This is a genomic window from Rhizobium leguminosarum (assembly GCF_010668065.1).
Lineage (GTDB): Bacteria > Pseudomonadota > Alphaproteobacteria > Rhizobiales > Rhizobiaceae > Rhizobium > Rhizobium leguminosarum_S.
In genome coordinates this window covers 1-55931 of the sequence record NZ_WUEN01000015.1, presented here as the reverse complement: position 1 = coordinate 55931, position 55931 = coordinate 1, and the positions used below count along the sequence as shown (strand labels likewise).

At 58.2% G+C, this 55931-nt stretch carries 61 protein-coding genes and 1 tRNA gene (1 of these 62 running past the window's edge); 24 read left to right on the top strand and 38 right to left on the bottom strand.

Annotated elements, in window-relative coordinates; translation table 11 throughout:
* The 3 genes from GR198_RS29790 to GR198_RS29780 all read right to left on the bottom strand — a co-directional run.
* A protein-coding gene (locus tag GR198_RS29790) for a carbohydrate ABC transporter permease (RefSeq protein ID WP_029873382.1) crosses the window boundary here: on the bottom strand, positions 1–294 show its 5' portion. 546 nt of this gene lie to the left of the window's left edge; only the first 294 of its 840 coding nucleotides appear in the window; it begins with the start codon at positions 292–294; its stop codon lies off the left edge, out of view.
* A 9-nt stretch (positions 295–303) separates the two neighbouring features.
* Positions 304–1251: a carbohydrate ABC transporter permease gene (locus GR198_RS29785; protein ID WP_011652846.1), complete on the bottom strand. Its 948-nt coding sequence runs from the start codon at positions 1249–1251 to the stop codon at positions 304–306.
* Positions 1252–1472: 221 nt separating this feature from the next.
* The gene (locus GR198_RS29780) at positions 1473–2732 is read right to left on the bottom strand and encodes an ABC transporter substrate-binding protein (protein ID WP_029873381.1); all 1260 of its coding nucleotides are present in this window, start codon (positions 2730–2732) and stop codon (positions 1473–1475) included.
* A gap of 529 nt (positions 2733–3261) precedes the next feature.
* Between GR198_RS29780 and GR198_RS29775 the strand changes: the two genes are divergently transcribed.
* Complete coding sequence (locus GR198_RS29775; protein WP_029873380.1) at positions 3262–4146, top strand: N-acetylglucosamine kinase; 885 nt, start codon at positions 3262–3264, stop codon at positions 4144–4146.
* Complete coding sequence (locus GR198_RS29770) at positions 4143–4907, top strand: GntR family transcriptional regulator (RefSeq protein ID WP_020050885.1); 765 nt, start codon at positions 4143–4145, stop codon at positions 4905–4907. The genes GR198_RS29775 and GR198_RS29770 overlap by 4 nt, the downstream gene beginning before the upstream one ends.
* Positions 4908–4910: 3 nt before the next feature.
* On the opposite strand, the gene GR198_RS29765 is transcribed toward GR198_RS29770, so the two are convergent.
* The 3 genes from GR198_RS29765 to metH all read right to left on the bottom strand — a co-directional run bounded on the left by GR198_RS29765 (position 4911) and on the right by metH (position 9512).
* On the bottom strand, positions 4911–5312 hold the full coding sequence (locus tag GR198_RS29765; protein ID WP_029873379.1) for a type II toxin-antitoxin system VapC family toxin: 402 nt from the start codon (positions 5310–5312) through the stop codon (positions 4911–4913).
* Positions 5309–5542: a type II toxin-antitoxin system Phd/YefM family antitoxin gene (locus GR198_RS29760; protein ID WP_003541516.1), complete on the bottom strand. Its 234-nt coding sequence runs from the start codon at positions 5540–5542 to the stop codon at positions 5309–5311. The genes GR198_RS29765 and GR198_RS29760 overlap by 4 nt, the downstream gene beginning before the upstream one ends.
* A 196-nt stretch (positions 5543–5738) precedes the next feature.
* Positions 5739–9512 carry a methionine synthase gene (gene metH / locus GR198_RS29755; protein WP_029873378.1) on the bottom strand — a complete coding sequence of 1258 codons (3774 nt, stop codon included), beginning with the start codon at positions 9510–9512 and terminating at the stop codon, positions 5739–5741.
* 169 nt (positions 9513–9681) lie between these two features.
* Between metH and GR198_RS29750 the strand changes: the two genes are divergently transcribed.
* Complete coding sequence (locus GR198_RS29750; protein ID WP_029873377.1) at positions 9682–10941, top strand: AGE family epimerase/isomerase; 1260 nt, start codon at positions 9682–9684, stop codon at positions 10939–10941.
* 72 nt (positions 10942–11013) lie between these two features.
* Here GR198_RS29750 and GR198_RS29745 read toward each other — a convergent pair whose 3' ends face one another.
* The 8 genes from GR198_RS29745 to GR198_RS29710 all read right to left on the bottom strand — a co-directional run bounded on the left by GR198_RS29745 (position 11014) and on the right by GR198_RS29710 (position 17785).
* Entirely contained in the window at positions 11014–11397 is a 384-nt protein-coding gene (locus GR198_RS29745) for a hypothetical protein (protein ID WP_029873376.1), read from the bottom strand.
* Between the two features lies 1 nt (position 11398).
* Positions 11399–11887 carry a heme-degrading domain-containing protein gene (locus tag GR198_RS29740; RefSeq protein ID WP_003561136.1) on the bottom strand — a complete coding sequence of 163 codons (489 nt, stop codon included), beginning with the start codon at positions 11885–11887 and terminating at the stop codon, positions 11399–11401.
* Between the two features lie 192 nt (positions 11888–12079).
* The gene (locus GR198_RS29735) at positions 12080–12691 is read right to left on the bottom strand and encodes a flavin reductase family protein (protein ID WP_164070108.1); all 612 of its coding nucleotides are present in this window, start codon (positions 12689–12691) and stop codon (positions 12080–12082) included.
* 4 nt (positions 12692–12695) lie between these two features.
* Positions 12696–13439, bottom strand: a complete 744-nt coding sequence (locus tag GR198_RS29730; RefSeq protein ID WP_029873374.1) for an aspartate/glutamate racemase family protein — start codon at positions 13437–13439, stop codon at positions 12696–12698.
* Between the two features lies 1 nt (position 13440).
* Complete coding sequence (locus GR198_RS29725) at positions 13441–14262, bottom strand: ABC transporter permease (protein WP_164070106.1); 822 nt, start codon at positions 14260–14262, stop codon at positions 13441–13443.
* A 1-nt stretch (position 14263) separates the two neighbouring features.
* Positions 14264–15178: an ABC transporter permease gene (locus GR198_RS29720; protein ID WP_017988993.1), complete on the bottom strand. Its 915-nt coding sequence runs from the start codon at positions 15176–15178 to the stop codon at positions 14264–14266.
* A 165-nt stretch (positions 15179–15343) separates the two neighbouring features.
* A complete protein-coding gene (locus GR198_RS29715) occupies positions 15344–16642 on the bottom strand; it encodes an ABC transporter substrate-binding protein (protein WP_003541534.1) in 1299 nt (432 codons plus the stop codon).
* A gap of 54 nt (positions 16643–16696) precedes the next feature.
* Complete coding sequence (locus tag GR198_RS29710; RefSeq protein WP_029873371.1) at positions 16697–17785, bottom strand: ABC transporter ATP-binding protein; 1089 nt, start codon at positions 17783–17785, stop codon at positions 16697–16699.
* A gap of 266 nt (positions 17786–18051) precedes the next feature.
* Between GR198_RS29710 and GR198_RS29705 the strand changes: the two genes are divergently transcribed.
* Positions 18052–18762 (top strand): GntR family transcriptional regulator, encoded by a 711-nt coding sequence (locus tag GR198_RS29705; RefSeq protein ID WP_164070105.1) that lies wholly within the window; start codon positions 18052–18054, stop codon positions 18760–18762.
* A gap of 60 nt (positions 18763–18822) precedes the next feature.
* Here GR198_RS29705 and GR198_RS29700 read toward each other — a convergent pair whose 3' ends face one another.
* Entirely contained in the window at positions 18823–19236 is a 414-nt protein-coding gene (locus tag GR198_RS29700; RefSeq protein WP_164070102.1) for a DUF4174 domain-containing protein, read from the bottom strand.
* 218 nt (positions 19237–19454) lie between these two features.
* Positions 19455–19838: a hypothetical protein gene (locus GR198_RS29695; RefSeq protein WP_164070101.1), complete on the bottom strand. Its 384-nt coding sequence runs from the start codon at positions 19836–19838 to the stop codon at positions 19455–19457.
* A 362-nt stretch (positions 19839–20200) separates the two neighbouring features.
* On the opposite strand from GR198_RS29695, the gene GR198_RS29690 reads away from it, so the two are divergent.
* A complete protein-coding gene (locus GR198_RS29690) occupies positions 20201–20407 on the top strand; it encodes a hypothetical protein (protein WP_003541544.1) in 207 nt (68 codons plus the stop codon).
* A 25-nt stretch (positions 20408–20432) separates the two neighbouring features.
* Positions 20433–20672 carry a DUF2934 domain-containing protein gene (locus tag GR198_RS29685; protein ID WP_026159962.1) on the top strand — a complete coding sequence of 80 codons (240 nt, stop codon included), beginning with the start codon at positions 20433–20435 and terminating at the stop codon, positions 20670–20672.
* Between the two features lie 165 nt (positions 20673–20837).
* Here the strand turns inward: GR198_RS29685 and GR198_RS29680 are convergent, their stop codons facing one another.
* Complete coding sequence (locus GR198_RS29680) at positions 20838–22763, bottom strand: DUF5054 domain-containing protein (RefSeq protein ID WP_164070099.1); 1926 nt, start codon at positions 22761–22763, stop codon at positions 20838–20840.
* A gap of 336 nt (positions 22764–23099) precedes the next feature.
* Positions 23100–23294, bottom strand: coding sequence for a hypothetical protein (locus tag GR198_RS29675; protein ID WP_164046686.1), 195 nt, complete (start codon positions 23292–23294; stop codon positions 23100–23102).
* Positions 23295–23417: 123 nt separating this feature from the next.
* Between GR198_RS29675 and GR198_RS29670 the strand changes: the two genes are divergently transcribed.
* The 3 genes from GR198_RS29670 to GR198_RS29660 all read left to right on the top strand — a co-directional run bounded on the left by GR198_RS29670 (position 23418) and on the right by GR198_RS29660 (position 25308).
* Positions 23418–24143, top strand: a complete 726-nt coding sequence (locus GR198_RS29670) for a LuxR family transcriptional regulator (RefSeq protein WP_164046687.1) — start codon at positions 23418–23420, stop codon at positions 24141–24143.
* Positions 24144–24442: 299 nt separating this feature from the next.
* On the top strand, positions 24443–25108 hold the full coding sequence (locus tag GR198_RS29665) for an acyl-homoserine-lactone synthase (RefSeq protein WP_003541559.1): 666 nt from the start codon (positions 24443–24445) through the stop codon (positions 25106–25108).
* Complete coding sequence (locus tag GR198_RS29660) at positions 25105–25308, top strand: hypothetical protein (protein ID WP_003541563.1); 204 nt, start codon at positions 25105–25107, stop codon at positions 25306–25308. Before GR198_RS29665 ends, GR198_RS29660 begins: the two co-directional genes overlap by 4 nt.
* Before the next feature lie 122 nt (positions 25309–25430).
* Here GR198_RS29660 and GR198_RS29655 read toward each other — a convergent pair whose 3' ends face one another.
* Positions 25431–25799, bottom strand: coding sequence for a response regulator (locus GR198_RS29655; protein ID WP_011652864.1), 369 nt, complete (start codon positions 25797–25799; stop codon positions 25431–25433).
* Between the two features lie 199 nt (positions 25800–25998).
* On the opposite strand from GR198_RS29655, the gene GR198_RS29650 reads away from it, so the two are divergent.
* From GR198_RS29650 to GR198_RS29630, 5 genes are all read left to right on the top strand, one after another.
* A tRNA-Ile gene (locus tag GR198_RS29650) sits at positions 25999–26074 on the top strand.
* A gap of 66 nt (positions 26075–26140) precedes the next feature.
* Complete coding sequence (locus tag GR198_RS29645; protein WP_164070097.1) at positions 26141–27868, top strand: site-specific integrase; 1728 nt, start codon at positions 26141–26143, stop codon at positions 27866–27868.
* A 188-nt stretch (positions 27869–28056) separates the two neighbouring features.
* A complete protein-coding gene (locus GR198_RS29640) occupies positions 28057–28671 on the top strand; it encodes a hypothetical protein (protein ID WP_164070096.1) in 615 nt (204 codons plus the stop codon).
* Between the two features lie 90 nt (positions 28672–28761).
* Complete coding sequence (locus GR198_RS29635; protein ID WP_246711141.1) at positions 28762–29349, top strand: thermonuclease family protein; 588 nt, start codon at positions 28762–28764, stop codon at positions 29347–29349.
* A gap of 92 nt (positions 29350–29441) precedes the next feature.
* Positions 29442–30905, top strand: coding sequence for a hypothetical protein (locus GR198_RS29630; RefSeq protein ID WP_164070094.1), 1464 nt, complete (start codon positions 29442–29444; stop codon positions 30903–30905).
* A gap of 77 nt (positions 30906–30982) precedes the next feature.
* Here the strand turns inward: GR198_RS29630 and GR198_RS29625 are convergent, their stop codons facing one another.
* Positions 30983–31618: a recombinase family protein gene (locus GR198_RS29625; protein WP_027681878.1), complete on the bottom strand. Its 636-nt coding sequence runs from the start codon at positions 31616–31618 to the stop codon at positions 30983–30985.
* Positions 31619–32477: 859 nt separating this feature from the next.
* On the opposite strand from GR198_RS29625, the gene GR198_RS29620 reads away from it, so the two are divergent.
* The 5 genes from GR198_RS29620 to GR198_RS29600 all read left to right on the top strand — a co-directional run bounded on the left by GR198_RS29620 (position 32478) and on the right by GR198_RS29600 (position 38726).
* The gene (locus GR198_RS29620) at positions 32478–32990 is read left to right on the top strand and encodes a hypothetical protein (protein WP_164070092.1); all 513 of its coding nucleotides are present in this window, start codon (positions 32478–32480) and stop codon (positions 32988–32990) included.
* Positions 32991–33119: 129 nt separating this feature from the next.
* Positions 33120–34112: a hypothetical protein gene (locus GR198_RS29615; protein WP_164070091.1), complete on the top strand. Its 993-nt coding sequence runs from the start codon at positions 33120–33122 to the stop codon at positions 34110–34112.
* Between the two features lie 405 nt (positions 34113–34517).
* Positions 34518–35060: a hypothetical protein gene (locus GR198_RS29610; protein ID WP_164070090.1), complete on the top strand. Its 543-nt coding sequence runs from the start codon at positions 34518–34520 to the stop codon at positions 35058–35060.
* Complete coding sequence (locus tag GR198_RS29605) at positions 35057–35455, top strand: hypothetical protein (protein ID WP_164070089.1); 399 nt, start codon at positions 35057–35059, stop codon at positions 35453–35455. The genes GR198_RS29610 and GR198_RS29605 overlap by 4 nt, the downstream gene beginning before the upstream one ends.
* A 139-nt stretch (positions 35456–35594) precedes the next feature.
* Entirely contained in the window at positions 35595–38726 is a 3132-nt protein-coding gene (locus GR198_RS29600; RefSeq protein WP_164070088.1) for an Eco57I restriction-modification methylase domain-containing protein, read from the top strand.
* A 280-nt stretch (positions 38727–39006) separates the two neighbouring features.
* Here GR198_RS29600 and GR198_RS29595 read toward each other — a convergent pair whose 3' ends face one another.
* Positions 39007–40713: a hypothetical protein gene (locus GR198_RS29595; RefSeq protein ID WP_164070087.1), complete on the bottom strand. Its 1707-nt coding sequence runs from the start codon at positions 40711–40713 to the stop codon at positions 39007–39009.
* A gap of 514 nt (positions 40714–41227) precedes the next feature.
* Here GR198_RS29595 and GR198_RS36005 point away from each other — a divergent pair.
* A complete protein-coding gene (locus tag GR198_RS36005) occupies positions 41228–41422 on the top strand; it encodes a hypothetical protein (protein WP_164052828.1) in 195 nt (64 codons plus the stop codon).
* A 103-nt stretch (positions 41423–41525) separates the two neighbouring features.
* Here GR198_RS36005 and GR198_RS29585 read toward each other — a convergent pair whose 3' ends face one another.
* Positions 41526–41717, bottom strand: a complete 192-nt coding sequence (locus GR198_RS29585) for a hypothetical protein (RefSeq protein ID WP_164070086.1) — start codon at positions 41715–41717, stop codon at positions 41526–41528.
* A 254-nt stretch (positions 41718–41971) separates the two neighbouring features.
* Here GR198_RS29585 and GR198_RS35585 point away from each other — a divergent pair, with 254 nt between their 5' ends.
* Positions 41972–42118, top strand: a complete 147-nt coding sequence (locus GR198_RS35585) for a hypothetical protein (RefSeq protein WP_003541569.1) — start codon at positions 41972–41974, stop codon at positions 42116–42118.
* Between the two features lie 99 nt (positions 42119–42217).
* Here the strand turns inward: GR198_RS35585 and GR198_RS29580 are convergent, their stop codons facing one another.
* Complete coding sequence (locus GR198_RS29580; protein WP_164070085.1) at positions 42218–42664, bottom strand: GNAT family N-acetyltransferase; 447 nt, start codon at positions 42662–42664, stop codon at positions 42218–42220.
* A gap of 195 nt (positions 42665–42859) precedes the next feature.
* Here GR198_RS29580 and GR198_RS29575 point away from each other — a divergent pair, with 195 nt between their 5' ends.
* Complete coding sequence (locus GR198_RS29575; protein WP_164070084.1) at positions 42860–43600, top strand: SIMPL domain-containing protein; 741 nt, start codon at positions 42860–42862, stop codon at positions 43598–43600.
* Between the two features lie 474 nt (positions 43601–44074).
* On the opposite strand, the gene GR198_RS29570 is transcribed toward GR198_RS29575, so the two are convergent.
* From GR198_RS29570 to GR198_RS29555, 4 genes are all read right to left on the bottom strand, one after another.
* The gene (locus tag GR198_RS29570) at positions 44075–44422 is read right to left on the bottom strand and encodes a hypothetical protein (RefSeq protein ID WP_131624047.1); all 348 of its coding nucleotides are present in this window, start codon (positions 44420–44422) and stop codon (positions 44075–44077) included.
* Between the two features lie 176 nt (positions 44423–44598).
* Positions 44599–44904 carry a hypothetical protein gene (locus GR198_RS29565; protein WP_003541573.1) on the bottom strand — a complete coding sequence of 102 codons (306 nt, stop codon included), beginning with the start codon at positions 44902–44904 and terminating at the stop codon, positions 44599–44601.
* Positions 44905–45028: 124 nt separating this feature from the next.
* Entirely contained in the window at positions 45029–45451 is a 423-nt protein-coding gene (locus GR198_RS29560) for a secondary thiamine-phosphate synthase enzyme YjbQ (RefSeq protein ID WP_164070082.1), read from the bottom strand.
* Between the two features lie 115 nt (positions 45452–45566).
* A complete protein-coding gene (locus GR198_RS29555) occupies positions 45567–45920 on the bottom strand; it encodes a DUF1428 domain-containing protein (RefSeq protein ID WP_164070080.1) in 354 nt (117 codons plus the stop codon).
* A 214-nt stretch (positions 45921–46134) separates the two neighbouring features.
* Between GR198_RS29555 and GR198_RS29550 the strand changes: the two genes are divergently transcribed.
* Positions 46135–46821, top strand: coding sequence for an HAD family hydrolase (locus tag GR198_RS29550; protein WP_164070078.1), 687 nt, complete (start codon positions 46135–46137; stop codon positions 46819–46821).
* A gap of 119 nt (positions 46822–46940) precedes the next feature.
* Here GR198_RS29550 and GR198_RS29545 read toward each other — a convergent pair whose 3' ends face one another.
* The 3 genes from GR198_RS29545 to GR198_RS29525 form a co-directional block, all read right to left on the bottom strand.
* Positions 46941–47612 carry a DUF922 domain-containing Zn-dependent protease gene (locus GR198_RS29545; RefSeq protein WP_164070077.1) on the bottom strand — a complete coding sequence of 224 codons (672 nt, stop codon included), beginning with the start codon at positions 47610–47612 and terminating at the stop codon, positions 46941–46943.
* Between the two features lie 274 nt (positions 47613–47886).
* Positions 47887–49107, bottom strand: coding sequence for an MFS transporter (locus GR198_RS29530; protein ID WP_164070076.1), 1221 nt, complete (start codon positions 49105–49107; stop codon positions 47887–47889).
* A 133-nt stretch (positions 49108–49240) separates the two neighbouring features.
* On the bottom strand, positions 49241–49960 hold the full coding sequence (locus GR198_RS29525; RefSeq protein ID WP_029873352.1) for a Crp/Fnr family transcriptional regulator: 720 nt from the start codon (positions 49958–49960) through the stop codon (positions 49241–49243).
* Positions 49961–50093: 133 nt separating this feature from the next.
* On the opposite strand from GR198_RS29525, the gene GR198_RS29520 reads away from it, so the two are divergent.
* Positions 50094–50339 (top strand): DUF6894 family protein, encoded by a 246-nt coding sequence (locus tag GR198_RS29520; RefSeq protein WP_003541586.1) that lies wholly within the window; start codon positions 50094–50096, stop codon positions 50337–50339.
* A 167-nt stretch (positions 50340–50506) separates the two neighbouring features.
* Here GR198_RS29520 and GR198_RS29515 read toward each other — a convergent pair whose 3' ends face one another.
* From GR198_RS29515 to GR198_RS29480, 8 genes are all read right to left on the bottom strand, one after another.
* Entirely contained in the window at positions 50507–50740 is a 234-nt protein-coding gene (locus GR198_RS29515; RefSeq protein ID WP_131720226.1) for a DUF6894 family protein, read from the bottom strand.
* Between the two features lie 81 nt (positions 50741–50821).
* Positions 50822–51220: a DUF427 domain-containing protein gene (locus GR198_RS29510; protein WP_011652877.1), complete on the bottom strand. Its 399-nt coding sequence runs from the start codon at positions 51218–51220 to the stop codon at positions 50822–50824.
* 88 nt (positions 51221–51308) lie between these two features.
* On the bottom strand, positions 51309–52001 hold the full coding sequence (locus GR198_RS29505) for a B3/B4 domain-containing protein (protein ID WP_164070074.1): 693 nt from the start codon (positions 51999–52001) through the stop codon (positions 51309–51311).
* Between the two features lie 3 nt (positions 52002–52004).
* On the bottom strand, positions 52005–52901 hold the full coding sequence (locus GR198_RS29500) for a DMT family transporter (RefSeq protein ID WP_164070073.1): 897 nt from the start codon (positions 52899–52901) through the stop codon (positions 52005–52007).
* An 83-nt stretch (positions 52902–52984) separates the two neighbouring features.
* The gene (locus tag GR198_RS29495; protein WP_164070071.1) at positions 52985–53791 is read right to left on the bottom strand and encodes an AraC family transcriptional regulator; all 807 of its coding nucleotides are present in this window, start codon (positions 53789–53791) and stop codon (positions 52985–52987) included.
* Between the two features lie 183 nt (positions 53792–53974).
* Positions 53975–54772, bottom strand: a complete 798-nt coding sequence (locus GR198_RS29490) for an APH(3')-II family aminoglycoside O-phosphotransferase (protein ID WP_164070069.1) — start codon at positions 54770–54772, stop codon at positions 53975–53977.
* Between the two features lie 76 nt (positions 54773–54848).
* A complete protein-coding gene (locus GR198_RS29485) occupies positions 54849–55118 on the bottom strand; it encodes a hypothetical protein (RefSeq protein WP_155248939.1) in 270 nt (89 codons plus the stop codon).
* The coding region (locus tag GR198_RS29480) for a DUF930 domain-containing protein (RefSeq protein WP_164070067.1) at positions 55119–55931 on the bottom strand (813 nt) is incomplete at its 5' end.

Here is a 55931-nt window from a genome sequence, read left to right as displayed (position 1 = left end):
CGCAAAGGCCGCCATGGCGCCGAACAGCAGCACCAGCAGGATCGAGACGATCGTAACGATGAAGCTGTTCTGGAAGTAGTTGGCAAAATCGCCCTGCCCGAGCACCGTCTGATAGCCGACGAGGCTGAAGGTAGACGGCGTCGGGATCATCAGCGGCTCGCGGAAGATCGAGGCGCGGTCCTTGAACGAGTTGATGATGGTTAGAAAGACCGGAAACAGCGCGACCAGCGTATAGGCGCTCAGCGCCAGATGCACGAGGCCGGTGCGGATGGGAGATGTGCGTGCCTTGGACATGCGCGCTCCTCAGAACTGGTAGCGACGCATGCGCCGCTGGATGACGAAGAGATAAAGCGAGACGCCGGCGAGGATGATGAGGAACATCACCGTGGCGATCGTCGCGCCCATCGAGCGGTCGCCGAGCTGAAGCTGGAAACCGAAGAAGGTGCGGTAAAGCAGCGTGCCGAGAATGTCGGTCGACATGTCAGGCCCGGCAAGAGCGCCCTGCACGGTATAGACCAGGTCGAACGCGTTGAAATTGCCGACGAAGGTCAGGATCGAGATGATGCCGATCGCCGGCAGGATGAGCGGCAGCTTGATTTTCCAGAACTGGGCCCAGCCGGTGATGCCGTCGCATTCGGCCGCCTCGATCACCTCTTCGGGGATGCTGAGCAATGCGGCATAGATCAGCATCATCGGAATGCCGATATATTGCCAGTTCGAGATCAGCGACACCGCAATCAGCGCCGAACCGGACTTGCCGAGCCAAGGTGCGAACAGGAATTTCAACCCGATCAGATCGAGCATCCAGGGCGCCACACCCCAGATCGGCGAAAGGATGAGCTTCCAGATGAAGCCGACGATGACGAAGGAGAGCAGAGTCGGCAGGAACATCGCCGTGCGGTAAAAGGCGACGCCGCGCAGCTTCGGCACCGAAAGCAGGGCGGCAAGCGCCACGCCGATCGGGTTCTGCACGCACATGTGGATGGCAAAGAAGATCAGGTTGTTGACCAGCGCATTCCAGAAATCGCGCGCCCAGCGAGCATCGCCGAACAGCACCTTGAAATTCGCCAGTCCGACGAAGGCCGGCTGCCCGTCGACCGTATTGTAGAGCGACAACCGAAGTGTTTCGATGAGCGGCAGCACCATGACGGCGGAATAGACGATCAGGGCCGGCAGCATGAAGACGAAGATGTGCCAGCGCACCGGGCGCCTGATCGGGACGATATCGACCGTGTTGTCGGTTTCGCTCATGGCTCTTGCCTGTTCTTGTCGACTGGCCGCAAGGCGCAGCGCAGATGGAAAACATTGCGCCTCACCCCTGCCTTCTCTCCGGCTGCGGGGAGAAGGAACTGCCCTGCTTTGATGCCATGTCGGGCTGGGAGGTCGCTGCGAGTCTCCTTCTCCCCTGAAGCGGGAGAAGGTGGCCGGCAGGCCGAATGAGGGGGCGGCAAACGCCGCCCTCTCACACGCTATCACTTGGCCGGCTTGTACCAGCTGTCGATGCCGTCCTGCAGCTTCTTGGCGGCGACCGCAGGCGTATCCGTGCCGTTGATCACGTTGGCCGATTCGACCCAGGTCTCGTTTTCGAGGTTCGGCGTGCCACGCGACAGGATCTGGTAGGTCGAGCGCACAGTCGACTTGTACGGGCCGCGCCAGGAAACGAATTCCTGAGCGAGCGGATCGGACATCTTGACCGGGGTGGAGTTCAGGCTGAAGAAGCCTGGCAGCGAGTTGGCATAGATATCGGCGAACTCCGGCGAAGCGACCCAGCTGAGGAACTTCTTGGCTTCCTCGGCATGGGTGCTCTTTGCGTTAAGCGCGACGCCGATATCCGGATGGTCGGAGATGTAGCCCGTGTCGCCTGCCTTCGGAACCGGCGGCGGGAAAGCGCCCATCTTGAACTGGGCCTGGCTGTTGAACAGCGCGATTTCCCACGAACCGGCCGGATAGATGGCTGCACGGCCGAGCGTGAACAGGTTCTGACTGTCGGAGTAGGTCTGGGCTTCGAAACCGTCGCCGAGATAGGGCTTCCACTTGGCAAGCTCTTCATAGGGCTTGACCCAGTCGGCATCGGTCAGCTTTTGCTTGCCGGCGATCAGGGCGGCGCGGCCGTCCTCACCCTTCCAGTAGTTCGGGCCGATGTTCTGGTAGCCCATGGTAGCGGCTTCCCAGAGGTCCTTCGTGCCCATGGCGAGCGGGATGTAGGTGCCGTCGGCCTTGATCTTGTCGAGCGCTGCGTAGAACTCGTCCTGCGTCTTCGGCACGGAGATGCCGAGCTTGTCGAAGGCATCCTTGTTGTAGATGAAGCCGTGGATGACCGAAGCCATCGGCACGCAGAAGGTCGACTTGCCGTCGTCCGTGCTCCAGGCGGCCTTGGCGACCGGCGAGAAATTCTCCATGCCAGGCAGGCTGGTGATGTCGGCGAGCTGCTTCTTGTTGAAGAGTTCGAGCGAGGCATCGAACGGACGGCAGGTGATGATATCACCTGCGGAGCCGGCATCGAGCTTGGCGTTCAGCGAGGCGTTGTATTCGGTCGGCGCGGTCGGCGAGAAGACGATCTTGATGCCCGGGTTCTTGGCTTCGAAGGCCGGGATGATCTTTTCCTGCCAGATCTGCAAGTCGTCGTTACGCCAGCTTTCGACCGTCAGCGTGACGTCGGCGGCGTGGACGAGACCCGCTGAAGTCAGCAGACTGGAGGCAAGCAGCAGGCTTTTCAGAGCAGTGTTTTTCATTTCCCTCTCCTGTTTTAAAGCGCCGCGAGGCGCTGTTTTCGATCTGAAACAAGCAATTGGTGTGTCTGAGGCAACACCCAACGCCCCTTGGAGGACCGCCAGCAATGCCGGTCCCGAAAGCTCGACGGACACGAGGGCGGATCGCCTGCGGCCGGACTGCGCGCCTTCCCGGCGGCTACACCGAGGGCGGCGAAATGATGGGGAAAGCCGATGGATTCCTGAACTTCGCCACAAGCCCGATAGGCCGGCGGGTCGTCATCTCGATCACCTTCGTAGCGGTTCCGGCTTGGCTTAACTGCCGGTTTTCGTGGGCTTCGAAGTGCTGTTCCCTTTTGCCGAATTAATGCCAAAAAAATACCAATTGTCCAGCCGAAATTAACTTTTCGGCCTGATAAAACTAATTAAAAAATTTAATTAAGCAAAATCAATATGATAAAAAGATTGATTTTTCACGTCATTCCCACTTGGTAAATGGTATTTTTTTGGTATTGTATTAAAAAACATAGGGAACGGCATATTCGGAGGCCCGATGACGGAGCTTGCAATCGGCATAGACGGCGGCGGAACGAGCTGCCGGGCCGCAGTCGCGGACAGGAGCGGCAACATCATCGGCCGCGGCAAAGCCGGCCCTGCCAACATCCTGTCGGATCTGGAAAACTCTCTTCTCAATATCGTTGAATCCGCCCGGCAGGCGCTCCGCGATGCCGGGCTTGCCGCTGAAACCATTTCCTCCGTCGCAGCCGTCGTCGGCGTCGCCGGCGCCAATGTCGGGGATTATGGTAGACGAATCGAAAAGGCCCTGCCCTTTGCCGAAGGCCGCGTCGTCACCGATGCGCTGATCGCCCTGCAGGGCGCGCTCGGCGATGCCGACGGCATCGTCGGCGCTTTCGGCACCGGCTCGGTTTATAATGCCCGTAGGCATGGCCGGCTGAACGGCATCGGCGGCTGGGGTTTCGTTGTCGGCGACCAGGCAAGCGGTGCCCGCCTCGGTCGCGACCTGCTGGAACGATCGCTGCTCGCCCATGACGGGGTGCGCCCGGCATCGCCGATCACCGACGCGGTCATGACCGAATACGACAATGATCCCGAGCGCATCGTCGAATTCGCCCATTCGGCAAGACCGAAGGATTTTGCCCGTTACGCCCCCACCGTCTTCGAACATGCGGCTAAGGGCGATGCCGTGGCAGTCGGCATCGTCACGGATGCGGCAACGGCGATCGGCGAAAGTCTCGAAGCTCTGCTCTGGCCCGAATGCCCATCGATCTGCCTGCTCGGCGGTCTTGCTGAAGCTTATGAGCCGTGGCTTTCCGAACGCTACAGGCCTTTGCTTGCCAGACCGAAAGGCGATGCCTTGCAGGGCGCGGTGGAACTTGCGATCAAGCTCTTGAACGACAGGCAGAGAGGTGCGGCATGACCGACGACCTCGCCACCCTCCTTTCCCTGGAGCGCCTGCAGGCAGCCGGCACAGGTCCGCTCTACGTCAAGCTGCGCCGCACGCTCGAAGGAGCCGTGCGCACCGGCACGCTCGGCCACGGCGATGCGCTGCCGCCGGAACGCGACATCGCCGAATTCGCCGCCGTCAGCCGCGTCACCGTGCGCAAGGCGATCGACGAACTCGTCGCCGACGGCCTATTGGTGCGCCGTCACGGTTCCGGCACCTTCGTCGCCAAGCCGGTCTCCAAGGTCGAGCAGCGCCTGTCGCAACTCACCTCCTTCACCGAGGACATGGCGCGCCGTGGTATGTCCTCCCGCTCCGAATGGCTGCACAAAGGCGTCCACACCCCCTCGCCCGACGAGATGATGATCCTTGGCCTCGGTACCGACGTTAAGGTTTCGCGCCTTTCCCGCCTGCGCATTGCCGACGACCAGCCGCTGGCGATCGAGAATGCCAGCGTCTCCGGCGAATTCCTGCCCGATCCCTCAGCCGTCACCAATTCGCTCTATGCCGAGCTCGAACGCCTTCAGGTCCGACCCGTGCGCGCGGTGCAGCGCATCTCGGCGACCAATATGAAGGAAGCCGACGCCCAGCTTCTTGGCGTCTCCGCGGGTGCGGCCGGCCTGTCGATCGAGCGTATCTCCTATCTGGGCTCCGGCCGCGCCGTGGAATTCACCCGCTCGCTCTATCGTGGCGACGCCTATGACTTTGTCGCGGAGCTGACGATCGCGGTGACGTAAGCCCTACCAGAAGCGGGCGATCCAAAGCTGATTTCCGACAAGATCATCGAAGATCGCATCGGCGGAGATAAGCGGTATCCCATTCTGCATGGCGGTCGCAGCAAGAAACCGGTCGAACGGATCGCGATGTGTCCAGTCCATCATGGCTGCGGTCAGACAGATTTCCGGTGTCAATGCAGCGGCAATGCCACCCTGCTCGTGCAGCAGTTCCGGCAGCCGGCCGATGAAAGGCTCCATCTCCGGCCATTTGCAGAGACGAACCTTCTGCCCGATTTCGAATAGGGATATTGGGCTGACGAAAATCGTCTCCGCCTTTTCGATCAGAGCGATCGCCTTGGCCGAGAGCCGCTCGTCGCCGGTCAGCGACCATGCCCAGGCATGGGTGTCGAGCAAGAGCGAGTTCACTCGCCCCCTTCCCAAGCCGCAAGTTCGCCCTGATCTATGGGCTCAAAAAAGTCGGGTCCATTTCCAACAACTTGCCCCTTGAGCAGCCCGATCTTGAAGGAAGACTGCACAATCGGAATGATCTTCACGACAGGCTTGCGCCCCTTGGCGATCACTACTTCCTCACCGGAAAGGGCGGCGTCGATCAATTTCGACAGATTGGTCTTTGCGGCATGGATGGTAACTTGCATCGTCGCCCTCATTAGCTAACTTGACTAAGTATACCGCCTCATCGTCAATTCCGCTATCAAATTCAACCAGCCTGAATGCGGGTAATTATTGAGCCGCATCAAAATCATAAAGCCGGAAGGTGAATCCCTTCCGGCTTTTCATTTATTGAATCAATCTCTGAGGACGCCGCCCTAAGCGACCGTGAAGACTCGGCAATCAGGCCGCGTCTTCGATCTGCTCGTCCGTCTTGCGCGGCACGTAGTTCAGCACCGGTCCGAGCCAGCGCTCGACTTCAGAAACCTGCATGCCCTTGCGGGCCGCATAGTCTTCCACCTGATCGCGCTCCACCTTGGCGACACCGAAATAATAGGAGTCGGGATGGCCGATATAGAGGCCGGAGACCGAGGAGCCGGGCCACATCGCATAGCTTTCCGTCAGCTTCACACCGGCCGCTTTTTCAGCATCGAGCAGCTTGAAGAGTGTTGCCTTTTCGGTGTGGTCGGGCTGGGCGGGATAACCGGGCGCCGGGCGAATGCCGGCATAGGCTTCGGTGATGAGGTCCTCTTTGCTGAGCGTCTCGTCCTTGGCATAACCCCAGTATTCGCGTCGCACCTGCTCGTGCATGCGCTCGGCAAAAGCTTCGGCGAAGCGGTCGGCCAGCGCCTTGACGAGGATCGAGGAATAATCGTCGTTCGCCCGCGCAAAACGCTCGGCGATGGCAATTTCCTCGATGCCGGCCGTCACCACGAACCCGCCGACATAGTCCTCGACACCGCTTGAAACCGGCGCCACGAAGTCGGAGAGCGCCACGTTCGGCCGCCCGTCCCGCTTGGAAAGCTGCTGGCGCAATGTGTAGAAGGTGGCCAGTTCATGCTTACGGTTCTCGTCCGTGAATAGCCGGATATCGTCGCCGACCGCGCCGGCCGGCCAGAAGCCGATGACGGCGCGCGGGCGGAACCACTTCTCGTCGATGATCTTCTTCAGCATGGCCTGCGCATCGGCCCAGAGCGCACGCGCCGCCTCGCCCTGCTTCTCGTCGTCCAGAATGGCGGGGTACCGGCCGCGCAGCTCCCAGGTCTGGAAGAACGGCGTCCAGTCGATATATTTGGCAAGCTCGGCCAGATCGTAATCCTCGAACACCCGTGTGCCGAAGAATTGCGGCTTCACCGGCCGGTAGGCAGACCAATCGACCTTATGCGCATTCTCTCGAGCCCGCGGCAACGGCAAGCGCACCTTCTCAGCCTCGCTGCGCGCATGGGCGGCCGCCACCTTGGCATATTCGGCGCGAATGTCGTCGACATAACCTTGGCGGCTCTCCGGTGACAGCAGAGCCGAGACGACGCCGACGGCGCGGCTCGCATCAGTCACGTAGATCGTCTGCCCCTTGTTGTAGCCGGGATGGATCTTCACGGCCGTATGCACGCGGCTGGTCGTTGCCCCGCCGATCAGCAGCGGGATCTCGAAGCCCTGGCGCTCCATCTCGGCGGCAACATGCACCATTTCGTCGAGCGACGGCGTGATCAAGCCGGAGAGGCCGATGACGTCGACCTTCTCGGCAATGGCCGTTTCGAGGATCTTCGTCGCCGGCACCATGACGCCGAGGTCGACGATCTCGTAATTGTTGCAGGCAAGCACGACGCCGACGATGTTCTTGCCGATATCGTGCACGTCGCCCTTGACCGTCGCCATCAGGATCTTGCCGGCCGACCGACGCTGGTCACCGCCGTTGAGGCGCTTTTCTTCTTCCATGTAGGGCAGCAGCACGGCGACCGCTTGCTTCATCACGCGCGCCGACTTGACCACCTGCGGCAGGAACATCTTGCCCGAGCCGAAGAGATCACCGACGACGTTCATGCCGGCCATCAGAGGTCCTTCGATGACGTGCAGCGGCCGGGCGGCCTGCAGGCGCGCCTCCTCGGTATCGGCCTCGATATATTCGGTGATGCCGTTGACCAGCGCATGTTCGAGACGCTTCTCGACGCTCCATTCGCGCCAGGAAAGATCCTGGACGCGGCCTTCGCGTGCAGCGCCGCCACGGAATTTCTCCGCCACTTCGAGCAGCCGCTCGGTACCATCGGGACGGCGGTTCAGCACCACGTCCTCGCAGGCGTCGCGCAGCTCGGGATCGATATTGTCGTAGACGGCAAGCTGGCCGGCATTGACGATGCCCATGTCCATGCCCGCCTGGATGGCGTGGTAGAGGAACACGGCATGCATTGCCTCGCGCACCGGCTCGTTGCCGCGGAACGAGAAGGACAGGTTCGAGACGCCGCCCGAAATGTGTACCAGCGGCATGCGCTCACGGATCGTCCGCGTCGCCTCGATGAAGTCGACGCCGTAGTTGTTGTGCTCTTCGATGCCGGTCGCGACCGCGAAGATGTTCGGGTCGAAAATGATGTCCTCGGGCGGGTAGCCGATCTTCTCGGTCAGCAGCTTGTAGGCGCGTGTGCAGATATCCACCTTGCGCTCATAGCTGTCCGCCTGCCCCGTTTCGTCGAAGGCCATGACGACGACAGCAGCGCCGTAATTGTGCAACAGCCGAGCCTGGGCGAGGAAATTCTCCTCGCCTTCCTTCAGCGAGATCGAGTTGACGATCGGCTTGCCCTGGACGCGCTTCAGGCCGGATTCGATGATCGAGAATTTCGACGAGTCGATCATGACAGGCACACGGGCGATGTCAGGCTCGGCGGCGATCAGGTTGAGGAATTCGACCATCGCCTTTTCGGAATCGATCAGGCCTTCGTCCATGTTGATGTCGATCACCTGCGCGCCGTTCTCGACCTGGTCGCGGGCGACATCGAGCGCTGCGGTGAAATCGGCGTTGGTGATCAGTTTGCGGAAGCGGGCCGAGCCGGTGACGTTGGTGCGCTCGCCGACATTGACGAAGGGAATGTCCTTCGTCAGTTCGAACGGCTCGAGGCCCGATAGCGACATGAAGGGGCGATGCTCGGGAATCGGCCGTGGCTTGTATTTGGCGACGGTCTCGGCGATCGCCTTGATATGCTCCGGCGTCGAGCCGCAGCAGCCGCCAACGATGTTGACGAGGCCCTCGCGAGCAAAGCCGTCGATCTGCGCCGCCATCAGCTCCGGCGTTTCGTCATACTGGCCAAACTCGTTCGGCAGGCCGGCATTCGGATAGGCGCAGATGAAGGTGTCGGCAACACCCGAAAGCTCCTGCAGGTGCGGGCGCATCGCATTGGCGCCGAGCGCGCAGTTGAGCCCGATCGTGAAGGGATTGGCATGGCGCACCGAGTTCCAGAAGGCCGACGGCGTCTGGCCGGACAGCGTGCGGCCGGAAAGATCGGTAATCGTGCCCGAGATCATCACGGGCAGGCGCACGCCCTTGGCCTCGAAGCGCTCCTCGCAGGCAAAGATCGCAGCCTTGGCGTTCAGCGTGTCGAAGATCGTCTCGATGAGGATGATGTCGGCGCCCCCGTCGATCAGCCCGTCGATCTGCTCGCCATAGGCCGAACGCAGATCGTCGAAGGTGACGGCGCGGAAACCAGGATTGTTGACGTCGGGCGAGATCGAGGCGGTACGGTTGGTCGGCCCGATGGCGCCGGCGACGAAGCGGCGGCGGCCATCCTCACGCTCGGCGCGCTGTGCCGCCCGGCGCACGATTTCGGCACCTTCCTTGTTGAGGTCGTAGACAGCACCTTCCATCTCGTAATCGGCCTGCGCGATGCGGGTCGAGGAGAAGGTGTTGGTCTCGAGAATATCGGCGCCGGCCTTGGCGTATCTGTAGTGGATCTCTTCGATCGCGTCCGGCTGGGTCAGGATCAGAAGGTCGTTATTGCCCTTCTGGTGACAGGCGCAGCCGATGAAGCGCGTCCCGCGGAACTGGTCTTCATCATAGCCGAGCCCCTGGATCTGCGTGCCCATGGCACCGTCCAAAACAAGGATGCGTTCGCTCGCGGCTTGTCTCAAAGCTGCGAAAACTTCACTGCCGTCACGTTTGCCCGTTTCCGGACCAAAGAGATTGTCAAACACGGGAGGGCTCCTTGACGTCGTAAGACCAGACTTCCAAATCACATAAAGATATCTTTATGTCAATATATGCCTGTCGATTTCGTGCTTTGCAAATCTCGCCGGATGACAGACTCGCACGACGCCTATATAGGCGTTTACAACGCTTTGTGCACAAAATCGGAGGAGCATCATGGCACCCGCAACCGGCAACGCCGTGCTTGGAAACTGGACGACCCGCGCCTATCACCGCGGCTGGCTGCTGACCCAGGCGAATGGTCTCTTCGATTTCTTCCAGCACAATTCGGTCAACCCCAAGGGCGGTTTCTACGATCTCGACGACGAAGGCCGACCTCTCGACGCCGAGGGCCAGGTTCGCGGCATCCATATCGCCGCGCGCGCCGTGCATTGCTTCTCGATCGGCGCCCTGCTCGGTCGTCCGGGTGCCGCCGACGTCGTCGACCACGGCATGGACTATATCTGGAACCATCATCGCGACCAAAAAAATGGCGGCTATTTCTGGTCGCTCAACAATGACGGTCCTGTCGATTCCAACAAGCAGGGCTATGGCCATGCTTTCGTGCTGCTTGCCGCCTCAGCCGCAAAGACAATCGGCCATCCGCTTGCCGACGGCATGCTCGCCGATATCACCGAGATCCTCAACACAAAGTTCTGGGAAGCCAAGCACGGCGCGATTGCCGAGGAATTCACCGCCGACTGGCAGCCGCTCGATGGCGGCGCCTATCGCGGCCAGAACTCCAACATGCACCTGACCGAAGCGCTGATGGCGGCCTTCGAAGCCACCGGCGACAAGGAATACCTGACCAAGGCCGAAAGCATCGCCGATCTCGTCATCCGCCGCGTCGCCGGTTCGGTCGACTGGCGCGTCGCCGAGCATTTCGACGCCGAATGGAACCTCGACAAGACGTACTACCATCCGAACGAAATGTTCCGCCCGGCCGGCACGACGCCCGGCCACTGGCTGGAATGGGCCCGCCTCATCCTGCAGCTCTGGGCGCTCGGCGGCAAACGGATCGAATGGATGCCGGACGCAGCCAAGGCGCTGTTCGCCCAATCCATGGCGCTCGGCTGGGATAACGACAAGGGCGGCTTCTTCTATACGCTCGATTGGGACGACAAGCCCGCCAAGCGTAATAAGCTATGGTGGCCAGCCTGCGAAGGTGCGGCGGCTGCACATTTCCTCAACGAACACCTGCCGAGCGATTTCCATGAAGAGAGCTACCGCAAGATCTGGAACGTGATCGAGCGCGCCTTCATCGACCATAAGAACGGCGGTTGGCACGAGGAGTTGACAGAGGATCTTGTTCCCTCGCACTCGCTCTTCCCCGGCAAGGGCGATATCTATCACGCCCTGCAGGCCTGCCTCATCCCGCTATTCCCGGCAACGGGCAGCCTGACGAAGGGCATCACTGAGGCTGGCGGCAAGCTCTGAGGCGAAAGCCTCAGCAGCGCGGCACCGATTGGTTGCGGCAGGACGTCGGCAGACGAAAGATACCGAGTCCTGTCAGCGCGCCTGCGCCAGATCCAGATCGATATAGTATTGCAGATGGATATTGTGCTCGCGGTTCACCGCTTGAATCAGCCGCTCGACGTTGTCGATCGGTGAATGCAATATCTCCGACAAGAGCGCACGAAAATCGGTTTGCGATATCTTCGCCGTATCGATGATCGTGCGCTGAAGTTTGGTATGAAGAACCCAATGCAGGACCGCCCGGCGATAGACATCGTCGAGCAGCACAGCCAGACCGCCGGCTTCGATCTCATACTCGAAGGACAGGCTGATATGCCCGGAATCGACGGGAAGCGAATAGATCAGCCGTCCATCGGTATCATCGACATGCGGCTCGTAGCCGTCGCCCAGGCAGCGCCTACCACGCACCTTGGCCATCTCAGGCGAGCCGCAGCGAATCCAGATCCTTCGCCAGCATCAGCGCCAACGCCTCGACCGCGAGATTGTGGTCGTCACGCTGCGGCAGGCCGGAGACGGTGACGGCGCCGATGCAGCCGGTACCCTTGACGTTGATCGGGAAACTGCCGCCATGCGGGGCATAGTCGGCGCCGGAAAGCCCATTATCCTCGACCGTCTTGCCATCCTTCTGCAGCTTCAGGCCGGAGGCATAACTGCTGCGGAAATAACGCAGCACCATATTGCGCTTGCGGCGAACCCAGTTCACGTTATCAGGCGTTACACCCGGGAGTGCCGCATAGAAAACCGGCATCGAATGCAGCGTCACATCGATCGCGATCCCGAGGCCACGCTCAGTGGCGAGTTCCTGCAGGAGCTTGCCGAGCTGCCATGCCGTCGTCAGGTCAAAAGCGTCGAAGCTTAGGACTTTCTCCTGCTCCGCGATCCGGCTGAGATCGTCCTCGATTGTCATAGGTAAAGCGCTCCTCTGCCGCGATGATCCGTTGCAGACCATTCTTGCGGGGAGCAAAAAAGTAAAGCAAAAACTTGGACCTATCCCTGGAGCAATTCCAGCAAATGTGCGCAACGGTTTTGCGCCCGGAATTGCGCGAAGACAAAGAGATAGAGCATTTTCGTCACTCGAAGAAAACGGAAACGCACTATGTCAGAGCTTCGGCGTCAGCATCTCGAAGCGGTCGCGGATGGTGGCGCAGGTATCGCCGCCGAGCCTCGCAATGGCATCGACCGCGGCCGGATCGACATGCAGCCTTTCAGGATCGACCACCCCGTCGCGATAATGCGCGTAGACGATCTCGCCCATGACGATCTGCCGGGAGCGGCCGAGCTCCAGCGTCACATGCCGCTTGCATTCGAAGGCGGCCGGCGCCTCGGCGATGAAGGGCGAGGCGACCTTCTCGCCCGGCATCGCCGTCAGGCCGGCTTCCTTCAACTCATCGACGCCGCGCGGATATTTGGCGCCGCAGACATGCATCGCCTCGGCGATCGCGAAGGAGACGATATTGACCGTGAACACCTCGGTCATGCGAATATTGTGGCCGGTATCCTTGAACGACATGTCGGCATTGTTCTCGACCCCGATCGCCAGGATCGGCGGATCAGCCGAAAGGCAGTTGAAGAAACTGAAGGGTGCGGCGTTGATTCGGCCATTCTCGTCGACCGTCGTCACCAGTGCGATCGGCCGCGGGATAATCGTGCCGATCATCAGCTTGTAGCGTTCGCGCTCGGTGAGCTGTTTGAAATCGAAGGAAACGGCCATCGGTTCAGCCGACCTTCAGGACCGGCGAGAAACCGCTCATCGCCCCGGTGAAGGATTTCGGCAGCGGCGAGGCATAGGAGCCGCGCTTGCTGGTGGAAAGTCCGAGCGACACCAGCGCTTCGGCCTGCTTGACGGCGGCGGCAACGCCATCGACAACAGGCACCCCGTAGATTTCCTGCAGCTCGCGCGCCAGATCGGTCATGCCGGCACAACCGAGCACGATCGCCTCGGCGCCATCTTCCAAAAGCGCCCGCTCGATCTCGGCCCTCAGCTTGCCGATCGCGCCGGAGGCCTGATCTTCCAGCTCCAGCACCGGGATGTCGGAGGCGCGCACCTTGGCGCGGTCGCCCATGCCGTAGCGGCGCACCAGATTGTCGATCAGCACCCGCGAGCGCTCCAGCGTCGTCACCACGGTGAAGCGCTGCGCCAGAAAGCCCGCAGTCACCACGGCGGATTCGCAAAGCCCGAGGATCGGCACATCGGCAAAGGTTCGCGCCGCTTCGAGCCCGGTATCGTCGAAGCAGGCGATAACAGCCGCGTCGTAGCCCACCCCCTGTCGTTCCTTGAGTTCGGCGAGCAGGCCGGGGATCGCTAAGGCCCCGTCGTAATGCCCCTCGATGGAAACCGGCCCCATGCGCGAGGTGGCCGCGATGATCTCCGTGCCGGATGCCGCCACCGCACGCGCGGCGGTGGCGGCCTTCTCGGTCATGGAGGCCGTGGTGTTCGGATTGACGATGAGGATGCGCATGTCAGTCTATCTTTGCCTGCCGCCGGCTGAGCATCGTCATGATGCCGAGCGCGAGGAGAATGATGGTGAAGGAAAACAGCGTCGTCACCGTGCCGAGTGCATAGAGCACCGGCGTCGTGACGTTGGTCGTCATGCCGTAGATTTCAAGCGGCAGCGTGTTGTAGGTGCCTGATGTCATCAGCGTGCGGGCAAATTCGTCATAGGAAAGCGTGAAGCCGAACAAGCCGACGCCGACGAGGCTCGGCGCGATCATCGGCAGCACGACATGGCGGAACGTCTGCCAGGAGCTGGCGCCGAGGTCACGCGCCGCCTCTTCATAGGCCGGCGAGAAGCGGTTGAAGACGGCAAACATGATCAGCACGCCGAACGGCAGCGTCCAGGTGAGATGGGCGCCGAAGGCCGACGAATACCAGGCGGGCTTCAGCCCTCCCTCCTGGAAGACGACGCCGATGCCGAGCGAGATGATGATCGACGGCACGACCAGGCTTGCGACCGTGGCATAGAACAGCGCGGTCGAACCGCGGAAACGACGGCGGAAGGCAAGGCCGGCGAGCAGTGAGACGACGACGGTCACCGCCATCACCATCAGCCCGAGGGTGAAGGAGCGGCGGAACGAGGCGCCGAAATCGCCGACCGCCTGCTTCTCGAACAGATTGAAGAACCAGTGCGTGGAAACGCCGTTCATCGGGAAGGTCAGGCCACCGTCCGGCCCCTGGAAGGAGAGGATCAGGATCGCCGAAAGCGGCCCGTAGAGGAACAGCACGAAGACAATGAAGAAGAGCGCCAGCAGGTAGAATTCCAGGCCGCGTTTTTCGTGGCTCATCTCAAAGCTCCTTGCGGATGTCGACGACGCGCAGGATGGCCGCGACCATCAACAGCACGACGGCAAGCAGCACCACGGCGTTGGCGGCAGCGGCCGGATATTGCAGCAGCGACATCTGGTTCTTCATCATCAGCGCCACCGAGGCGCTCTGGCCGCCGGACATCACCTGCACCGTCGAAAAGTCAGCCATCACGAGCGTCACGACGAAGATCGTGCCGATCGCCATGCCGGGTTTGGCGAGCGGGATGACGACGTTCCACAGCACCTGCCAGCCGGAGGCGCCGGCATCGCGCGCCGCCTCGAACAGCGATCGGTCGATACGCATCAGCGTGTTGAAGATCGGCGTCACCATGAACAGCGTATAGAGATGCACCATGGCAAGCACGACGGCGAAATCGGAATAGAGCAGCCATTCGATCGGCTGCGGGATGATGCCCATGTTGATCAGCGTCGAATTGACGAGGCCGTTGCGCCCGAGCACCGGGATCCACGAGATCATGCGGATGATGTTCGACGTCATGAACGGCACGGTGCAGACAAGGAAGAGGATCATCTGCGTCGACGTCTTGCGGATGTGGAAGGCCAGGAAATAGGCGACCCAGAAACCGATGACGAGCGTCAGCGCCCAGACGATCGCGGTGAATTTCAACGTGTTGAGATAGATCTTCCACGTCACCCACGAACCGAGCGTATCGGTGTAGTTCATCGTCAGGAAATCGGGATAGAGACCGGCAAAGTCGTAGTCCCAGAAGCTGACGACCGCGATCATGGCGATCGGCAGCAGGAAGAACAAGCCGAGAATGACGAACAGCGGCGTCGCCTGGAGATAGGAGATCGCCGATGGGGAAAGCTTCAGTCCGCGCCCGCCACGCGCGCCCTGGCCATCCTCCTCCGTTTCCGCTGCGATGGTCGCCATCCCTTACCCTTTCGGAAGCTCGTCATTCGTCCGGTCGTTAAAGAGAGGGCTCGAGAAGACCCCTCCCCAACCCTCCCCACAAGGGGGAGGGAGTATCTTTGCCGCGCCTCTCCGGGCTCCCTCCCCCTTGTGGGGAGGGTTGGGGAGGGGAAAAACGACAATCGCTTAGGCTGCGATAAACTCGTTCCAGCGGCGGACCATGTAGCGGTCTTCGTCCATGACGGAGTTCCAGCAGGCCACCGCTCCCATGCGGGCTTCGAACGAGCCGCCGTCGCGCACCGCACCGGCTTTCTCCATGACCTTGCCCTCGGGCGACATGATGTCGCCGGTTGCAGCCTTGCCCTCGATCCAGTAGCCCCATTCGTCGGCCGACATGAACTCCTTGGCGGTGTCCATGCAGGCGGAATAATAGCCCTGGCGGTTGAGATAGCCGCCGACCCAGCCCGACGTGTACCAGTTGATATATTCATAGGCGGCATCGAGCTGCGCCCCCTTGAGGTGCGAGGCAAGGCCGAGGCCGCCGCCCCATGCGCGATAGCCTTCCTTGAGCGGCTGATACTTGCAGGCGATGCCCTTGGAGCGGACGGCGGCAACGGCCGGCGACCACATGGACTGGATGACCACTTCGCCCGACGCCATCAGGTTCACCGACTCGTCGAAGCTCTTCCAGAAGGCGCGGAACTGGCCGTCGCCCTTGGCCTTGATCAGGAATTCGATCGTCTTGTCGATCTCTTCCTTCGTCATGTTGCCCTTGTCGGCATATTTGATGTTGCCCATGGCTTCCATGATCATCGCTGCATCCATGATGCCGATCGACGGAATGTTGAGGATCGAGGTCTTGCCCTTGAACTTCGGATCCATGATGTCGGCCCAGCTGGTGATGTCGCGGCCGACGAGATCGGGGCGGATGCCGAGCGTATCGGCGTTGTAGATGGTCGGAACCATCGTCATCCACTGCGTCGGCTCCTTGGCGAACTTCTTGGAGTCCTGCGCTTCGACGAAACCGACCGTGTGCGGCGCCGTGCCCTGGGCGATGACGCTCTCCGGCTTCATCTTGCCGTTGATGAAGAGCGGCACGATCTTGTCGTAATATTTCAGCTTCTTGACGTCCATCGGCTGCAGCACGCTGGTCGGGAACACCTTCTTGGCGATCCAGTATTCGATGTCGGCGATGTCGTAGCTGTCGGGCTGGGTGACGGCGCGCTGGGCGGCGGCGTCGGAATCGGTCGCCGTCATCTCCAGCGTGATGCCGAGATCGGCCTTGCACTTCTCGGCGATGGCATTGATGTTCGAAACGCCGGTGCCGAACTGGCGAAGCGTGATGTTCGTCTGCGCCCAGATGGTGGGAAAGCCGGTGATGGCGCCGGAGCCGGCGATGGCGCCGACGGCGGCAGCACCCGTCTTCAGCAGCGCGCGGCGGGAAAGACCCTTCTCCGCCTTGGTCGATGTCGTTTCAGTCGTCATGTCAGTTCCCCTTTTCTTGGATATGGAAGGTTCAGTGTTCTTGATGGTGATGGCTTATGTGGAAGAGCGGCCGAGAAGCACGGCATCATCGAGCGCCCAGCTGAGCGAGACGGTGTCGCCGACGGCAACCGGCCGGGCGAAATATTCACCGTCGTCGGCAATGACGGTGAAGTCGTCGCTGCCGGCGCCGATAACGGTGATCTTCACGGAAGAGCCGCGATATTCGATGTTGGAGACGATGCCGTCGAAGCCGAGCGTCCATTCGGTCGCCACCTGCAGGCGCACGCGGTCGGTGCGGATACCGATATCGACGGGCTCTCCGACTTCCCTGCCCGTCCCGCGCACGGAAAAGCTCTGACCTTCCGGCACGGTCATGACGAGCACGCCGTTCTCGCTCGAGGTCACCCGGCCGGACAGCACATTGTGGTCGCCCATGAACCGCGCAACGAAGGCCGTCGCCGGACGCTCGAAGACCTCGCGCGGGGCTGCCGCCTGCTCGATCCGGCCGTCATTCATGATGACGATGACGTCGGCGAGCGCCATCGCCTCTTCCTGGCTGTGGGTGACGTGCACGAAGGTGATGCCGAGCGATTTCTGCAGTTTCTTGAGTTCGGCACGCATGCGGATCTTCAGGAACGGATCGAGCGCCGACAGCGGCTCGTCGAGCAGCAGCGCTTCCGGATCGGTGATCAGCGCGCGCGCCAGCGCCACGCGCTGTTGCTGGCCGCCGGAAAGCTGGGCCGGACGCCTGGCGGCATAGGCCTCCATCTGCATCAGCTTCAGCATCTCGAGCGCCTTGGCCTGCCGCTCTTGCTTGTCGACGCCCTTCATCTTCAGGCTGAAAGCGACGTTGTCGATCAAATCGAGATGCGGGAAGAGCGCGTAGGACTGGAACATCATCGCCGTGCCACGCCTGGCCGGCGGAAAATCGGTGACGACGACATTGCCGAGGCGGATATCGCCCGACGAAATGCTCTCGTGGCCGGCGATCATGCGCAGCGTCGAAGTCTTGCCGCAACCCGACGGGCCGAGGAAGCAGCAATAGGAGCCGGCCGGGATCTTCAGGCTGATCGCATGGACCGCCGTCGTCGCGCCATAGACCTTCGAAACGGATACTATATCGATCTCTGCCGCTTTCGACATCATGCCTTCCCCTGTTTGGAAAAGACGATGCATCTGCCGTGCCAAACTCCGCTGTTTACAGGAAGCCATTGTGAAATAACGATTTTATCAAAACAGCCATTGAGAGAGCAAATTATAGGCGCAACGCTATCTGCACATGATTTAGGCTATCGTGCGCAATTTGTGCAAAACATCGTATACAATCTGGCCCCATTTCGGGCACAAATTCTGTTTAACTTTTGCCGCGAAGCCGGGTATGGTTTGCCGACCATCAGGAAATAAATTTCATGAAATCCGCCGCCAAGGCTCAGCAGGCCGAAGACTCCACCGAATCCGGCGCGCAACAGATCCGCGATGCCATTCGCGAAGCGATCGTCGAGCGCAGGCTCTCGCCCGGCACCAAGCTGTCGGAAAGCGATGTCGGCAATCTCTTCAACGTCAGCCGCACGCTTGCCCGCGCCGCCCTGCAGGCGCTGTCCTATGAAGGCCTTGTCAGCGTCGAAAAGAACCGCGGCGCCTTTGTCGCCTATCCCTCGCCTGATGAGGCTCGCCAGATCTTTTCCGCCCGCCGCTTGGTCGAACCCGGCATATTGCGCGAGGCGGCGGCGCGGATCACGCCTGACGATATTACACATCTGCGACAGCTTCTGCTGGAAGAAGGCCGCCTGATGAGCGAGCGCGGTCAGACGGCGCGCCGCGCTGAAATCAAGGCATCGGGCGATTTTCATCTGACGCTGGCGGTCATATCGGGAAATTCGATCATGCAGCGCTTCATGGAGGAGCTCGTCGCCCGCTCGTCGCTGGTGATTGCCCTTTATGGCCAGTCGACCGCATCGAGCTGCGGTCATTCCGAACATGGTGACATCATCTCGGCGATCGAAGCCGACGAACTCGACCGCGCCTGCCAGCTGATGCTGCATCACATCGCCCATATCGAGGCCGATCTCGACCTGCGCGAGCGCAAGAGCCTGGGCCTCAAGGAAGCCTTCGAACTCTGAACATGCGAAAGACACGGGACGCAGATCTACCGCGCCCCGTTCAAACGAACTCTCGAAACGCTACCAGGGCGTCTTCTTCGGCAACATCTCGAAGGCTGCGAAGATATCCTCGGCGCTCATCGGCTCGCTCGAGCGCAGCTTCACGGTTCCGTCGCGTCCGATCAGAATCAACCCGAACTCGCCGGATGGCGGTCCCTGGAGCCGATCGCGAATATCGTCGGCATCGAGGTCCCAGTCATCGTCGAACAGCGCAAACGCGCCGCCGCCGGCAATACTGAACACCTCGACGTCTTCCTCGATCAGGCGCATATGCGCCTTGCGCAGCCATTCATCCTGGATGAGCGCGCGGTCATCTTGCGCATCGGCGAAGATGATCAGCACCCGTTTCCTGTCGCGAAACTGCTCGAGCGATTGCGGAAGCTCAGGCTCACGCCTGGATGTACCGATGATTTCATGAACAATAGATTTTAGCATGGTGCTCATTCCTCGCCCGTCACTACTGCATAATTCTTAAATCGGGATCGATTTAGGATAGATTATGCAGCAATTCGAAGTGCTACAGCGCCCTTTGCGACTCTCGAAAAGGGCGCTGTAGTGGCGGGCTGTGCCTGCCGAATTAAACGGTTGGGAATAAGCGAGGTTCCGCCAAAAAGCGGAAAAGGATCGCAGCCATGGCCGCGATCCTCACCCTATCAGTCGCGGCCCTGGTCTTCGGGGGCGTGGGCCGAAACGGCGACGAGATCCGCAGCCCCAGTGACGTGAAGGCGCTTGCGCACCAAAACGCGCATGACACGCGCCGCCGTCGAGAAAGTCATCTGGTCGAGCGGGCCTTCGCCTTCCCACGGCTTGGTCAGCCGTTCGGTGACGGCGCCGACGATGTTCATCGGCACGATGTCGGTGCATTCGCGCATGGCTTCGAAAACGAAGCTGATGGGGATGACCCGTCCTTCGTAGGTCACGATCGGTTCGGTCAATTCGCTGTCCCATTCCTCGAAGGCGTAGAGCGCTTCGCGAAACAGCTGCTGGAGGTTGAACGGCGCGTGGCCGTCATGAAGTGGCGGCAGTGCATTCATCATGTCTGTCTCCTCTTGATGGGTTGAAGCCAAAGTCCTCCGGTATCGGTCGCGCCAACGCGGGGAACGGAACGTTTTGCTGCCCCCTGCGAACCGAATAACACTATTGATTCTATAGAGTAACGCGCCGGGGTAAAGCCCATTTATCCGCCGCCGCGGAAGCGAATTCCATAACACGCTGATATTCTTGCGTGTTTTAGACGAAATTTTCTCCGAGCACACCAGCCTTAAAAATCTATGCCACCCGCCTGAGATCGCTCCGGAATGGCACGGCGAGGCGAAAAAACCCTGAAAAATCACGGAACTTTTATGGCCGTAATCTGTTTTGTTCTCACAATTCGCAACACACACTGGGGTTACCACCAATGACGCAAATCCGTGAACCGGAGCGCCGCAGCAGGATCCTGCGCGGCCGCCCCTATAGCCTTGATGAATTCGCCTCAAAATATGGCCTGCGCGGCGAGCAGGCAGAAAGCCTGTTTACCCGTTTCGGGCCCTCCTCGATCGAACTCGACCTGCTGATGGCAGCCAAGCGCCGGCCGCCGGTTCTACAGGACAGAATTGCCGAATAACACTTTTGACGAATGGAATAGACAGATGAGCGACAGACGCCACGAATGGATCAGCAAGAGAGCTTACGCGATTTGGGAAGAACAGGGCCGGCCTGATGGCCGCGGCGACGAGCACTGGCGCCAGGCAGTTGCCGAGCGTGACGCGCTGGAGCGCACGCAGGCCTCGTCCGATGGCCGCGAGGTGCTCGTGAAATTTCGCCCGAAGCCGCAACGGCCCGAAGCGCCATGCGCCAGCTGGTTCAACCGAACCGCAAGCGTGGGCTGAGCCCTTTATCACACCGGAGCGGGCCGTTTCATTCGTACAGGATCAAGCGGCTCAATCCCGGCGAATCCCGTGGCTCAATCCCCGCGGGATCGCGCGGCTCAATCCCCGCGGGAGCGAGCGGCGCAATCCCTGGGGATCGTGCGGCTCGATGCCAGATCGAGCGGCTCAGTCGAGGCTGAGCCGGAAGCGCGCCTGAAAATCTCCCTGCCACCACATCGGGAAATTGGTTCCCCATTTATTGTTGTGCAGATTGAAGCGGATGCCGGCGGTAAAATCCGGCAGCGTCCTGCAAAACGTCATGAAATCCGAGCTTTGCGGCGCAATCAGCGGCGCATCGAAGGTTTCGATCGTCAGCGGGCCATCGGCAAGATCATCCCGTGCCGCGGTGACCGCCTGCAATTGCCCGCCGCCGCTCGTCGCAATATTCCCCGATCGGTGCCAGAGGCCCATCTTGCGGAAATTCCAATCCCCGGCACCATCAGGCGTGAAGGAAAGGAAGCTTGCCTCCGGCATACGGTTGGCCGGCTTGTCGCGCAATGTCAGGCTGAGGTCGAGGCGATCGCCCTCGGCGGTGAAATGCAGCATCACATGCGGCGGCGCGCCGTATGTCTGCACGGCCTCGGCCGGCATCGACAGAAGGATGCCCGCCCCATCAGTCGCTTCCAGCTTCGGCAGAAAGGCCTTCGAAAGTGCTGCCCCCGACTGGGCAAGCCCCGGCTTGTCATGGTCGAGCACCGCCCATTCCTGGCGATGGGTCAGGTAGGTCTCCATGTGCCTGGTAACGTCGCCGGCATCGTAGCTCTCATATCGATAGGCGATCAGCGAGCCATCGCGGCCGGAGATCGTCCGGCCGGAGGGCGAGGTGATTTCGGCCACATCGCCGCTCGCACCGTCGAGCGCGATCGACCAGCCACCGGTCTGCAGACGGAGCTCCCGTCTACCGCCTTCGATCACGGCAGGCGTGGCGAATTCGGCAAGCACCGCCTGGGCCGCCTGCCGGTCCGTCTCGTCGAGCTCCGAGACCGCCTGGTCGAGATAGGCCCGCTGTTCGTCCCATGAGGCTTCGGTATAGGCGAAGCGATAATCGGATCGGCGCGCGGCCTCGAAATCGGCCCGCGACCATGCCTTGTCGTCGCGCAGATAGGATTTGATATCGACGCCGCAGGTATGCTCGGCCACCATCGCCAGTCCGCGCCCGAAGGCGAGACGCCGCGCGTCGAGCCCATCCGCCGCGAAACGGTCGTAGAGCCGCTGCAGCGCGAGGAACCGCGCCGTCTTCACCGGATCGCTGCCGCTGCCATGGATCCAGCTGTCGCCGAGTTCCAGCTCGACAACAGGGAAACGCTCGCGCTCGCTCCAGAGAATGGCGCCGTAATCCTCGAGCGTCGCCGCACGGATGACCGCATCCGGCTCGCGGGCGCGCAATTCGCGATAGGCCTCGGCCGTCTGCGGCACGCTCTGCGGCCCCATATTGTCGTTGGTATGGGCAAAACTCAGCCCGTCCTCGAAACCGTCGGGGAAACAGGTCTCGCCATAGGAGCGCTGGTACATGACGACCACTTCCTCGCCGCCGGGCGCCCGCCAGCGGAAGATGTCGGGCACATCGGGCGGCGGTGAGGCCGTATTGACGCCGAGATGCAGGAAGCGAATGCCTGCCTCGGAAAGCAGCGGCACCATGCCCAGTGTATGGCCGGGCACATCGGTCATCTTCGCCGCGATCGTCGTCTTGCCGAAGCGCCGGTCGAGCTCCTGCGAATAGGAAAGCCCGGCGCGGAAAAGGTCGGGCGACATCAGCTCCGTATGGGTGGTGAACGGCAGACCGTGCCAGCGGATCAGCCCGCGCTCGATCGCCTGTTCCAGCGCTGCGACCTCTCCCGCCGAGCGCGAATTCAGATGGTCCCAGATCAGCCAGGCGCCCGTCGTCCAGATGAATTTCGGCTCGTCGGGATTTTCGGCATGAAAATGCTTGGCGGTTTCGATCGCCTGCGGAATGAAGCGCTCGTGATATTGCCGGCGGACTTTCTCGGCATGATCGGTAAAGCCGATATCGAGATGGGTCTTGAAGACCAGATGCACGCGCTTTTCAGTCATTCCATTCCACGCATCGGTGATGTCAGTCGAAACATTCTGCAGCCAGTGGCGGCACAGGTGAGGAGTGTAACCGTTTCCACAAACATCATTGCTCTTGCCGCAAATTCTTCGTCAACCCGTTTTGGCACAAATCGATGAAATAGTGCGGGTTTATTAACCATATATCCGAAAACGCTATCGTCCGACGCTTTCATCGTAGAATCGAATCGCGACAAGAATGAAGACGTGTTCATCGATAATTATATAGAAAGGCGGCGGGACTTTCTTGCTGCCGCGCCCGGGTGGTGCGCTGTTTAGCCAAGGAGAAAAGCCTGAGCCTTTCGGGAAAGCCGATTATCAGAAGGCGTTGGTTTCCTGGCAGAGCGCCCGGTGGACCTCGGTCCAGAACAGCGCCAGCGGCGTGTCGCCGTTGCGTTCGGCAACGAGCGCGCGGATCAGCGCTTCGGAGCCTGCCATGTCCTGCCAGCTGGATTTCAGGCCCTTGGCGGCCTGTTCGCATTCGGCAATCTCGAATGGTCTCTTGCTGTCCATATGAGGTCTCCTCACGACAGGCGCTAGCAGATGGGGCCCGGATTGTCATTCCCCGCATATGTGGGGATGCCTTGTATTTATGACAGCGCTCGCGGTAGGATTGAGGGGATTGGGGCAGTGGAAATGATTGAGAATACCTACAGCGAAAAGTTCGAGTCCGCTTTCGAACAGATCAAGGCTGCGGCCAATGTGGATGGCGCCATCCGCATTCTCCAGGCGGAGTATGGCCTCGATTTCGTCACCTACCATCTCGCCCAGACGATCGCGAGCAAGATCGATTCGCCCTTCGTGCGCACCACTTACCCGGATGCCTGGGTCTCCCGCTACCTCCTCAACAGCTATGTGAAGGTCGATCCGATCGTCAAGCAGGGCTTCGAACGCCAGCTGCCCTTCGATTGGAGCGAGGTCGAGCCGACACCGGAGGCCTATGCCATGCTGGTCGACGCCCAGAAGCACGGCATCGGCGGCAACGGCTACTCCATTCCCGTCGCCGACAAGGCGCAGCGCCGCGCGCTCTTGTCGCTGAATGCCCGCATACCGGCGGAAGAATGGGCCGAACTCGTCCGCCGCTGCCGCAACGAATGGATCGAGATCGCCCATCTCATCCACCGCAAGGCCGTCTATGAGCTGCACGGCGAGAACGATCCGGTGCCGTCATTGTCGCCGCGTGAGATCGAATGTCTGCACTGGACTGCTCTGGGCAAGGATTACAAGGATATTTCGGTGATCCTCGGCATATCGGAGCACACCACGCGCGATTATCTGAAGACTGCCCGCTTCAAGCTCGGCTGCGCCACGATCTCGGCCGCGGCCTCCCGGGCCGTTCAATTGCGCATCATCAACCCCTAGCATCGGCCCGAAAATCGGAATCGATTTTCGGAAAGCACGATGCGTAGATTCAAAGAGTTAGAGCGTCCTTTGTGCGTCCGAAAGGACGCACGGCGCTCTAAAGCGCGTCGCGATCTTCAGATTCGCTCTTCGCGCTTTAGCTCATTGTTTTTACGCATGTCGTTGTCGCAAAACCGCGGCACACTTTTGCGCGACATGCTCTGCCCCCCTCATCTGGGGGGGCCCATCTGAGGGAATTTCCGATCCGGCCCGCATGAACCATTCTGCTCTCCACGAACTTGAAAACGCTGGAGGGCAAAATGTTCGTTATCATTCAGGCACATGAGTATCAGAAATACGCTGCCGTACTCGACCAGATGTTTCGCCTGCGCAAGAAGGTCTTCGCCGATACGCTCGGCTGGGACGTTCCCGTCATCGGCCCTTACGAACGCGACAGCTACGATTCGCTGGCTCCCGCCTATCTCGTCTGGTGCAACGACAGCCGCACCCGCCTTTATGGCGGCATGCGCCTGATGCCGACGACAGGCCCGACCCTTCTCTACGACGTCTTCCGCGAGACGTTTCCTGATGCCGCCAATCTTATCGCCCCCGGCATCTGGGAAGGCACGCGCATGTGCATCGACGAAGAGGCGATCGCCAAGGATTTCTCCAATGTCGATGCCGGCCGCGCCTTCTCCATGATGCTGCTTGCGCTTTGCGAATGCGCGCTCGATCACGGCATCCATACGATGATTTCCAACTACGAGCCCTACCTCAAACGCGTCTACAAGCGTGCCGGCGCCGAAGTGGAAGAACTCGGCCGTGCAGACGGCTACGGCAAATACCCCGTCTGCTGCGGCGCCTTCGAAGTATCGGACCGGGTGCTGCGCAAAATGCGCGCCGCCCTCGGCCTCACCCTACCCCTTTATGTCAGGCACGTGCCGGCCCGCTCGGTCGTGACCCAATTCCTGGAGATGGCAGCATGAACCGCCTCGCTGAAACCGCCACGCAGACCGCAATACAGAAGGATATCGGCGCGCTGGAGCGCCATGTTCTCGCATCCCGCGACATCGCCACGCAGATAGGGGATCCCTTCCTCTCCTATCTGCTTTCGATGGCGCTGTTCACGATCTACGAGAAGAAGGCCCATCATGAGAACGAGGCGCTGAAGAGCAGCTTCAGCTGAGGGTGTGGTTCCCCTCCGCCCCGCCTGAAGACGAGCATGTCTCCCGGCGCCTCGCGCGCAGCCGCAAAAACCGTCCCCGTTTTGCGGCTGCGCGCCCCTGTCATCTCATCAGGGCATTGCCGTTACGTCATCAGGGAATTGATGGTCGAAATCAGCGCGTCGTGCATATAGGGCTTCGGCAAGAAGGCGGTATTGGCGGGCAGCGCCATCGGATCGAGCCGCACCATGCCCGAGGTGATGATGATGCCGATATTCGGCCGCATCGCCCTCACTCGATTGGCAAGCTGCAGACCGTCCATCGACCCGGCCATGTTGACGTCGGTGAACAGGATATCGACATCCTGCCTGCCCTTCAGCACCACCAGAGCCTCGTCGGCATTCGCCGCCTCCAGCGCCACATGGCCGACCTCCTCCAGCACATCGAGGATATTGAACCGGATCAGCGGTTCGTCTTCCACGATGAGCACCACGGCACTGTTCGAAGCCACCATCTGCGATCGCCCTCTTCATGCGGAATGTGACTTGGATAAGTGTGGCCCGCACGAGAAGGTTCCAGTGGCTGCCCACGAAATATGCATCGTCCACAGATGCTTGCGCTCACCGCTTGTGGCTCCCCCGGATTTGCGTTAGAGCGGAAACCGTGCTGCGGGAACCATTGCCCCGGCACCCAAGCGCCGGACACGGCGCCAAGGGCCTGTAGCTCAATGGTTAGAGCCGGCGGCTCATAACCGCTTGGTTGGGGGTTCGAGTCCCTCCGGGCCCACCATTTCGTTTAAAATCAATGGCTTAGGCATGGGATTTTCTTGGGGTGACATCCAAGGGAGACATTGGATTGTTCAATCCTGCCTATCTCGTGAAGTCGCGATGCGGCGTTTTCTATTTGCGCTGGCCGATCCCGAAACAGCTGCATCCACAGAAAAAAGCTTCCACCCTCAAGCTTTCTCTACAGACCCGTGACCCACGAAAAGCATTGCGCTTGTCCCGTCCTATGATCCAGATAGGCGAACAGTTGAACGACCATGGAATTGCATACGGGATGCGGCACGAGGATCTGAGAAACGTACTAACTGAGCATTTCCGCCAGTTGCTTGATGAAGCCAAGGCCGAGATGGGCGAAACCGGCCCCTTAAGCGAGCTTGACCGGCAAATTTACGAGACCAGCAAGCGTGTCGCCAAGCAGGCGAGGAAAACAGATGCTCCGCTCTCTCTCGTGCAACCCGACGACGATCTTCTTGCGCGGTTCATCGAGAAATACGGCCTCGACATCAGCAAGGATAGCTCGGAATACGGCTGGCTAGACCGGGAAATGAAGCTCTCCTACCACGGCTTCGTGAAGGCGGTTCTCGCCTACGACAAATCCTTGCAGCGTTACGAGTTCGAGGAACGACCATTGCCTACCGGCTCTGCGGCCAAGGCCGTCAAACCGGCAGGAATGAGCATCACTGAAGTTGCCGCCGCCTATACCAAGGAAAGACAACGCGGGAACGCATGGGCAGCAAAGACCGTCATCGAGAAGGCGGACCATATTAAGCTGCTAGAAGAAATCCTTGGAAGCGGTACGGACGTACGAACGCTAACGGCCATGGAGGCAAAGCGGGTCAAGGACATCCTGCTCGCCTATCCACGGAACCGTGCCAAGAACCCGCTGACACGAGGCAAGCCACTGCCTGATGTTCTCAAGCTTCCGAACATCGAGACGATACAGGTCGCGACAATTAATAAGTATCTGCAAACCTACCACGAGCTGTTCGAGTGGGCGAAGCAGAACCATCATATCACCGAAAACTTTTTCTCCGGTCTCACCGTCAAGCAGGCAAAGAAGAACAAGGACGGCGACCGGGACGCATATACCGACGAACAAATCCGTCTGATTTTACAGACTATCCTGCGGAATGAACAAGGGTTGGTTACGAAGCCGTACCAGAAATGGGCGACGCTCATCGGCATCTATACGGGCGCCCGACTTGGCGAGATCGCACAGTTGCATATCAAGGACATCCGGGAGCAAGATGGCGTATGGGTGTTCGATATTAACGAGGAAGGCGACCGCAAGAGCCTAAAGACTTCTGCCGCCCGCCGTCTGGTGCCGATTCACAGCGAGCTTATTGGGGCCGGTCTCCTCGATTACGTACGGGAGATGGCCGACAACAGAGCCACCAAGCTTTTCCCAGACTTCACCTACGATTCGAAGAACGGATGGGGACGCCAGCAAAGCCGGTGGTTTAATGACAGGCTTCTTGTACAACTTGGGTTGAAATCCAAAACGCGTGTTTTTCACAGCCTTCGGCACACGGTTAACACGCGATTATTGCAAGCTGGCGTCGCCGACCCATTGGTTAAGTCAATCATTGGCCACGAGCAGGATGGTATGACACATCGGCAGTATTTCAAGGAAGGCTTCACACTCCAGCAGCGCAGCGAGGCAATGCAGAAGCTCGACTACCGCATTCCAGCATCAAAACATGACTGGCCATTAGGATTGACACGGATTCCTGAATACGAGAAACAAACCTCGGAGCCGTACGTGCGGCTTCGGGGCGTAGTAACCCCTCAAGACTAGGACTGCGTGCCACTGAATTGGCACCACTCTTCGACCTATGGTCGGGGAGCCTGCGGCGTATGCAACAGGTTCTCTGAACTAAAGGCCGTAGGGCCGTGTCTTGCGGTTACTAACTCCCCGATCACCAGAGATCGAAGGGCTTTTCGCGGGGACGTACCGCGCCTACCGCCCTTCCATACGGGGGTTGTATGTTAGGGATCGTAACACTTCTAGTTATCGTCGGCTGTATCTATTGGCTCTACAGGAACCGCGGCGCGACGGCCGGGTCGGAGCGTCAATGGATTAAAACCTTTGCTATCCACCACATCAACGAAATCCTCTCGCTGTACGCCACAGGCTCCGATCCAATGCCGGAGGAAGCTGCACGGCTTCTAGAACATCGGCTTGACGGAGCCGCGCAACAGTCCTTGATCGTGAGCCTTGGTAACTATCTCCGAGAACAATGTGGACGCAACTTACAACGCGGGGATTACGAACTGGCTGCAAAAGGCGTTCGCGATCTGCTGTCTGCCGAAGTTCGACGGGCCAATAGCTTCGAGACTTTGAGGTCATACATTAGAGCCATGCACCGAGACGATACTGGCGAAGAGATTACGGAAGAGCAGCTTGCGGCGTACTATAAGGAGATCGTTGCCGATGTGAAATCGGACGAAACGGCCGCTGCCCATATGCTTGGACAAGTTCTGCGTTTCAACATCGAGGCGATGCATGTGAACACGTTCGGCCTCAGCTACTGGGATTATGTGAAGGCAAAGCGTCGTCGAAACGAGCCAGACCACCTACGGGCAGTAATACAAGCTTAAAACATCAGCGCCACGTAAAATTGCAGCGATCCAATTAGGCAGCCCTACACAAACTACCTGTACTCAGTACATGGAGGGAGATCGCTTTTGATGTCAACGGTTGTGCAGTTCAAGCGCCGACAGCCTAAGCAGACTACCACCGGGCGCTCGTTTCCAAAGCTTGTTGCGATTGCAATGGTCGTCAGCTTTGGTGTCGGGGTGAGTGCTGCACGCTTCATCAGCGACGATGCGGGGGTTGCAAACACTTCGACGCCCAGCAGCCATATCATTGCGTTCTTCGGAGGAAGGCAGCAGCCGGCTCAGCAGGTTTATGTGCGAGCTGCAACGCCCGGCGTGACCTACAAGCATTGCATCGGGACCGTACGCGTCCACTGCATTGTGGACGGCGATACGCTTTGGAGCAACGGTGTCAAAATCCGTGTTGCCGACATAGACACACCGGAAGTCAGCGAGCCTCGTTGTGCAGCCGAGAAGGCGCTAGGGGATCGTGCAACCGTTCGCCTCATGGAACTGGTGAACGCTGGGCCGTTCCAGATGCAGGCATGGCCGGGACGTGACGAAGACAAGTACGGGCGCAAACTCCGGGTACTTGTACGGGATGGCCGATCCCTTGGCGACATTCTTGTATCGGAAGGTTTGGCCCGAACATGGGCAGGTCGGCGGCAGCCGTGGTGCTGAAAGTGGCTGCTTGGAGCCATAGTCATGAAAGTTGACACTCTCGCTCCTCTGTCCTTATAGCGTCCACAAGAAAACCGGGCTGAAAGCTACCCATGAGTGAGACGAAGCCGGAAGAGCAAGCTGTACCAGCGACAGCCTCGCGACCATTTGATGTCCACCGGTGGTCAGACTACCCCGAACTTCGCAACTGCCTCACGGAGCTTGTACGCGAACTCGAAGGTCTGGAAAGCCGTAGACGCCAACGCGGTGAAGGCGGTGGCAAAAAATTCCGTGAAGCTGTCCGTGCCCTTGTGCTTGATATGTACGTGGCATGGAAAACCGATCCAAATCTTTTAGTCGGTATTCCCCGTGGCAACAGGAGCTATACGACCAAAAGTCGGTATCAAGCCCTGTTCCTACGCTGGTCCAGTTTCATAGACGCTTACGACCTCTTGCTACAAGCTGGTTATATTGCTGAGGTTCATGCTGGGTTCCATGATCCACGGAGCGGTGTAGGACGCAATACGCGGATCAAAGCCACCCAAAAGCTTATCGACTTGCTTAGTGGACGCGCTCGTCTAACCTTATCAGACATATCCATCCGCGACGAAGGCTTTGAAACCATTGAGCTAAGGGACAGCGGCAAGAAGCCGCTTGAATACGAAGACACTGACGACACATTGAGCATGCGGAACGCGCTAGGCCAGATAAACGCCCATCTGCAGCGCCAATGGCTAGACTTGCGGATAACGGATGAAGAGTACGGCAGTCTTCAGTCACGAATGATGCGGGATTACGACCAAGGGAACCGTGAGTACCCTGTTATTGACCTAACGCGACGAGCTTTGGTTCGAATTTTCAACAATGAGGATTGGCAGCAAGGCGGACGCTTTTACCGTGGCTGGTGGCAAAGTATCCCAAAGGAATACAGGAACCGCATCACGATAAACGATAAGCGCACCTGCGAGGTGGATTACTCGACGCTGCACCCCGTTCTTCTGTACGCCCGGTTCGGACAACGCCTTGTTGGCGATGCCTACAGCATCGAAGCGCCAAATGTCCCTCGTGCTTTGATCAAACAGACCTTTAACAAGATGATCAATGCACTCGGTCGGATCAACAGGCCAGATGATTTCTCAGAAGACCAGATCGGGATGAGCTGGGATCAGCTACAGGCTGCTATCGCCGAGCGTCATGCAGCGATCAAACAGTCTTTCAACAGCGGGTACGGGCTGCAGCTGCAACGTCTAGATAGTGACCTTGCCCAGGCTGTTATGTTGCGCTTCATCAATAGTGGCCATACCTGCCTGCCAGTGCATGACAGTTTCATAGTGCACCACGCTCTTGCGGATGAGCTGAAGACGATCATGGTCGATGAGTTCAAGGCTATGACCGGCCAAACTATTACGGTGAAATCGCTGGATGGCTTCCAGCCCGAACTTGAACCTGACTACGAACCAGTGACCCAAACCATGATACCTGATGATAGCTGGTTTAAAGGAACCGGCGAGTACACCGGTTACAAACAGAGGCAACTTGACTGGTATTCTAAACAGGTAGGAAGCGGGTCGGCCTAAGGGCCTCCTCCCGCCATTACTAGTGCAAATAAGAACGCGAGGCTGTTTTTATAGTTTTTTCAGTTACTTGACATTTCTTACATTCCCCATTTTGACAATGCTGCTTCAGCTCCGACCTGATCTCCCTTGATCCTCAGCACGGTCTGTCGGGTCAGCTTGGTGACCTTAGAAATCTCCGAAGCCCCGTTGCCGATTGCCAGCATGTCTACCACCTGCCGGAACGTCTTTCGGTCATAACTCGGCTTCTTGCCCCGGTAGCGTTCAGCATCACCCTTGCTTGCCTCTATACCGGCCCGCTGGGCGGCTTTCGTTGCTTCGGCCTGCGCCTGCGCTGTCGCGGCCATGAATGCAATCAGTGCATCCCTGACGGCCTGCTGGATCGGGTCCGCTGTCGCCCCGTCGAAAGTCATTCCGTTGATGACAGTTTTGACGACCACACCTTGCCGCATGAAGTGCCGAATGGCGTCCGTCACGTCCTCGTAGTTACGGCCCAACCTATCGACCCAACGAACAACCAGCACGTCACCATGCCGGAGCCTATCGTACAGCCGCTTGCCTTCCGGCCTGTCCGCAAGTCTGGTGCTGACACCTGACACGCCATGGTCTGCAATCACCTCGTCAATCACAAAGCCCGCTTGTTCGGCTTGCGTCCGCTGATGGTCTAGCGTCTGGTCTATGGTCGATACGCGGGCATACATCACCGTCTTGGACATTGCCTAATCCTTATCCGTTAGGGTCATGTCCGTTAAAATGCATGTACGTTGATGGAAGTCAACCCTATCGTACACGCTTTCGTACGCCATTCCAGATGTACGTTATGGTATACCTCTGCGGACAACACCCTATGCCCACCCCGTATCCCCCATTGCATGAAGAAGACGGTACGGAATTATCGTAAGAATTAGCGGGACATTCATTTGGTACGGCCGAACCAACAGCATCCCACGGGGGAAACAGTTGCTCGAAGAGACTTAAATACCCCCTCGTAAAAATTTCTGGTTTTTTTGTTGGGAACACGGAGCCCACCTCGCCCCCAGTATCAAGCCTATTACGAACCACCACCATGGGAAGCCTGCGCTCTCGCTTTGGTTTTGTCCAGGCGCAGAAGACCAGTCCGGTGGCTGGGTACCCCTACTGAACGCTTAAGGATCAGCAATTGGAAAACGAGCGCGCCGAATGATACAGCTTGCCGAGTTCAAGCCGCACGGAGAAGTGCTCACGATGCTTCGGAGACTCTGGATCGCTTACCGAGACATGGGACCCGGTAGATATCGAATTTCAATCTCCGAGAGCGTGCCATGGTCTTTCCTTGCGAGGCTTGGACGAACAACTCCAATGCGTCTCACAGCATTGGTACCTTTGATCGGGACACTGCTTATATTCAACGAGAATACGTTAAGTTGGCTCCGCCTGTCTCAGTTGGTGGCCCCGCATCTAGACGACGCGGGCAGAGCTAGCCTGACGTTTAGAAGCCTATACTATACATATTTTGGCCTGTGCTTTCTCGGCATAGGATCACTCATTTTTTATGTTCGATGCCCACGCGAAATACAGAAATCGCCAGACATAACGTTGAACGTTCAAAGCACCGCACAAAGCGATCTAATTTCAAAAATGATCTATTGGGACATGCTGCGTCTATATTTTCGAGTAAAGGGCCTCTGGGATGCAGGTTCAGACCGCTTCTTTGAAGAGCAAGATGAGATGCCAAACAGTGTGGCAACAGGATTCTGGGAGCTTATCCAACAGATGATTGAACGATCAGAAATGATTCACGATGCCATTGCGGAGATGGGCGATGACGGGCAACACTTCATGGTAGGCCTTGCTGGGAAATTGAACAGCGACGCCATCGCCAATGAGCTATACAACCGTCGAATGGCTTGGCGCGGTGTTTGGGGAGAATTTGAAGCGATGGTCCCAACGTTCGCGAAGGACATCGCCCATATCCGGTTCATGATGCTTGACGTGCAATACTTTTCTAGTCGCGTCGCTGTAGCTTTATTCTTCTGCGTGGGGTTTTCGCTGCTTGCGATACCGACAATGACTACCTTTTTCAGGATAATAGTCGGGCTTATGTGGTGACACTGCGTAAACTACCAGCGAGCTTCTACAGAACCCTGATTCGCAAGTCGCTGAGGACCTACGACAATGTGTTTGCAGCGTCGATGCCCTTACCGCCACTCTCCGCCTTGATGCATAGAGGACCGCCTGTTGATCATTAACATTCCGACAGCTGATGAGTTGACCGAGCGCGCAGACGCGCTGCTACAACTCTCATATTCGATGGTGTCTAAGCTTTACGAAAACCAGCGGGAAGAATGGCGTCAGGATGCAGATGATGAACAGTTGCGGGAGTATTGGGAGAAATGCGCACCGTCGCTGGCGAACGCGCTGGCACTGCTGCAACAGGCTCACGAGTTATATCTAAAGGGGAAAATTGCGGCGGTCAGTCCTTATCTCCTGCTAGCTCGCGAGCCCCAGCACTGGCCCAAGAAGAGCGCCTTAGAGGACATCAGCTTCTCCGAGTTTCTGACCGTGGGCGCCTCCGAGTTGCCTCGCCTTCATGACATGGTTTGTACGCCTCGCCTTGATAGCAAGACACAAACCTTCCTGAATACCATCCGCGAACGCCGCAACATGTTCGTTCATCAGGGCCATGCACCTACCGCTAGTGCGGCGGAGCTTTTCGAGGCAGCTCTGATTACACACAAGTGGGCACATCCTGACACGCCGTGGTTTGAGGCGCGTCAAGCGTACCTCAACGATGATCATCTCTCAGCACTCTACAGTTCTGATCATGTCATGGCCAACCTTCATGGCGAGTTCGCGGAGTTGCTGGCGGAGCTAAAACCTGCGTCATTCAAGCAGTTACTTGGCTTCGACAAGAAATCACGCTGGTTCTATTGCCTAAACTGTGAAAGGCAGATGGGGGACTATGGCGAAGCTGAACTCACCGCTCAACTGGGGGCGACTGAGCAGGAATCAGTGGTGAACTGTTTGGTGTGTGGGGAATGTACACCAGTGCTTCGTAGGAAATGTTACGATCCAGATTGTAAATCGATTGTGCATGCTGTGTCCACAGAGAGGTGGGACGAGACTTGCCTTATATGTCGGACTGATGAGCACTTTGAAGTACGGAAAGCTGAGCAAGAGAGTATTTTTGGATCGATGGTCACATGGGATTTGACGCCAACAGAAAGATAGTCATCAAACGCTATAATTTGCACTGCTGATCTGGCCGTGATCGCATGTCGCTCTGCGCCTTTGCTCGCATAGAGAACGTAGGCGGCACCGCTTAAGGAAGACACAGATCCCTATCGAGATGTTGAGCGACCGGCTCTAGGGCCGACCCGTAAAAGCTCATTATTTTCCTTGCTGCCACCTTAAATGTGCTCAAAACACTATGCAGCCTGATACGGAGCGCTCACAGTCTCCCGCTAGATCGCTTCCTCAACGATGGTCGCGGCCTCGGAAAGGCTCCGCGAACAGTATTGCAAACCGTATGAGTCAGTGCAAGATTTGGCGCATTGCGTACGGACTTTTCTAGGTTGTAACTCTGTTGTAAACAGCGGGCATTGAGATCAATCCGCCAACGCATTCGGATGAGCAGTGGCCACATTCATCGTTACATTTTTGGTTGCGCCAGCGGTATTTCTAATAGGCTGGTATTTCAGCAAACCATTGCCGTCAGAATTTGGCACCTACCGGCTGATCGACTGGCTGTCTGTTATTGCCTTTTTCATGGGATATCTTGGACTAGTATTCTCAGGGTATGCTGCGCTTGGCGTTAAGAGGCTTTCTGATCGTTATTTCGCTCGTGTTCGCCTACCTGACTTGCGCAGGAAGATTGACAAATTAGCCCCACAGCTAGGGGATATCGCGGAGATGCCTGCCGATCAGGCTATTATGGCACAGGTGTTTTCTGAAGTTTCCGTACAAGTCGCTGCTCTCCAACGGTTGAACGGCTTCAAAAATAGAAAGCTCGCGGCGTCGATAATCTCTAAAAATCGCAAGGTCACAAAGTGGCTTTCTGCAAATCGATCAGCAGGCACGCTTCTCAACGAATGTGATGCAATGTGGGATCTTTTCAGAGAGCTGAACGAGATTAGCCTGCACGTCAGCACCTCGATTGAGGAAGAGAAAGCAAAATGATGGTTTACACGCAACACGATTGGATCAGGGCTGTTTCGAAGTTGACTGAACTCACGTCGAAGCAGCAGATCAAATGGGATGTAGCTCAACAGTATGAGGACGTAAGCAATGAAAAAGTCGACAAGGCATATGAAGCTAAGCACCAGAAAAATAGGTATGTCCTAAAACAGGTTCAGAGGCAGGAGTGGTACGATTCTGGGCCAGAAGATTACGCATGGAGTGGCCCATATTACGCGTTAGAGATTTACCAACACGTCAACCCTTTTCAAGAAGATTTGGTAACGACCGCACCAAGTATTCAGATAGTTAGAGAGCTGTTCAACAAGGTACAGTCTTTGCATATTTATCGACTTGGCGTGCTGGATGACCTCCTTAAATCCGACGACTCGAATTAACTCCACAGCTTTTGTAAATCGATATCTCCGCTGGCCGACTTCTTGTCGTCCAGAAGCCTAAGCGCCGATCCCGCTGTCGAATTCTACGGTGCTCTTAGTCTATGCTATGAGCCGAATCGTACAGAGCAAGAGACCTTACATGCCCCTGTTTCATCCACGCGTTTTGAAGAAGCACCTTCAGCAAGCGATACAACCTACAACAGCTCAAAGAGCGATATTACAGTCATGGGCAGCGAACCTCGCTAAGGGGCTTTATGACAGCGAAACTAAGAATGACGGACAGTTCATCGAGCATATACTGGTTCAGCTGCTAGGATATCGACAAAGCGGCACGTCACCTGAGGCCTGGACCTTAGTCAAGAACCAGCCCATTGGACCAGGGAATGCAGACGTTGCCCTTGGGCATTTCGATCCGTCTAAAGATGCAATTGTCGCCCCATTCGAGTTAAAAGGGGCGAAGACCCACGATCTTGATGCAATTATGCCGGGGCGAAACAAGACGCCTGTGCAACAGGTCTGGGAATACGCAATGGATGCAAAGGGAGCTAAGTGGGCTCTCGTTTCAAATTTTTCCGAAATCCGACTATATGCCGTGGGATATGGCCGGAAGGACTATGAGCTTTTTGATCTTACCAAACCGGATGATGTTCAAGCTATAATAAAACTCGTACTACTTCTCTCCGCAGAAAATTTGTTGTCCGGCAATACTTTGTCTCTACTCGTAGAGAGTGCACTTGTTGAAAAAGAAATCACAGACGCGTTATACCTAGATTATCGGGAACTTCGCACTAAGCTGATTTCATACATTTCAGCGTCGTCCGCATCGCTTCCAATGCTCGACGTCGTAACCTTCGCCCAGACAATTTTGGATCGTGTCCTCTTCATCGCATTTGCTGAAGATCGAAGTCTGCTGCCAAGAGAAACCTTGAAGAAGACATTTGAAGCGTCCAACCCATTTGCTCCCCAGCCAGTGTGGACGAACTTCAAAGGCCTATTCGCAGCAATCGACAAAGGGCGTACCGACCTCAAAATTCCGGCCTATAACGGCGGCCTCTTCGCCCCAAACCCGCAGCTAGATGCGATCGAACTAAGTGATTCGCTTTGTGAGGGATTCAAGGCGATTGGCGGTTACGACTTCGACAGCGAGGTGAGCGTTAATATTCTAGGACATATTTTTGAGCAGTCCATCAGCGATATTGAGGAGATCAAGCTGGCAGCGGTGGGAGCGCCAGCGCCAACCAAAATAAAGCGCAAGAGGGACGGCATATTCTACACACCGCCGCAAGTAACTAGATACATCGTTGAAAAAGCTGTTGGCGGTTGGCTTAGCGAACGAAAGGGAGAGATCGGCTTCTCGCTTCTGCCAGAGCTGACGGACGCTGACTACAAATCCATAACAGTCGTCCAAAGCGGAAAAAATGCAGGACAAGTTCGCTATAACAAGAATGTAGAAGCGCATATCAAAGCGTGGGAAGCATATGATAAAGCTCTCAGAGATATCCGTATTATTGATCCAGCGTGCGGATCTGGAGCCTTTCTGAATGAGGCTTTTGACTTTCTATACCGTGAAGGTCAGACGATAAATTCACAATTAACCACGTTACACGGTGGCCAGTTGCGTCTATTCCGCTGGGACACCCATATTTTGAACGAGAACTTGTACGGTGTAGACATCAACTCCGAGTCGGTCGAGATCACAAAACTTTCCTTATGGCTGAAGACAGCGAACAGAGCTGAGAAGCTGACTTACTTAGACAACAGCATCCAAAGTGGAAACTCACTTATTGATGACTCAAATCTCGTTGGCGAAGCAGCGTTCCACTGGGAAGCAAGATTTGATAGTATAATGAAAGCGGGTGGTTTTGACGTTGTCATTGGCAATCCCCCTTACGTTCTCTCTCGCGATAATACACTAGACAAGATAAAGGAATATGTTCGTCAAAAATACGTTATGCATGACGACAAGATAAATCTATATATTTTATTTATCGAGAAGAGCATTAGCATACTAAAGAAAAATGGATTTTTATCTTTTATAATTCCTAATTCTTTTCTTGGGATTGATTCAGCAAAAAAGACTAGAGAGTATCTGGTCTACAACACAACGATACAATCCGTAGTCAATATTCTAGGTCCGACATTCAAGGAAGCCAGCGTCGAGGCGATGGTGTTCTGTGCGAAAAAAGAGCAGCCCAGCAATCATCTCGTCGAAGCAGGTACGGTTGCAAGTGCACGCGACGTTGAGCTTCCTCTATCGAAAATCCCACAACAGGAGTGGCTAAAAACTCCTAACGTGATTTTTGATTTGAAGAGTGATGAAGCCGACCGAAAGCTGTTGGAGAAACTTTCCCTTGCACCGAAATTGTGTGAGTCGTTTCACGCAAAGGCGGGGCTACAGGCATACGAGAAAGGTAAAGGGACTCCGCCACAGACCTCGGAAGACGTCAAGAGTCACCCCTTTGACGCCGATCATAAGTTAGATGCAACGACTTATCGCTATCTGAATGGCGGTGACGTTGGAAGGTACGAACTTAACTGGTCGAAACAATGGCTTCGCTGGGGTCCATGGCTATCGCAGCCAAGGGATATGTCGCTCTTTAGTGGTGAGCGAGTTCTCGTTCGGGAGATAACAGGACGATATCCTAAGTCGATTATGAGCACCTATGTAAATGAGACGTACCTCAACAATAAAAGTATAATAAATATCATAAAGAAAGATAGCAATTCTGACATGGTTTATCTTTGTGGCCTTTTGAACTCAAAGCTCATGTCATTCTTCCATTCAAGGCGGGCAGTGAAAGCGAACAGGAATATATTTCCAAAAGCAGTGGTTGCGGACATTAGAAATTACCCAGTCATTGTTCCTGATGTCGATGTACGAGAGAAGATAAATGATCAGGTAAAATCGATCATCGCCAACATCGCGAGTATGAATAAGCTAGATCAGTCGTTCTTAGCTTTACTTACCGCTGATTTTGGCGGGATACGGCATTCCGAGAAATTGATCTCTTGGTATAATTTGACCCCCCAGGAGTTGATTGGTGAATTGGAGAAGCAAAAAAAGAAACTCACTTTAGCAAAAAAAGCGGAATGGCTCGACTATCATCTTGAACAGGTCAAGGCACGTAGGCTTATCGAAGAGAACGTGCAATCCGCAGAAGCGGACATAGACGATAAGATAAATGACATCTATGGGTTGTCTACCGACGAAGTCGCTTTGCTAGGTACCGTTGCGCTCCCCGATGCGCCTTTATCTGACCCGACCTTATAGTTACACGCTTGGGATTTCCCATTGCGTGCTCTGCGGCAGCGTGCAATGCAGAGACACAAAAGGGGGACATTGTGTCTCCCTTGCCATCCCGGAAAGCACGGTTCTAAGGCTTTTGGGCGATGGTGGGCGCTCCCTCCGGGCCCACCATTTCGTTCAAAAACTTAGAAAAATTTCCGAAACTCTCACTGGCGCATCGGCTACAAAACTGGCTACACGCGCTGTAAGAGGCGCGAATTTCTGGAAATCTCTGTGGGCTTGTACCGCCTCAAGCATTCATAGCTCAGGAAGCCAAATCCTCGTCTGCATCTTCAGTCCCCTTTTTGGGGATTGTTGCACCCCAACCCATGGCTCGATGCGTGTTAATCCTAGATTCTTGAGCCAACAGCGTAAGCGCGTCGCGTGCCTTGCCAACAATCGTCTTCATTGGCTCGCTGGCATTGGCAATGCGGGAATATTGGAAGACGCCGATCAAAATCGCGCGGAGTTCATCTCCCTCGTATGCTTTGAAGATCCGCACATATTCCTCAACTGGAGCTGAACTAAGCGTCGATAAAGTCTCGTCGCTGAAGGCTTGGTCATTAAGCTGCAGGAAAATCTGATCGATGTGCCGAGGCTCTTTCATCGCGAGACGAGCTTGATCGAGCCGATTTTCGACTTCCTCATCCAAAGCTTCGTGCCGGAGGAAGATGCGGGTTGTATCAAAGGCACCCTTGGCTCCGTCGTTAGCGGATATGTACGCTTCGATTACACTTGGCACCAAATCATCCATTTGGAAGCTCCTAAGGAGCGAAACCACGCCATGGAGATGCTCGGCAGATAAAAAGGCAGCCTCATCTTTGAAAGTTTGGGCTATCCCAACGATTACTTCCTCGCCCGACCTGAACGAATAATGCAACCGCCCCCATGCACTTTGAAAGCGGGCGGTTGCTTCTTGTTGAAGAACCCTGTTGTTGAGTTCAGATGCGTGTAGGTCTATCCGCTCCTGCGTGAAGTACCCGTCTGCTATTCCGTCCATCAGCGCGAGATCGAAGTCATCTACGTGTGTGAATCCATACGAGTCCAGTCGAGCAGCCCACCTCATCTCCGTTGGCGACAACTCATTTTCGGCGTCACTCATGGCGAGGCGCGAATGCCGTTTGAGGAATTCGAGAGTCGGAGCGATTTCAGGTTGATGATTCATCCAACCAAACACGACAATCGACGCTACCACGTTTCTCAATACATCAGCTTTGTAGGCGGCTAGGAAAGGCACGATCTGCACTACCGCGCTATGAATTTTCGCGATGACGCGGATATTGTCGATGCCAAGCTCGGCGCATCGTTCCCGGACCAATTGACTTATCTCATCGTCGCCGGGGATCGCAATGCTGGCGCTTTCTTGCGGCGTGGGAGAGAACAGCACATTGCGGTCCATAACCTTCTCCAGATAAGCGTTGAACTGCTGTTTATCAGGCCCTTCCAACGCCTCGTCATTTAGGAGCAGCGCGATCTTACATTCTCGTTCTTCTCTCAAATAAGAGATGAATCCGAGCACGTCGCCACTGCTAAGCTTCGAACCTTTTCGCTCCAGGTCGTCGATGCAGATAATCTGACTGCTGGTAAGCAGGCCAAGGGCGGAAACAATTGTCTCCGTGCGGCTTCCAAAAAGCCCTTGCATGCCGGTCAATATCGCTTTCTTAGCGCCTCGCTCCGCAGACCCGATGGCGTCATTCATCGTCGCAAAACTCGTAATATCGCCGATTTGCGCCCTGACAACGGTATTCTGAAGAATTTGGGCCTTAAGTTCGCCGATGGAATTCAAACCAAATAGCGAGGTGTAAGCATACTCGTTAAGTGCGACACCGTTTGGGATTTCGCGCTGGGCACGCGCTACCGCTTTCCAATTGTGCGTTTTTCCCGTTCCCCAATGGCCTCGAATGCACAAAACTTCAGGTTTTGGAGAAGCGAGGAATTCCTTGATTGCTGCCTTCGCGCTCTCGACTGACATAGATCAACTCTCAGATCAAATTTGTCGATGTGGAACGAAGCTAATGTCTACGTGTGCAAATTGCCAGTGGCCACACCCCTCATGCGGGGCAAGGTCAAGGGCGACCCGTTACAGTCAGCTCTTCTAATTTGATAGGCCCGGCGTAGAAGCCGAATTTCCCTGTCGCAGGTTGTTCTCCCTATAAACTTAAGCTCTCTACTGGTTGGAAGGACTTGCGACAGGACTTCTGCCTTGTTTTCCAAAGCCCTGTTAGTTGCCGCTTGCTGTTCTTTTGCCGTGGAACCCAAGCGTTTCAATTCGACCTGACCCCGTGCGCGGATATGGCATCCGCGCCTCAGGGCGCCAACGACATCTGTAGGCGTAGCCGAGGCAACCTTGATCGTGGCAGCGAGTGCCGGCAAAGGGTTTTTCAACCAATGACAAAATCTTGATCGACACCGTCAGTTATCGGGAGGCTTCATCGGCCCTACTTGCCAGAATTATTCGGTCACTCTGCACAGTGAGGGATGGGGAGATGCTTCAAACTCGCAAACTATCGGCAGCCATGGCAGCCGTCTTCGTCATTGCCATGTCGGCATCGTCGTGCACCACGAGTTCAAACGACTCGGTGCAGACGGGTTCGGTCGGCTATACCGCTCAGAGCGCAGATTTTGCCCTTCGGCCTGCCTGCCGCGATGGATTCGGCAATGATCGTCCGTGCAGTTATTAGCGCTGGAAAATTAGAAGTCTGATTGCTGCGGCAATTTGTTTCCGGCGATGGCCAGTATCACACGACTTCGTCCGGCGGCATCATGCCCAATCGGTGTACATTTCTAATAGCTGCAAGAACGCCCATCGCTCGGCCTGAACCCACCGCCACACGCCGGATTAAGCGGCTGACGCTCATAATAACCGCCGCCGACCGACGACGTCTGGTCGAGACTTCCGGACGAAGTGCAGCCCGAAATGATCGTGGCAAGGCTGATCAGCGTTCCGGTCGCGATAAATGCGAAAAATCGGTTCATCTGAGCTTCTCCTTCGGAGGGCATGGTTTTACCCCAAGCGGGCAATCTACCACGCCACGGCGACCACAGACGAGGATTTATCGTGGCTGACGGCCCTCGGCGGCCCGTTCTAACGCCAATGTGATCACCTTTTAGGCCAGCCCCGACCAAGCCATGCACCGTCACATAACTGTCATGCAAAATTGCCCATTGTTATGGCAGCCTGGGCAAAATATATGCTGCCAGCTAACAAAAAAAAGAATGAGTAAACTGCCATGAGTGCCATACAGAAACTTTTCAACCGCAATCTCCTCACCCGTTTTGTCGCCGGTCTCGGCGCTGTTCCCCAACGTATTCGGAACGCACGCGAGGAGCGGAAGCCCGCCATCCATCCGTCCTTCATGGACGATTTCGGCGCCTAGCCGGACGATTGGCGCGGTCATCGATCGGCGTCCCGCGCGAGAGCGACCTCACATATCCCTGCAATGACATCGGATGTTGAAGCCGTCAGCGGCTCCTGATCAGGCCGCAGCGGAAAACTCCTTCCGGAACCAGATCCGGTCGACGGGCCGGCCTTCGGCATGCCCGCTGACCCTGCCGAATTCGACATATCCGAGCTTCGGGTAAAAGTCCGGCGCCTGGGTCGAGAGTGTGTCGACGCAGGCCATGACGGCGGCGCGGCGGCGGCCTTCCTCTTCCGCCGCCGCCATCAGCTTCCTGCCGATGCCGCTCAGGCGCAGCGATTGCGCGACCCACAGATTGCCGATGAAAAGAACAGAGAATGAAACGGACGCCGTTATCCCGCCGGCAAGCCCTCCGTTCTCCCGCCAGACGATGGCGAAGGCCTCACGTCTGATCTCAGCGCTCTCGTTGAAGGCGTTCAGGCCGTCGGAAATCGCGGTGGCGATCTCGGGCGGGACGGGATCGAGCGTTTCGAACATTGCTTCCTCGTCGTCGATGGTCGCCACATGATAGCGAGCCTTCGGTTTCGGTCCAGCCGTTGCGGCTTTTAAAGGGCGGCAGACGCCCTCCGGGTTCAGCCCCCACGCATGCCCCCGCAGATTTTTCTCTCGCTACGCATGCGCCTGTCTTTTCCGCCGTAATAGCTTCACAATCAACCGACAGAAAGCTGTTCCGGGAAACGACAACCAAGGAATGAAAACATGGCGCCGATCTATACCAAAACTGTCCTGATGACCGCCCTTCTGGCACTGCCGCTCGCCGCCTCGGCGCCCGCCTTCGCGCAGGAGGCAAAGCCGCGCGAGCCGGTGATTTCGGTGACCGGCGATGGCGAATCCTCCGTCGCTCCCGATATGGCCATCGTCAATCTCGCCGTCGTCAAGCAGGCTAAAACCGCACGCGAAGCGCTCGACGAGAACAACAAGGCGATGAACGACGTGCTTGCCGCGCTGAAGAGCGGCGGCATTGCCGAACGCGATCTGCAGACCTCCGGCTTTTCCATCCAGCCGCAATACAATTATCCGCAGCCGGTCGACGGCCAGCAGCAGCAGCCGCAGCTAATCGGCTACCAGACCATCAATTCGGTCACCGTCAGGCTGCGCGATCTCGCCAAGCTCGGCGCGGTGATCGACCAGTCCGTCACCCTCGGCATCAACCAGGGCGGCGAAATCCAGTTCACCAACGACAAGCCGGACGCCGCGATCGAAGAGGCACGCAAGGCCGCGGTCGCCGATGCCGTCAAGAGGGCAAAGACGCTGAGCGAAGCCGCCGGCGTCAAGCTCGGCCGCATTCTCGAGATCAACGAGAATGTGCCGCGCGCCATGCCGCAGCCGGTCTATCGCGCCACGATGATGAAGGAGGCCTCCGACGCCGCCGTTCCCGTCCAGGGCGGCGAGAACAATTACAATGTCAGCGTCACCGTGACCTTCGCGATCGAACAGTAATCGTTACAGCGCCGCGTGTCTTTTTCAGATGCGCGGCGCTCAGGCTGCTGACAAAGTCGGCCAGTGACCTTCGTCATGCTCGGGCTTGTGCCCCAAGCATTTGCCTCGGTTGATCCTCGGCACAAGACCACTGCTGTCCGGTTCGCGCCGGCGGCTGCCGCTCACAAAGCAAGACCCCTCCCCAACCCCTCCCCACAAGGGGGAGGGTTAGCCTGCGGCACTGTCGCACTTCGACCGCACTCGCTGTTGCGTTGATCGCGTGGCGAGGCGGTGCGGCACGTTAGCCCCTCCCCCTTGTGGGGAGGGGTTGGGGAGGGGTCTTGGATTCATACACAAGGCCCGCGATGATGCCGGAGGAAAGAGCGTAGTCAGACTGAACGCAAAAGAAAACCGCCCTTGCCGATCCGGGGAGACTGGCAAAGGCGGTTCTTAGCCGCCGCATCGGGGAGACGGGGCGGCGTTTTCTTCCATTGATTAGCGGCGGCGCAGAGCGGGGCAGCCGCGCACATTGCCGAAGCTCATTTCATCTTGGCCGCGACGCGTCCAACCCTGGACGATCACGCGGCGCGGCGTGATGTCGACGACCCGGGCACGACGAAAGCCGTAATCGCGAGCAAGGTTTTCGGCGAGCTGCGGATTGCAGCCGCGCGACGGCCGGCCATAGCCCGGCCCCGGAGGCGGACGGCGGTAATCCTGCGGCGGACCACGGTCCGGCTCGCCAATAATGATATTCAACTGGGCGGCGGCCGGGACCACCGTGCCGGCAAGAGTGCCGGCTGTCAGCATGACGGCAAGACCCGCCTTTGCCAGAAACTGCATCATCGAAAAACCTTTCGTTTGAAAGTCGGTGCGGTCGAGCCGCCCTACCATTACTCCGCATGACGCCGAAGCGTCATTTGGGAATCACTCATACAGGTCAGAGAAGAGACGGCTGAAAGTGTCACCGTCAAGGCAAAAACAGACCGGAAGCGCCGCATCGGCGCCTCCGGCTGCAGTCCTCAGCGCCGGATCAGCGGGCAGCCGCGGACATTCGCGAAGGTGATCCTGTCCCAGCCGCGACGGTCGCGCCCTGCGACGACGACGACCCGCGGCGACATGCGGGTGATATGGGCTCTCCGCAGGCCGAAATCACGCGCCTTGCGCACAGCGTGCATCGGCGAGCAGCCGCGGATCGGACGGTGATATTGCGCCTCGACGACGAAGTTCGTCTGCGGTCCGGCGGCGGCCGCCGTGGAAACAGTGGCCGGAATGGTGCAGAGGGCGAGCAGAGCGGCAAGCGAAGCCTTGGTCAGGAAATGCGTCATGGGATGTCTCCGTCGATTGGTATTACCTAAGCTCTCCCTTCAGGGATTGTCTCGACAGTAGACCCAGCAAACTGAATGGCGTTCGAACCGAGCATTCAGTTTGCATTCACAAGGATTAACTCTTTCATGAGCTGAGATGCAACACGACTTCCCGCCGATGCGGCCGGTCTCGATGTTCAAAGAGATAGAGCCCCTGCCAGGTGCCGAGCATCAACCGCCCCCTGGCGACGGGAATGCCAATCGAGACCTGCGTCAGCGCCGCCTTGATATGCGCCGGCATGTCGTCCGGCCCCTCCGCTCTGTGCACGATCCAGCCCATGTCAGGATCGGAGGCCGGCGGCACGAGGCGGCGGAAGAAGGCGAGAAGATCGGTGCGCACATCGGGATCGGCATTTTCCTGGATCAGCAGCGAACAGGAGGTGTGGCGCACGAAGACCGTGAGAAGCCCCTCCTCCCGCCCCGACGCGCTGACGAAGGCCTCCGCCTGGTGGGTGAACTCGTAAAGGCCCTGTCCGCGTGTGGACAAGGTAAGCATCGTCTGGGGCAAGGCGCTCTCCCGCTTCGAGATGACATCTCTCGCGAGTTGGCGCGCTGCTCGGCGCAAGTCAAGTTTGCGCGTGCAAGTCAATCTTGCCGGGGCAAAGTCAAGCTTGCCCGGGCGATCAGAGCCTGAGCAGCGTCTCGAAGCCGCCGTAGATCATCCGCTTGCCGTCGAATGGCATCTGCCACTGGTCGCCCTTGAGCCTGGGATCATCCATCACCTTGGCATTGATATCGTCGCGTTCCTGGCGCGAGCCGTAGACGATCCAGGAAAACACCACCACCTCGTCCTCCTTCGCTTGCACGGCGCGGGGAAAGGAGGTCAGCTCGCCATAAGGAACGTCGTCGCCGATGCATTCGACATATTCGAGCGCGCCATATTCCTTCCAGATCGAGCCGGCGAAGGTCGAGAATTCCTTGTAGGCCTCGATATTCTCCTTCGGCACCGCCACGATGAAACCATCGACATAGGACATCTCGCTCCTCCTTTGCGTCTCTGCGCCTTGTTATCGCGGAGGAGATAGGACGGCGGCCAGGCAGGTCCAGGGACGAAGCGCTCAACCGCCTTTTCATCTCGGATTTGCGCCGCTGTCGATCGTCCATTCGATTTGTGAGGTTTGACCCCGATCCGGTTTTCCGCTTTACCGGCTTTGCAGAGCAATCCTTCGAGTGAGCATCGGGCGGGACACCATGATTAGAGCGGTCCTTTTTGATCTTGACGAGACCCTCATCGACAAGACGGCTACCGTCCTCGCCTTCCTGCCGCTCCAATATCAGCGGTTTCGTCTTGGCGAGCACGGCGTCGAGGAACAGCGCTACATCGCTGAATTCCTGCAACTGGAGAAGGCCGGCTTGGTCAGAAAGCGCGATCTTTATCCGCGCCTGGCGGAGACATTCGGTCTTCCAAGCGAGCTTGCAGCAGCCCTCTTCCACGACTTCGAGACAGTGTATCCCGGCATGGCTGTTCCCATGTCAGGGGCAAAACAGACCATTTCGGCGCTGAAGCAATATGGCGTTCTAATCGGCGTCGTCAGCAATGGCGAAGGCAATGTTCAGCGACCGAAAATCGCGGCGGCGGGACTGAACGAAGGGCTCGACCTGGTGGTCATTTCAGGAGATATCGGCCTTCGCAAACCGGCGCGGGAAATTTTCGAGCTGGCTGCTGGCCGTCTCGACCTGCCCGTCGACAACTGTCTCTTCGTCGGCGACAATCCCGAGGCCGATATTCTTGGAGCAGACAACGCCGGCATGCATGCCGTCTATTGCGGCCCGAAAGACACCTGGCCCGCTTCGCTGCCCTCGCCGCGGTATCGAATAGAGTTGCTGCCGCAGCTGATAGCCCTTGTCCGCGATCTGAACGCACTCACGGAGGCTTGATAGCGACGAAGCGCCCGCTCCCAAAGGTGACACCCATGCATTTGGCTGCAACCTGATAGCCGCACCCGAGCTTCTGGGCTCGGCCTTGAGAAGGTCGCCCGTTATCCGCTTCGGCCCTATTATGGTCCATTGACCAGCTTGAGGATGAGCTGCTGGATATTGCCGCCATCACCCATTTCGATCTTGTCGAAGTCGCGGCCGCGCTGGCGTTGTCTCTGGGAGATCTCGCCAAGCCGCCGGGTCAGCTCGATCCTGATCTTCTTGCAATCGGGATCGTCGGCAACGGTGAGGCCGATGCTTGTCGCCTCGATCTCCTTGACCATCTCCTTGATGGTCTCGCCATGCACCCGCTCATGCGCCTGCACACCTGATATGAAGGCCTCCCAGCTGCTCTTCACGGCGGCTGGCAGCTCGGCAGATGGTTTCGGCAGCGTATAGCTGATGATGAGCTTCGGCCGGTTGGTCACGATCACGCAGGCATTGCCCTGCGGTTCGTATTTCCTGGTCCAGGTCAGCTTGAACGTCGTATGCGCGATTGCCCGGCCGAAGCCACTGGCCTTCGGCCCACGCTCGCCGATCGATGCATAGAGCCCGGCCCCCGACGTGCCTGATATCGAATATGGCCGCACCTCTTCGACCGCCTGCCACTCGGCCAGCGCCACCGCCGGCACCGACGTGAAAACCGCCGCAAGCATATAGGATAGAAAATTTGTCGTCACGCGCGGCTCCGCCGAATGATGTTTCGGGCCGAACCTAGCGGGAGCGGTCGCCGCTTTCAACGCGTCATGCATGTGCTAGAGCCTTTCCGGGTTAGATTGCAGCATTCTGCCGGAGCAGGTTTTCGTCAGGGCAAAGGCGATTGGCGAAGGGCATACCCCTTGGTACGTCCGAGCCGATCGCCTTTGATCCTGGCGGAAAGATGCCCGGCCCTTCGGGTTGGCTGAAACGGGCCGGCTGATCGACCGGCCGGCTTGGCCGTAGATCTGGGCTACGACGCGCGCCAACCGGTCGACCATCCGACTCCGTTTGAGCCAACAGAATGCTTCAATCTAAACCGGAAAGGCTCTAGCCCTGCAGCGTCTTGACCTTGGTGAGATCGGGGAACAGCCGCATCCACAGGAGCACGACGACGATCGTGCCGAGCCCGCCGACGACGCCTGTGGCGACCGGCCCGAGGGCTGCCGCCATCATGCCGGATTCAAATTCGCCGAGCTGGTTGGAGGTGCCGATGAACAGCGAGTTGACGGCGCTGACGCGACCACGCATTTCGTCCGGCGTCAGCAGCTGCACCAGCGAGCTGCGCACGACGACGCTCACCGTATCGGACGCGCCGATGATGAGGAGCGCTACCGCGGAAAGCGCGATGTTGGTGGAGAGCGAGAAGACGATGGTGGCGACGCCGAACACGGCGACGGCGGCAAGCATCTTGCGTCCGACATTGCTGCTCAGTGGCCGGCGAGCGAGCACGATAGACATGGCGAGCGCGCCGACCGCCGGGGCCGCGCGCAGAAAACCGAGGCCCCAGGGACCGGCATGCAGGATATCGCTGGCGAACATCGGCAGCAGCGCAGTCGCGCCGCCGAGCAGCACTGCGAAGAGATCGAGCGAGATCGTCCCGAGCATCACCGGCCGGCTGCGGATGAAGGAGACGCCGGCAAAGACCGAGGCGAGCGTCACCGGCTCGCGCTTGGCGGGGCTCCATTGCATTCGGATCGAGATGACGTTGAAGCTCGCAACGGCAAAAAGCAGCGCTGCTATGGCAAAGGGCGCGACGGGGTGGAGGCCGTAAAGCAGGCCGCCGAGCGAGGGGCCTACGATCAGCGCCGTCTGCATCATCGAGGTTGAGGTTGCAACCGCCTTCTGCAGCATGGAAGCCGGCACGATGTTCGGCAGCAGCGCCGCCATGGTCGGCCGCTCGAAGGCGACGACGGCGCCGAGCACCGTGACGGCAGCAAGGATGCCGGCCGGTGTCAGCCATTGCTGCCAGGTGGCGACCGCCAGCACCAGCGCCGTCAGCGCTTCGATCAACTGGCAGACGAGCCCGATGCGCCGCCGGTCGAACCGGTCGGCGACATGGCCGACGACGAAGGTCAGCACCGCCATCGGCAGGAACTGGCAGAGGCCGACGAGGCCGAGCGCAAAGGCGCTGTGTGTCTGGTCGTAGATCATCCACCCCATAGCGATGCCAATGGACTGGAAGGAGAGCGAGGAAAAGACGCGGGAGGCAGCGAAGTTCAGATAGCCGGGGTGGCGAAGAACGCTCCCCGGGTTTTGGGATATGTCCATTGCGATGTCACCGGCCGGCTACGGTCGCGCCAGCCTTCATAGAGAGTTTTTAAGTAGGTCGGAGCGGTGTTCTGCCCGAAGGGACGATTTGTCAATCGCAATGAACTGGTGTCACCGGATTGTGTGATACCTCTTACCGTGGTTCCCTGAAAATGCTGAGATAGCCGGGATCGAATTCGGCGATTTCCTGCAGGCGTTCCCAGTCGACAATGGTGATCGTCCGGTTCTCCCAGGTGAACACGCCCTCGCGCCTCAGCGCCTGCAGCGTCTTGTTGAGGTGGACGACGGAAACGCCGAGCACGTCGGCCATCTCGATCTGTGTCAACGGAAACTGGAAACTTGCGCCGCGCGTCCGCTTCACCACCTGCAGCCGCACGAAGAGTTCGCAGACGAGATGGGCGATATGGGCACGCTTGGAGCGCCGACCCATGGCGACGATCCACTCGCGGTGGATGGCGCCATCGACCAGCGTATCGAGCCAGAGCAGCCGGGTCAGATGCGGCATGCGCTCGGTGATCGCCTTGAGATCGGCGTGATCGGCGAAGGCAACATGGCAGGACGACAGCGCAACGATGCCGTGATCCATCTTCTTGATCGGGAAAGCATGCAGATCGACGAAGTCGCCGCCGACGTGCAGTGCGGTGATCTGGCGGCTGCCATCCGCCATCACCTTGTAGCGCGCCGCAAAACCATCGATCAACAGTGTGCTGTAGCCCGGCCGGCTCCCTTCGGAGACGAGATCCTCGCCGGCAGCAAAATACCTGTCTTTGACGATGATCGCTCTGAGATGGCTTTCCTCTTCGGCCGACAGCACATCGCGGCTGCCAAGATTCAGCAGCAGGGATTCAATCACGGGCTTGCCCGCCGGTAGCGCAAGAGTTCCTGATCATTTCGATGCGACCTGTATTTTCTATAAGAATCAATGCCTAGCCTCGGGAACAATTGTCTTCATCTGTGATTTCTCCCTGTGACCCGCAGGAAAAAACATGGCTCGCTATTATTTCGATCTACACAACGGCGAAGGTCCCACGCGCGACGAGCACGGTACCGAGCTCAAATCTCGTGAAGACATTCCGAAAGAGCTGACCCGCATCCTTCTGGATGTGGCCCGCGACGAATTGCCGGCGGGTGATCGCATGACCATCGCCATCACCGTTCGCGACGAAAGCGGCGATCCGGTCACGGTTGCCAGCCTCATCTTCAACAATGAATGGCTCGACGTCTTACGATAGCGGCTGCCGTTTAAGGGCTGCCGACGGTCACTCCTACGCATCAATCCGACTCGGTCGATTGGCGCGACGCTAAGACCCGCCTTCATAGCCGGCAATTAAATTTGACATAGTCTTTTGATTGCTTTGGCCTGGATCGACAGGGATCGCAGCCGGCAAGCCGATCACGGCTATTTCGGAATTTCTTCGAGAATGAGCCGGATTTCCGCAAGCGGCCTACGGCTTTCATCGAAGAGTTCCACCGACATCATATTCAAAGGTGCAGCCGGCAAGCCTTCTGTGGCCATCTCCGCCAACACGCGCCGCGCCTCCGCTTTCGCTGCTTCGACGGATTCAAAATCATATGCCGTCTCGGTCGTCCCGGCGCCATCACGATCGAAAAGTTGAAAGTAGAATTTCGGCACGGCATATCCCCCGCTAGATGAACCTAACGGTCCGGCAGACAACATGTTCCGCCGGAAAGGATTTCAATGTCATGTGCCGCGTCAGAAGGCGCCGGCTTCCGGAGAGGCCATTTCCTCGATACCGTCGACGCGGTCGGGATAGAAGGCGAGATGATCCTTGATGCTGCTGACCGCGGCATTCGGCGCCTCGTAGGTCCAGACGGCATTCTTCGAGCGCTCCCCGCCCGGAATGATGCTGTAATAGGAGGCGTCGCCCTTATAGGGGCAATGGCTGCTATGGTCGGTGCGTTGAAGCAGCGACATGTCCACATCCCTGCGCGGAATATACTGCACCGGCGGATAGGAGGCCTCGCACAGCGTCAGCGCATCGCGCGTATCGGCAATCGTCTTGCCGCCGAGCGTGACGACGACGCGGGAAGGATTGTGCTCGACGGTGATCGGATGATCCGGCCCCGGAATCTTGATCGACTTGTCTGACATTTTTTCTGACATGGGGTTCGTCTCCGGAAGGTATCGGTCCCATGGAGATAGGGCGGACATGCCGCCGGCCCAACACCCGGGGTCAATCTTAGAATTCGAAACGCGGTGATACCGGACTGAGTATCGCCGTTTTCGCCACCACCGGCCAGTGACGTACAAGCGCATCAGCAGCTGTTTCGACCAGGCGGGCGATGTCGTCGCCGGCCGAGACGTGCAGGGCCTCGACAACGATCAGCACCGAGCGCGTCGTCTGCCGCACCGCCGAAAGCCCGCTCTGCCGGTTCGTCCAGCGCCGCGCATGTGCCCTGTGCTCATCGTCTGCGAAGATCACTTCGTTCGCCTCCGGATGCTCGATTTCGCCGACAAAAGTCAGATAGGTCTCGTCACCTTTGGCTCGCCGGACTTCGAGATCGCCAGCGATCTTTTCAGCGTCGAAGACGGCGATCGGAATGGCGAAGGCGAGCGAAATCGCGTTGCAGAGATCGATAAGCGGATGCAGGCGCGGCAGCGCATGTTCCTGGCGGAAGCGGCGCAGCAGCGCCTCGGAAGCGCAGCGATATTGCGTCGGCTTCAGCCCCATGCGGGAAAAGCCGCGCCGCCAGGCCTGGATTTCGGGGAATTCGCCTTCCTGCGCTTTGGCCAGCCGGGCCTCGGCAATCGCGTTGAAGCTTGCGATTGCCGCCTCGACATCGGCATCCGCATCGATCCCTCCCGCATGCAGCGCGCCGGCGCGAAGCTCCGGAAAGGCCTGCCACATGGCATCGGAATGGCTGAACTGCATGGCCTATCTCCCTCCGGCAAGTTTCACGCTACGGCTCCCGGAAAAGGCAAGTCCGAGCACGGCCGCAAGCACACAGGCGATACCGGCGATCTGGCTGAGCCCGACCGGCTCGCCAAGGATGATGAAGGCAAGCATGACGGCGGAAACTGGCGCAACCGCGGTGAAGAGCGCGGCTTCGGTGCCGCTCACCCTTTCTGCCCCCGCATACCACAGCAGAAATCCGCCGACGGTCGGCACCAGCGCATAGTAGACGACGGCGGCGACGGCGCTTGCGGAAATACCATGTGCGAAAGGCGCTTCGAAAATAGCCGGGATGGCGGCAACGATGAAACCGATGCCGGCCATCAGCGTCGACTGGGCCAGCGGCGCAATCTCCGTCTTCAGCCTTTTGTTCAGCAGGATGAACAATCCCTCGCAGACGACCGCCAGGAAGATCAGCGCGTTGCCGGAGAGCGAGCCTCCGGCCGCATCCGGCGTGAAGGCGATCGACAGCACGCCCGCCGTTGCCAGCGCCACGGCAAGAAGCAGGGCACGCTGCGGCCGTTCGCGCAGCAGCAGGATGGAGATTGCGGCCGACACCACCGGCAGCGTGCCGATGATGACGCCGGCATCGGCCGCCGAGGTCAGGCTGAGGCCGGAAATCAGCAGCGTCGTATAACCGACACTGCCGGCCCCGGCCTGAATGACAAGGATAAGGCGGTCATGCCGGGAAAACCTCGGCAGCCGCGCGCCGGTCGCCCGCATCAGCAGGAGAAGGACAGGAAAGGCGATGGCGAAGCGCAATGCGGTGGCGCTGAACGGCGGCAGACCCGAAGCGATGAGTTTGCTTGCGACGACGGTGCTTCCCACAGTCAGCATCGCCAGCGCCAGATAGACATAACCTTGAACCTGCCTCGACATTCAGCGTCTCCTATTGGATGCGCCGAGAAAACAGCAGGAGCCTGTCGGGGTCTTGAACGAAATTGCAGGTGCAAAGCAGCTGCTCAGAGAAAGGCGCCGGCATAGAGGCGCGGCGACAGGCCGTATTTGCGCACGAAGACGCGCGTCATGTGGCTCTGGTCGGCAAAGCCGCTGGCAAAGGCCGCTTCCGCAAGCGGCATGCCCTGAGCGATCAGCCGTCGGGCGATATGGATGCGGGCCTGGACGAGATAGGCATGCGGGGTCAATCCGGTCGCCTTGGCAAAACCGCGCAGCACCTGGAAGCGGCTGAGCCCGCTTTTCCTGGAGAGATCGGCGAGCGAGACGGCGGCAAGCGGATCGTCGTCGATCAGGTCTCGGGCCGCGCGGATCGATGCCGGCACCAGTGGCCGCTCTTCGGCTCCACAACGCTCGCGCATGACATCGGCGACAAGTTGCAGAAGCAGTTCCTCATGCAGCAACTCGTCCGCCGCTCCATCGCCGGTCACCGCGCGAAACAGCGCTTCGAAACGGGCGGCGATCGCCGCATTGCGGATGACGGGATGCGGGATTTCCGATCGTGCTACCCCGCTTTCGGTGATCTCTTGCGACAGACCACTGACGATGGCGGGATCGAAATAGAGGATGCGCCACGACCGCCCCTCGCCGATCGGCGCGCCGTCATGCACTTCGTTCGGATTGACCGTGATGATGTCGCCGGCCTCAGCCTCCACCATGCCGCGGCCGCTGAGCGACGACTGCGCCCCGGCGGAAATCAAACCGATGCCGAACTGCTCATGCGTATGCCGCGCAAAGCTGTGATGCGTTTCCGCTTCTACCGCTTCGACGCCTGCCAGCGCCGAGCGCAGCATCCTGAACTGGTTTTTCAACATTCTCTGTCCGCAGGTCCGATCGCCGGACACTCTGCCAGCCACAGTGAGATGACGCAATCATTGCGGCCAGACTGGCTGGCCTAAAGCATGTCGCGCAAAAGTGTGCAGCGGTTTTGCGATAACGACATGCGTAAAAACAAGGAGCTAAAGCGCGAGGAGCGATCTGAAAGATCGCGACGCGCTTTAGAAGAATTCGTCGAGCAGCTGATAATAATCAAGTCTCGCCGCATCCGTGGCCGGCATGCCGTAACGTTCGAGGAAGGGCTGCACCAGCGCCTCGCCGAAATTGTGGGCGATGCTGCGGCAGGCGAGCGCGATATCCTGATAGCGGTCGGCGACGCCGAGACGACTGCAGTCGATATAACCCGAAAATCCCTCTTTCGACGCGACGAAATTCGGCAGGCAGGCGTCGCCATGGGTGACGACGAGATCCTCGCGGCCAGGCGTCCCGCTTTCGAGTTCGGCAAACAGTGCCTCAGCACTCTTTCCAAGCCGCGTCTCATCGAAATCGGTCTCGTCGACGATGCCGGCCTGCATCCGCGCTTTTGCCGTCGCGATACGTGCCTCCAGCCGGTGATCGAAGGGGCAGGATGCGATCGGCAGGCGATGCAGGTCAAGAAGTGCCGCAGCCAGCAGTTCAACCCTCGCAAGCGGCGTCAGCACTGATGCACTGGCGAGATCACTCCCGGGCAGCGCGCTGATCAGCAACCGGTTGCGCGCACCGTCGCTATCCTCTGCAATGATATCGGGACAGGGCAGACCGGAAGCCTTGACCCAGCGAAGCCTGGCCGCTTCGTCGGCGAGTTCGCCGAAATCACCAGCCTCTTCGACCTTCAGATAAAGCGTCGGCAATCCCGGAGCTTCCAGCCGGAAGACACTTGCGGCGGAGCGGCCGAGCGCATCGCGTTCGAACCGGTATCCAGCCAGACGGGCATCGAGCGCGCTCGCCGACGGCGGTTGATCCTCTTGGAAAATCGACATGATATCCAGGCCATTGATGCTGGCGCACTATCCCGACAAGGCGGGCCACCGCAAGCGGCGCGAGCCCTCTGCGACCTCAATGAACGGTTTCGGCGGGCGCGGCTTCGAGAAGGATTTCGAAAGCCTCTTCCAGAGCAGCCACCAGAATATCGGTCAGCTCGTCGCCCTTGTTTTCCAGGAACAGCGCACTGACGGCCTCGTCCTGATGCTCAAAGAAACGCTCGATCTCGTTCGACATATCATCTGTCCTCTTCTTCACCGGATCATCACGGCTATGGGAAGAAGCTAAAGTGAATTGCTTGCGCGGAGCTTGTAGCGGCGGCGCACCAATACTGAGCGCGATCAATCATGGATAGTCATAAATCGCCCAATCACTTTTGGGAATTACATTCCCGACACCGAATTCAAACGATACGATTTTCGTCGCATTATCGTTCACTTCGCAACTGAACGCCAGCTGGTGCAATTGCTTACCGTCATAGAACGCACTTCGCTTAAGCGCGAGGAAATTGCCATTCGGCAGATCGTATCGAGGCACCTCAATACGACTAGGATCATATGCCGCAGACGAATGAAGGAGCTGTTCTCTAAGCTCGCTCCAGCAAAGCTGACCACCCCTTGTTTGCCGCGGCAAGTTATTCATCGCCGTCTTGACCGTGGGGTCTGAGACAAAGTTGTCGGTAAATAGCGTCTTCGCTTTCGTGAGCTTATTTGATTCCTTTGCCGCTGCGGCCGGTGGCATTGGGGAGGTTGCCGTTGAATTCGTCGACGGCTTCGCCTGCTCGAAATTCGTCTTTGCCTCATCGGGTCCTGTAGCTGCCGGCCCGTTCTTTTCAGGATTGGCCTCAGCAGTCTCTACCTCGGGAAGTTCGATATCTTGCGGCAGCGGATTAGCAGCAGGCATAGTCTCCGGAACCTCTGGCTTTTGGAGTTGCGGCGATTCGACAGGCGGCGCTTCTTTGGATTTTGGCTCAACGACCGGCGGTTTTGGTGCTTCTGCCTGCTGCGGTATACCCCGCTCGCTTTGTTCCGGCGCTGAATCCTTCTCGGCAAATTCGAAGACCGGGCGGGCGACACGTTGTAGCTGGGTAGCGACGGGCGCTTCGGGCAGCTTCGCAGCTTTTGGAGGCGGCGGCGGAGGCGGTGGCGGAGGTGGTGG

Coding starts and splice junctions, on each gene's coding strand:
- GR198_RS29740 (WP_003561136.1), bottom strand. CDS start 11,887: ATGACAATCGAGGACGATCTCAGCCGGATCGCGGAGCAGGAGAAAGTC.
- GR198_RS29720 (WP_017988993.1), bottom strand. CDS start 15,178: ATGGCGACCATCGCAGCGGAAACGGAGGAGGATGGCCAGGGCGCGCGT.
- GR198_RS29545 (WP_164070077.1), bottom strand. CDS start 47,612: ATGCATGACGCGTTGAAAGCGGCGACCGCTCCCGCTAGGTTCGGCCCG.
- GR198_RS29495 (WP_164070071.1), bottom strand. CDS start 53,791: ATGTTGAAAAACCAGTTCAGGATGCTGCGCTCGGCGCTGGCAGGCGTC.
- GR198_RS29605 (WP_164070089.1), top strand. CDS start 35,057: ATGATGGTTTACACGCAACACGATTGGATCAGGGCTGTTTCGAAGTTG.
- GR198_RS29730 (WP_029873374.1), bottom strand. CDS start 13,439: ATGCGCATCCTCATCGTCAATCCGAACACCACGGCCTCCATGACCGAG.
- GR198_RS29670 (WP_164046687.1), top strand. CDS start 23,418: ATGATTGAGAATACCTACAGCGAAAAGTTCGAGTCCGCTTTCGAACAG.
- GR198_RS29505 (WP_164070074.1), bottom strand. CDS start 52,001: ATGCAGTTCAGCCATTCCGATGCCATGTGGCAGGCCTTTCCGGAGCTT.
- GR198_RS29630 (WP_164070094.1), top strand. CDS start 29,442: ATGAGTGAGACGAAGCCGGAAGAGCAAGCTGTACCAGCGACAGCCTCG.
- GR198_RS29625 (WP_027681878.1), bottom strand. CDS start 31,618: ATGTCCAAGACGGTGATGTATGCCCGCGTATCGACCATAGACCAGACG.
- GR198_RS29780 (WP_029873381.1), bottom strand. CDS start 2,732: ATGAAAAACACTGCTCTGAAAAGCCTGCTGCTTGCCTCCAGTCTGCTG.
- GR198_RS29705 (WP_164070105.1), top strand. CDS start 18,052: ATGAAATCCGCCGCCAAGGCTCAGCAGGCCGAAGACTCCACCGAATCC.
- GR198_RS29675 (WP_164046686.1), bottom strand. CDS start 23,294: ATGGACAGCAAGAGACCATTCGAGATTGCCGAATGCGAACAGGCCGCC.
- GR198_RS29555 (WP_164070080.1), bottom strand. CDS start 45,920: ATGTCCTATGTCGATGGTTTCATCGTGGCGGTGCCGAAGGAGAATATC.
- GR198_RS29655 (WP_011652864.1), bottom strand. CDS start 25,799: ATGGTGGCTTCGAACAGTGCCGTGGTGCTCATCGTGGAAGACGAACCG.
- GR198_RS29575 (WP_164070084.1), top strand. CDS start 42,860: ATGGCGCCGATCTATACCAAAACTGTCCTGATGACCGCCCTTCTGGCA.
- GR198_RS29735 (WP_164070108.1), bottom strand. CDS start 12,691: ATGGCCGTTTCCTTCGATTTCAAACAGCTCACCGAGCGCGAACGCTAC.
- GR198_RS29660 (WP_003541563.1), top strand. CDS start 25,105: ATGAACCGCCTCGCTGAAACCGCCACGCAGACCGCAATACAGAAGGAT.
- GR198_RS29700 (WP_164070102.1), bottom strand. CDS start 19,236: ATGCTAAAATCTATTGTTCATGAAATCATCGGTACATCCAGGCGTGAG.
- GR198_RS29715 (WP_003541534.1), bottom strand. CDS start 16,642: ATGACGACTGAAACGACATCGACCAAGGCGGAGAAGGGTCTTTCCCGC.
- GR198_RS29565 (WP_003541573.1), bottom strand. CDS start 44,904: ATGACGCATTTCCTGACCAAGGCTTCGCTTGCCGCTCTGCTCGCCCTC.
- GR198_RS29775 (WP_029873380.1), top strand. CDS start 3,262: ATGACGGAGCTTGCAATCGGCATAGACGGCGGCGGAACGAGCTGCCGG.
- GR198_RS29595 (WP_164070087.1), bottom strand. CDS start 40,713: ATGTCAGTCGAGAGCGCGAAGGCAGCAATCAAGGAATTCCTCGCTTCT.
- GR198_RS29665 (WP_003541559.1), top strand. CDS start 24,443: ATGTTCGTTATCATTCAGGCACATGAGTATCAGAAATACGCTGCCGTA.
- GR198_RS29600 (WP_164070088.1), top strand. CDS start 35,595: ATGCCCCTGTTTCATCCACGCGTTTTGAAGAAGCACCTTCAGCAAGCG.
- GR198_RS29640 (WP_164070096.1), top strand. CDS start 28,057: ATGTTAGGGATCGTAACACTTCTAGTTATCGTCGGCTGTATCTATTGG.
- GR198_RS29490 (WP_164070069.1), bottom strand. CDS start 54,772: ATGTCGATTTTCCAAGAGGATCAACCGCCGTCGGCGAGCGCGCTCGAT.
- GR198_RS29510 (WP_011652877.1), bottom strand. CDS start 51,220: ATGTCAGACAAGTCGATCAAGATTCCGGGGCCGGATCATCCGATCACC.
- GR198_RS29695 (WP_164070101.1), bottom strand. CDS start 19,838: ATGATGAATGCACTGCCGCCACTTCATGACGGCCACGCGCCGTTCAAC.
- GR198_RS29635 (WP_246711141.1), top strand. CDS start 28,762: ATGTCAACGGTTGTGCAGTTCAAGCGCCGACAGCCTAAGCAGACTACC.
- GR198_RS29690 (WP_003541544.1), top strand. CDS start 20,201: ATGACGCAAATCCGTGAACCGGAGCGCCGCAGCAGGATCCTGCGCGGC.
- GR198_RS35585 (WP_003541569.1), top strand. CDS start 41,972: ATGAGTGCCATACAGAAACTTTTCAACCGCAATCTCCTCACCCGTTTT.
- GR198_RS29520 (WP_003541586.1), top strand. CDS start 50,094: ATGGCTCGCTATTATTTCGATCTACACAACGGCGAAGGTCCCACGCGC.
- GR198_RS36005 (WP_164052828.1), top strand. CDS start 41,228: ATGCTTCAAACTCGCAAACTATCGGCAGCCATGGCAGCCGTCTTCGTC.
- GR198_RS29585 (WP_164070086.1), bottom strand. CDS start 41,717: ATGAACCGATTTTTCGCATTTATCGCGACCGGAACGCTGATCAGCCTT.
- GR198_RS29550 (WP_164070078.1), top strand. CDS start 46,135: ATGATTAGAGCGGTCCTTTTTGATCTTGACGAGACCCTCATCGACAAG.
- GR198_RS29770 (WP_020050885.1), top strand. CDS start 4,143: ATGACCGACGACCTCGCCACCCTCCTTTCCCTGGAGCGCCTGCAGGCA.
- GR198_RS29500 (WP_164070073.1), bottom strand. CDS start 52,901: ATGTCGAGGCAGGTTCAAGGTTATGTCTATCTGGCGCTGGCGATGCTG.
- GR198_RS29785 (WP_011652846.1), bottom strand. CDS start 1,251: ATGAGCGAAACCGACAACACGGTCGATATCGTCCCGATCAGGCGCCCG.
- GR198_RS29750 (WP_029873377.1), top strand. CDS start 9,682: ATGGCACCCGCAACCGGCAACGCCGTGCTTGGAAACTGGACGACCCGC.
- GR198_RS29570 (WP_131624047.1), bottom strand. CDS start 44,422: ATGATGCAGTTTCTGGCAAAGGCGGGTCTTGCCGTCATGCTGACAGCC.
- GR198_RS29710 (WP_029873371.1), bottom strand. CDS start 17,785: ATGTCGAAAGCGGCAGAGATCGATATAGTATCCGTTTCGAAGGTCTAT.
- GR198_RS29530 (WP_164070076.1), bottom strand. CDS start 49,107: ATGGACATATCCCAAAACCCGGGGAGCGTTCTTCGCCACCCCGGCTAT.
- GR198_RS29725 (WP_164070106.1), bottom strand. CDS start 14,262: ATGAGCCACGAAAAACGCGGCCTGGAATTCTACCTGCTGGCGCTCTTC.
- GR198_RS29760 (WP_003541516.1), bottom strand. CDS start 5,542: ATGCAAGTTACCATCCATGCCGCAAAGACCAATCTGTCGAAATTGATC.
- GR198_RS29680 (WP_164070099.1), bottom strand. CDS start 22,763: ATGACTGAAAAGCGCGTGCATCTGGTCTTCAAGACCCATCTCGATATC.
- GR198_RS29685 (WP_026159962.1), top strand. CDS start 20,433: ATGAGCGACAGACGCCACGAATGGATCAGCAAGAGAGCTTACGCGATT.
- GR198_RS29745 (WP_029873376.1), bottom strand. CDS start 11,397: ATGGCCAAGGTGCGTGGTAGGCGCTGCCTGGGCGACGGCTACGAGCCG.